The sequence below is a fragment of the Enterococcus gallinarum NBRC 100675 genome, assembly GCF_001544275.1.
GTDB classification, from domain to species: Bacteria; Bacillota; Bacilli; order Lactobacillales; family Enterococcaceae; genus Enterococcus_D; species Enterococcus_D gallinarum.
This window is the reverse complement of the sequence record NZ_BCQE01000018.1, coordinates 1-57,671: the sequence shown is the minus strand read 5'-3', so window position 1 is coordinate 57,671 and position 57,671 is coordinate 1. Positions and strand designations below refer to the sequence as shown.

53 protein-coding genes and 1 pseudogene are annotated in these 57,671 nt (G+C 37.5%); 53 read left to right on the top strand and 1 reads right to left on the bottom strand.

What is annotated here, in order from left to right; genetic code table 11:
- The first annotated feature begins 25 nt into the window (after window positions 1–25).
- From EG2_RS11605 to EG2_RS19685, 16 genes and pseudogenes are all read left to right on the top strand, one after another.
- Window positions 26–508, top strand: coding sequence for an MGMT family protein (locus EG2_RS11605; protein ID WP_060814866.1), 483 nt, complete (start codon window positions 26–28; stop codon window positions 506–508).
- Between the two features lie 240 nt (window positions 509–748).
- Window positions 749–1,021: a UPF0223 family protein gene (locus EG2_RS11600; RefSeq protein ID WP_060814865.1), complete on the top strand. Its 273-nt coding sequence runs from the start codon at window positions 749–751 to the stop codon at window positions 1,019–1,021.
- A gap of 9 nt (window positions 1,022–1,030) precedes the next feature.
- On the top strand, window positions 1,031–1,798 hold the full coding sequence (locus EG2_RS11595; RefSeq protein ID WP_060814864.1) for an inositol monophosphatase family protein: 768 nt from the start codon (window positions 1,031–1,033) through the stop codon (window positions 1,796–1,798).
- A gap of 128 nt (window positions 1,799–1,926) precedes the next feature.
- The gene (gene typA / locus EG2_RS11590; protein WP_003127228.1) at window positions 1,927–3,756 is read left to right on the top strand and encodes a translational GTPase TypA; all 1,830 of its coding nucleotides are present in this window, start codon (window positions 1,927–1,929) and stop codon (window positions 3,754–3,756) included.
- A gap of 243 nt (window positions 3,757–3,999) precedes the next feature.
- Window positions 4,000–5,376, top strand: coding sequence for a 23S rRNA (uracil(1939)-C(5))-methyltransferase RlmD (gene rlmD, locus EG2_RS11585; RefSeq protein ID WP_060814863.1), 1,377 nt, complete (start codon window positions 4,000–4,002; stop codon window positions 5,374–5,376).
- A gap of 236 nt (window positions 5,377–5,612) precedes the next feature.
- Window positions 5,613–7,718, top strand: a complete 2,106-nt coding sequence (locus EG2_RS19690; RefSeq protein WP_060814862.1) for an AAA family ATPase — start codon at window positions 5,613–5,615, stop codon at window positions 7,716–7,718.
- Complete coding sequence (locus EG2_RS11575; protein WP_060814861.1) at window positions 7,702–8,751, top strand: 5-methylcytosine restriction system specificity protein McrC; 1,050 nt, start codon at window positions 7,702–7,704, stop codon at window positions 8,749–8,751. The genes EG2_RS19690 and EG2_RS11575 overlap by 17 nt, the downstream gene beginning before the upstream one ends.
- A gap of 250 nt (window positions 8,752–9,001) precedes the next feature.
- Window positions 9,002–9,469, top strand: coding sequence for a MarR family winged helix-turn-helix transcriptional regulator (locus EG2_RS11570; protein ID WP_060814860.1), 468 nt, complete (start codon window positions 9,002–9,004; stop codon window positions 9,467–9,469).
- Window positions 9,456–9,995 carry a flavodoxin domain-containing protein gene (locus EG2_RS11565; RefSeq protein ID WP_003127237.1) on the top strand — a complete coding sequence of 180 codons (540 nt, stop codon included), beginning with the start codon at window positions 9,456–9,458 and terminating at the stop codon, window positions 9,993–9,995. The genes EG2_RS11570 and EG2_RS11565 overlap by 14 nt, the downstream gene beginning before the upstream one ends.
- 408 nt (window positions 9,996–10,403) lie before the next feature.
- Window positions 10,404–11,228, top strand: coding sequence for a prenyltransferase/squalene oxidase repeat-containing protein (locus tag EG2_RS11560; protein WP_060814859.1), 825 nt, complete (start codon window positions 10,404–10,406; stop codon window positions 11,226–11,228).
- Between the two features lie 36 nt (window positions 11,229–11,264).
- Complete coding sequence (locus EG2_RS11555; RefSeq protein ID WP_113849782.1) at window positions 11,265–11,747, top strand: GNAT family N-acetyltransferase; 483 nt, start codon at window positions 11,265–11,267, stop codon at window positions 11,745–11,747.
- A gap of 148 nt (window positions 11,748–11,895) precedes the next feature.
- On the top strand, window positions 11,896–12,435 hold the full coding sequence (locus tag EG2_RS11550; RefSeq protein ID WP_060814858.1) for a DUF1697 domain-containing protein: 540 nt from the start codon (window positions 11,896–11,898) through the stop codon (window positions 12,433–12,435).
- A gap of 242 nt (window positions 12,436–12,677) precedes the next feature.
- Window positions 12,678–13,670, top strand: a pseudogene (locus EG2_RS11545) (serine hydrolase domain-containing protein).
- Window positions 13,671–13,805: 135 nt separating this feature from the next.
- Window positions 13,806–14,228 carry an SRPBCC family protein gene (locus EG2_RS11540; RefSeq protein ID WP_060814857.1) on the top strand — a complete coding sequence of 141 codons (423 nt, stop codon included), beginning with the start codon at window positions 13,806–13,808 and terminating at the stop codon, window positions 14,226–14,228.
- A 115-nt stretch (window positions 14,229–14,343) separates the two neighbouring features.
- Complete coding sequence (locus tag EG2_RS11535; protein ID WP_003127245.1) at window positions 14,344–14,844, top strand: GNAT family N-acetyltransferase; 501 nt, start codon at window positions 14,344–14,346, stop codon at window positions 14,842–14,844.
- Between the two features lie 79 nt (window positions 14,845–14,923).
- The gene (locus tag EG2_RS19685; RefSeq protein WP_228073945.1) at window positions 14,924–15,427 is read left to right on the top strand and encodes a GNAT family N-acetyltransferase; all 504 of its coding nucleotides are present in this window, start codon (window positions 14,924–14,926) and stop codon (window positions 15,425–15,427) included.
- A 165-nt stretch (window positions 15,428–15,592) separates the two neighbouring features.
- Here EG2_RS19685 and EG2_RS11525 read toward each other — a convergent pair whose 3' ends face one another.
- Window positions 15,593–16,123, bottom strand: a complete 531-nt coding sequence (locus EG2_RS11525) for a hypothetical protein (RefSeq protein ID WP_060814856.1) — start codon at window positions 16,121–16,123, stop codon at window positions 15,593–15,595.
- Between the two features lie 139 nt (window positions 16,124–16,262).
- Here EG2_RS11525 and EG2_RS11520 point away from each other — a divergent pair, with 139 nt between their 5' ends.
- The 37 genes from EG2_RS11520 (at window position 16,263) to EG2_RS11345 (ending at window position 57,220) form a co-directional block, all read left to right on the top strand.
- Window positions 16,263–18,746, top strand: coding sequence for a vitamin B12-dependent ribonucleotide reductase (locus EG2_RS11520; protein WP_060814855.1), 2,484 nt, complete (start codon window positions 16,263–16,265; stop codon window positions 18,744–18,746).
- Between the two features lie 121 nt (window positions 18,747–18,867).
- The gene (locus EG2_RS11515) at window positions 18,868–19,287 is read left to right on the top strand and encodes a DUF4430 domain-containing protein (RefSeq protein ID WP_060814854.1); all 420 of its coding nucleotides are present in this window, start codon (window positions 18,868–18,870) and stop codon (window positions 19,285–19,287) included.
- A 226-nt stretch (window positions 19,288–19,513) separates the two neighbouring features.
- On the top strand, window positions 19,514–21,439 hold the full coding sequence (locus tag EG2_RS11510; RefSeq protein ID WP_060814853.1) for a heavy metal translocating P-type ATPase: 1,926 nt from the start codon (window positions 19,514–19,516) through the stop codon (window positions 21,437–21,439).
- A 25-nt stretch (window positions 21,440–21,464) separates the two neighbouring features.
- Window positions 21,465–21,692, top strand: a complete 228-nt coding sequence (locus EG2_RS11505) for a heavy-metal-associated domain-containing protein (RefSeq protein WP_060814852.1) — start codon at window positions 21,465–21,467, stop codon at window positions 21,690–21,692.
- A 497-nt stretch (window positions 21,693–22,189) separates the two neighbouring features.
- The gene (locus EG2_RS11500) at window positions 22,190–22,849 is read left to right on the top strand and encodes a Crp/Fnr family transcriptional regulator (protein ID WP_060814851.1); all 660 of its coding nucleotides are present in this window, start codon (window positions 22,190–22,192) and stop codon (window positions 22,847–22,849) included.
- A 329-nt stretch (window positions 22,850–23,178) separates the two neighbouring features.
- Window positions 23,179–24,603: a primase C-terminal domain-containing protein gene (locus EG2_RS11495; RefSeq protein WP_025191765.1), complete on the top strand. Its 1,425-nt coding sequence runs from the start codon at window positions 23,179–23,181 to the stop codon at window positions 24,601–24,603.
- Window positions 24,604–24,658: 55 nt separating this feature from the next.
- Complete coding sequence (locus EG2_RS11490) at window positions 24,659–24,952, top strand: hypothetical protein (RefSeq protein WP_025191764.1); 294 nt, start codon at window positions 24,659–24,661, stop codon at window positions 24,950–24,952.
- Window positions 24,953–25,523: 571 nt separating this feature from the next.
- Window positions 25,524–25,820, top strand: coding sequence for an LSm family protein (locus tag EG2_RS11485; protein WP_060814850.1), 297 nt, complete (start codon window positions 25,524–25,526; stop codon window positions 25,818–25,820).
- Window positions 25,821–26,110: 290 nt separating this feature from the next.
- On the top strand, window positions 26,111–26,302 hold the full coding sequence (locus EG2_RS11480) for a hypothetical protein (RefSeq protein ID WP_010709820.1): 192 nt from the start codon (window positions 26,111–26,113) through the stop codon (window positions 26,300–26,302).
- 51 nt (window positions 26,303–26,353) lie between these two features.
- A complete protein-coding gene (locus tag EG2_RS11475; protein ID WP_010709819.1) occupies window positions 26,354–27,277 on the top strand; it encodes a LysM peptidoglycan-binding domain-containing protein in 924 nt (307 codons plus the stop codon).
- A 183-nt stretch (window positions 27,278–27,460) separates the two neighbouring features.
- Window positions 27,461–31,726, top strand: coding sequence for a VaFE repeat-containing surface-anchored protein (locus tag EG2_RS11470; RefSeq protein WP_169793135.1), 4,266 nt, complete (start codon window positions 27,461–27,463; stop codon window positions 31,724–31,726).
- A 432-nt stretch (window positions 31,727–32,158) separates the two neighbouring features.
- Window positions 32,159–32,770, top strand: a complete 612-nt coding sequence (locus EG2_RS11465) for a hypothetical protein (protein WP_010709817.1) — start codon at window positions 32,159–32,161, stop codon at window positions 32,768–32,770.
- 15 nt (window positions 32,771–32,785) lie between these two features.
- Window positions 32,786–33,658 carry an LPXTG cell wall anchor domain-containing protein gene (locus EG2_RS11460; protein ID WP_010709816.1) on the top strand — a complete coding sequence of 291 codons (873 nt, stop codon included), beginning with the start codon at window positions 32,786–32,788 and terminating at the stop codon, window positions 33,656–33,658.
- 383 nt (window positions 33,659–34,041) lie between these two features.
- Window positions 34,042–36,237 carry a DNA topoisomerase 3 gene (locus tag EG2_RS11455; RefSeq protein WP_060814849.1) on the top strand — a complete coding sequence of 732 codons (2,196 nt, stop codon included), beginning with the start codon at window positions 34,042–34,044 and terminating at the stop codon, window positions 36,235–36,237.
- A gap of 3 nt (window positions 36,238–36,240) precedes the next feature.
- Window positions 36,241–36,609, top strand: a complete 369-nt coding sequence (locus EG2_RS11450; protein WP_010709814.1) for a hypothetical protein — start codon at window positions 36,241–36,243, stop codon at window positions 36,607–36,609.
- Window positions 36,610–36,900, top strand: a complete 291-nt coding sequence (locus tag EG2_RS11445; protein WP_010709813.1) for a hypothetical protein — start codon at window positions 36,610–36,612, stop codon at window positions 36,898–36,900. It abuts the gene before it with no gap.
- Between the two features lie 257 nt (window positions 36,901–37,157).
- Window positions 37,158–39,182 carry a MobQ family relaxase gene (mobQ, locus tag EG2_RS11440; protein ID WP_071870198.1) on the top strand — a complete coding sequence of 675 codons (2,025 nt, stop codon included), beginning with the start codon at window positions 37,158–37,160 and terminating at the stop codon, window positions 39,180–39,182.
- Window positions 39,183–39,207: 25 nt separating this feature from the next.
- The gene (locus EG2_RS11435) at window positions 39,208–39,558 is read left to right on the top strand and encodes a CagC family type IV secretion system protein (protein WP_010709811.1); all 351 of its coding nucleotides are present in this window, start codon (window positions 39,208–39,210) and stop codon (window positions 39,556–39,558) included.
- A 15-nt stretch (window positions 39,559–39,573) separates the two neighbouring features.
- On the top strand, window positions 39,574–39,969 hold the full coding sequence (locus EG2_RS11430) for a hypothetical protein (RefSeq protein WP_010709810.1): 396 nt from the start codon (window positions 39,574–39,576) through the stop codon (window positions 39,967–39,969).
- Window positions 39,970–39,972: 3 nt separating this feature from the next.
- Window positions 39,973–40,353 (top strand): hypothetical protein, encoded by a 381-nt coding sequence (locus EG2_RS18875; protein ID WP_115241618.1) that lies wholly within the window; start codon window positions 39,973–39,975, stop codon window positions 40,351–40,353.
- Between the two features lie 11 nt (window positions 40,354–40,364).
- Complete coding sequence (locus EG2_RS18870) at window positions 40,365–40,604, top strand: hypothetical protein (RefSeq protein ID WP_115241617.1); 240 nt, start codon at window positions 40,365–40,367, stop codon at window positions 40,602–40,604.
- A gap of 23 nt (window positions 40,605–40,627) precedes the next feature.
- Window positions 40,628–42,595, top strand: a complete 1,968-nt coding sequence (locus EG2_RS11420; protein ID WP_060814848.1) for a VirB4 family type IV secretion system protein — start codon at window positions 40,628–40,630, stop codon at window positions 42,593–42,595.
- A 12-nt stretch (window positions 42,596–42,607) separates the two neighbouring features.
- Window positions 42,608–43,936, top strand: a complete 1,329-nt coding sequence (locus EG2_RS11415) for a hypothetical protein (RefSeq protein WP_060814847.1) — start codon at window positions 42,608–42,610, stop codon at window positions 43,934–43,936.
- A gap of 115 nt (window positions 43,937–44,051) precedes the next feature.
- The gene (locus EG2_RS18865; protein ID WP_156424238.1) at window positions 44,052–44,195 is read left to right on the top strand and encodes a hypothetical protein; all 144 of its coding nucleotides are present in this window, start codon (window positions 44,052–44,054) and stop codon (window positions 44,193–44,195) included.
- A gap of 122 nt (window positions 44,196–44,317) precedes the next feature.
- Window positions 44,318–45,427 (top strand): lysozyme family protein, encoded by a 1,110-nt coding sequence (locus tag EG2_RS11410; protein ID WP_060814846.1) that lies wholly within the window; start codon window positions 44,318–44,320, stop codon window positions 45,425–45,427.
- 5 nt (window positions 45,428–45,432) lie between these two features.
- Window positions 45,433–45,981 carry a hypothetical protein gene (locus EG2_RS11405; RefSeq protein ID WP_060814845.1) on the top strand — a complete coding sequence of 183 codons (549 nt, stop codon included), beginning with the start codon at window positions 45,433–45,435 and terminating at the stop codon, window positions 45,979–45,981.
- On the top strand, window positions 45,974–46,423 hold the full coding sequence (locus EG2_RS11400) for a hypothetical protein (RefSeq protein ID WP_010709801.1): 450 nt from the start codon (window positions 45,974–45,976) through the stop codon (window positions 46,421–46,423). Before EG2_RS11405 ends, EG2_RS11400 begins: the two co-directional genes overlap by 8 nt.
- Window positions 46,407–47,951 carry a VirD4-like conjugal transfer protein, CD1115 family gene (locus EG2_RS11395; RefSeq protein ID WP_060814844.1) on the top strand — a complete coding sequence of 515 codons (1,545 nt, stop codon included), beginning with the start codon at window positions 46,407–46,409 and terminating at the stop codon, window positions 47,949–47,951. Before EG2_RS11400 ends, EG2_RS11395 begins: the two co-directional genes overlap by 17 nt.
- Before the next feature lie 3 nt (window positions 47,952–47,954).
- Window positions 47,955–48,827: a hypothetical protein gene (locus EG2_RS11390; RefSeq protein WP_060814843.1), complete on the top strand. Its 873-nt coding sequence runs from the start codon at window positions 47,955–47,957 to the stop codon at window positions 48,825–48,827.
- The gene (locus tag EG2_RS11385) at window positions 48,827–49,753 is read left to right on the top strand and encodes a conjugal transfer protein TrbL family protein (RefSeq protein ID WP_060814842.1); all 927 of its coding nucleotides are present in this window, start codon (window positions 48,827–48,829) and stop codon (window positions 49,751–49,753) included. The genes EG2_RS11390 and EG2_RS11385 overlap by 1 nt, the downstream gene beginning before the upstream one ends.
- 14 nt (window positions 49,754–49,767) lie before the next feature.
- Complete coding sequence (locus EG2_RS11380; protein ID WP_060814841.1) at window positions 49,768–50,730, top strand: hypothetical protein; 963 nt, start codon at window positions 49,768–49,770, stop codon at window positions 50,728–50,730.
- 214 nt (window positions 50,731–50,944) lie between these two features.
- A complete protein-coding gene (locus tag EG2_RS11375; protein WP_060814840.1) occupies window positions 50,945–51,409 on the top strand; it encodes a hypothetical protein in 465 nt (154 codons plus the stop codon).
- A 245-nt stretch (window positions 51,410–51,654) separates the two neighbouring features.
- Window positions 51,655–54,702 (top strand): LysM peptidoglycan-binding domain-containing protein, encoded by a 3,048-nt coding sequence (locus EG2_RS11370; protein WP_060814839.1) that lies wholly within the window; start codon window positions 51,655–51,657, stop codon window positions 54,700–54,702.
- Window positions 54,703–54,705: 3 nt separating this feature from the next.
- Window positions 54,706–55,038 (top strand): hypothetical protein, encoded by a 333-nt coding sequence (locus tag EG2_RS11365; protein ID WP_060814838.1) that lies wholly within the window; start codon window positions 54,706–54,708, stop codon window positions 55,036–55,038.
- Window positions 55,039–55,669: 631 nt separating this feature from the next.
- Entirely contained in the window at window positions 55,670–55,882 is a 213-nt protein-coding gene (locus EG2_RS11360) for a hypothetical protein (RefSeq protein WP_060814837.1), read from the top strand.
- Between the two features lie 18 nt (window positions 55,883–55,900).
- Window positions 55,901–56,413 (top strand): hypothetical protein, encoded by a 513-nt coding sequence (locus EG2_RS11355; protein ID WP_060814836.1) that lies wholly within the window; start codon window positions 55,901–55,903, stop codon window positions 56,411–56,413.
- Between the two features lie 561 nt (window positions 56,414–56,974).
- Complete coding sequence (locus tag EG2_RS11345) at window positions 56,975–57,220, top strand: DUF1871 family protein (protein WP_060814834.1); 246 nt, start codon at window positions 56,975–56,977, stop codon at window positions 57,218–57,220.
- Window positions 57,221–57,671: the final 451 nt, after the last annotated feature.

The following is a 57,671-nucleotide window of genomic DNA, read 5'->3' as shown; positions in this document are numbered from 1 at the left end:
CTTTGAAAGTAAAGGAGGGACTAGTATGGTCGATGAAAAAAAGAAAGATTTCAATAAGATGCTCCATGAGACGAAAGGAATGCCGAAAATCAAGCAAATCACAGATGAAAAGAGTATTGAGAAATATGGGGGAAAGAGAATGCTTTTGGCTCCTCCAGTGGATTACAATCAAATCATGGGGCGTATCCCATTAGGCCAAGTGATGACGATTAGTAAGATTCGCGAGTATCTGGCAGAAAGGTATGGCGCCGATTTCACAGATCCGATCACCGCGGGTATTTTTGTCTCCATCGCAGCATGGGCTAGTGAACAAAGAAAAACAGATAAAATTCCTTTCTGGCGGACATTAAAAGCGAATGGGGAGTTAAACCCTAAGTATCCAGGCGGAATCGAGAAACAAAAAAGCGCTTTGGAAAACGAGGGACATACGATCCTTATTAAGGGAAGAAAAAACCTACGCTATTATGTTAAAGACTTTACTGAAGTTCTAGCACAACTATCTAAATGAACCAACGTGGAATGAGTTAAGGTATCTCGTATTTTAGTTAGAGCTAGGACTAAGCTCGATTAAGTCTGTAAAAGGCGATATAGCCTAGGCATCATGGGGTCTTCTTCAAAACATTCGTTCATTTTTTTAAATAGGGGGTGCATCTCTCATTGAGAGGTGTCCTCTTTTATTTTGCGACAGAGTCTCTGACCAATTTGTATTTTTATGGTACACTGAATAGGACGAATAGGGGTGATTAAAATGCGTGATTATCAATATCCTCTAGATCTGGACTGGTCAACAGATGAAATGGTTATTGTAATGAATCTATGGGATCGCTTAGAACAAGCCTACGAGAAAGGGATCCCGGCAGCGGAGTTTTTAGAAGCTTATCAGCAGTTTAAGAAAGTTGTGCCAGGTATTGGGGAAGAGCGCCGTTTAGGCAGAGATTTCGAAGACTTGAGCGGATACTCATTGTATCGAACGGTTCAAGCGGCCAAGACGACAAGCGGTAAACTGAAAATGAAGGAGTAGAAATCAACCATGCAAGAAATCGTAAGTGAAATCCATAGCTGGATGATTGCAGCAGGGGAAAAAATCAAAGAAAACCTAAATAAAGAGTCTCTGATCGTTGAAACAAAATCAGGTCGGAAAGATTTGGTGACTGAACTGGATAAGGCGACGCAGGATTTTCTAATTGAGAAGATTCAAGCCTTTGACCCAGAAGCAAACATTCTAGGGGAAGAAAATGGTTTAGATCGACTTTCAGATTTTAGTGGACGAGTATTTATCATTGATCCTATTGACGGAACCATGAATTTCGTGTTGGAAAAAGAGAATTTCTGTATCATGATTGCTGTATATGAAGAAGGCCAAGGACGTTTTGGCTTTGTTTATAATGTCATGAAAAATGAATTTCTTTGGGGTGGTCCGGAAATTGGGGTCTTTTGCAACGGAAAAAAAATCGATCCGCCGAAAGATATCGCTTTAGAGGAAGGATTGATCGGATTAAATGCGCCCATGTTGATGCATAATCGTCATCATGAAGTCGAAATGAGTGAACGGGCACTAGGTGTACGGATGACCGGTTGTGCGGGCATCGAATTGATTGCGCTGGTCTTAGGTCAGCGCGCAGGCTATATTTCCAACCTAGCGCCATGGGACTATGCCCCTGGCGGTATCTTAATGGAAACATTAGGTTTGAAGATGGCGAATATCACCGGAGAGGAACTTGCTCTAGATGGTCGGGAATTGTTTATTGGTGGCACACCAACAGCATTTCAAGAATTATTGACGATCGCAAATCAATAAATGACGAGCAGATATCTACGGGTATCTGTTTTTTTCTGTAAAAATGAAAACTTTGCACTATATTTCAGAAAGAAATTCTGGTATAATGGCTTGTCGAGTGCAATGTCACCAAAAAAGGAGTTTATAAATTGAATATTAGAAATGATATCCGCAACGTCGCTATTATTGCCCACGTTGACCACGGAAAAACTACATTAGTTGATGAATTATTGAAACAATCCCAAACGTTAGATAGCCATACCCAATTACAAGAACGGGCGATGGATTCAAATGCGATCGAGAAAGAACGTGGTATCACGATCTTAGCAAAAAATACGGCCGTTGAATACAATGGCACAAAAATCAACATCATGGATACCCCAGGACACGCGGACTTCGGTGGAGAAGTGGAACGAATCATGAAAATGGTCGACGGTGTTGTCTTAGTTGTTGATGCGTATGAAGGAACGATGCCGCAAACACGTTTTGTATTGAAAAAAGCGTTGGAACAACATTTAGTGCCGATCGTTGTTGTAAACAAAATTGATAAACCATCTGCTCGTCCAGAACACGTTGTCGATGAAGTGTTGGAATTATTTATTGAATTAGGGGCAGATGACGACCAATTAGATTTCCCAGTCATTTACGCTTCTGCAATCAACGGTACATCTAGTGCATCAGACGATCCAGCTGATCAGCAAAAAACGATGGCGCCATTGTTCGATACGATCATTGAACACATTCCAGCACCAATCGATAACAGTGACGAACCTTTGCAATTCCAAGTATCATTGCTTGATTATAATGATTATGTTGGACGTATCGGAATTGGCCGTGTCTTCCGCGGATCAATCAAAGTCGGCGACCAAGTTGCATTGATGAAATTAAATGGAGAAGTCAAAAAATTTCGTGTAACGAAACTTTTCGGGTTCTTTGGTTTGAAACGTCTAGAGATCCAAGAAGCCAAAGCCGGTGATTTGATCGCGGTTTCCGGAATGGAAGATATCTTCGTTGGTGAAACAGTGACACCAATTGATCACCAAGATTCATTACCTGTGCTGCATATTGATGAACCAACATTGCAAATGACATTCATCGTGAACAATTCTCCTTTTGCTGGTCGTGAAGGAAAATTCGTTACAGCACGTAAAATCGAAGAGCGCTTGATGGCTCAATTGCAAACAGACGTGTCATTGCGTGTTGATCCAATTGGACCTGACTCATGGATCGTTTCTGGCCGTGGAGAACTTCATTTGTCGATCTTGATCGAAAATATGCGTCGTGAAGGTTTTGAATTGCAAGTTTCTCGTCCAGAAGTCATTGAACGTGAAATTGATGGTGTGAAATGTGAACCATTTGAACGTGTTCAAATCGATACACCGGAAGAATACATGGGATCAGTCATCGAATCATTGGGCATGCGTAAAGCAGAAATGCAAGACATGATCAATACAGGAAATGGACAAGTGCGGATCATTTTCTTGGCACCTGCTCGAGGATTGATCGGTTATACGACAGAATTCTTATCTATGACTCGCGGTTACGGCATCATGCACCACACCTTCGATCAATATTTGCCAATGATCCAAGGTCAAATCGGTGGTCGTCATCAAGGGGCACTGGTTTCTATCGATACAGGTAAAGCAACGACTTACTCAATCATGAGTATTGAAGAACGGGGAACTGTTTTTGTTGAACCAGGTACCGAAGTATACGAAGGAATGATCATTGGTGAAAACTCTCGTGACAAAGACTTAACCGTTAATATCACGAAAGCAAAACAAATGACTAACGTTCGTTCAGCAAACAAAGACCAAACATCTGTGATCAAGAAACCTCGCATTCTTTCTTTGGAAGAATCATTGGAATTCTTGAACGATGATGAATACTGTGAAGTAACCCCAGAAAGCATTCGTTTGAGAAAACAAATCTTGAACAAGAGCGAACGGGAAAAATCACAGAAAAAGAAAAACAGCTGATAAATAAAACACCTAAGGAAGTTTAAGACTTCTCGTGTAGATGATTTTCCGAAGGATGGAAAAGGAATTGCTCTTGTGGTGCAGCGGCTCTTCGCCGCAGAGCCTAAAAGCAATCAGCCGATTCTGTCCTTCGGATGTTTTTTGTTCAAAATGTTGGCGAAGAGCCATCATCGAAATAAACAGCGCTTGCAATTTCAGCGATTCCTTTTTAAAATGAGAAAAGCAAGCACAAAGGAGAAACCTATGAAAAATTATCCTGTTAAGAAGAACCAGGAACTTGAGGTCGATATTTTAGACCTTTCCCATGAAGGAAACGGCATCGCCAAAGTCGATGGCTATTTACTTTTTATTGAAAACACATTACCCGGCGAACGTGCGCTAGTCAAAGTGTTGAAAGTTGGCAACAAATTTGGTTTTGCCAAAGTGATGAAACTGTTACAAACGAGTCCAGATCGTCAAGAACTGCCTAATGAAGATTTATTGCGAACCGGTATCGCACCTTTGAGTCATCTGAAGTACGAAAAACAATTGGCATTCAAACAACAACAAGTAGAGAATGTTTTAGCAAAAGTCGCGAAAATGCCGCAAGTTGAGGTATTGCCTACGATCGGCATGGAACAACCTTTTGGCTACCGTAACAAAGCGCAGATTCCCGTTCAAAAAATCAAAGGGCAGTTGACTACTGGTTTTTACCGCAAAAATAGTCATACCCTGGTACCAATCGAAGATTTCTATATCCAAGATCCGGCGATCGATCAAGCGATCGTAACCGTGCGGAACATTTTGCAGCGTTTTAACGTCAAAGCCTACAACGAAGAAGCTCACGAAGGCTTTTTACGGCACGTTGTGATCCGTCGCGGACACCACTCAGGTGAAATGATGGTCGTTTTAGTCACACGAAAAGCGAAGTTTTTCAAAGGAGAAGAGATTGCTGAAGTCATTCATGAAGAGCTTCCTGAAGTAGTATCGGTGATCCAAAATATCAATGAAGAAAAAACCAATGTCATCATGGGTGATGCAGAGAAAGTCCTTTATGGAAAAGCTTCGATTGATGACCAATTGTTCGATAAGACGTTCCAAATCTCTGCCAAATCTTTCTACCAAGTCAATACGGCCCAAACAGAAGTGCTGTATCAAAAAGCGTTTGAATTAGCAGATCTACAGCCGGATGACATTGTCGTGGATGCATATGCCGGCATTGGAACCATCGGAATCAGTTTAGCTGATCGTGTCCAAGAAGTTCTCGGAATGGAAGTTGTTGCTGAAGCGGTCGAAGATGCCAAAGCAAATGCTGCGAGAAATGGCTTAGAAAATGTTCATTACTTTGTAGGCAAAGCGGAGAAGATTATGCCTCAATGGTTACGTGAAGGCATTCAGCCAACTGTTGTCTTTGTCGATCCGCCAAGAAAAGGTCTAGAAGCTAGCTTTATCGAGACAACGGCTGCGGTTAAGCCAGAGCGCATTGTTTATATTTCCTGCAACCCAGCCACACTGGCACGTGACCTAGCGCTATTCGCAGAAGAAGGCTATGTGACAAAACAAATCCAGCCAGTTGATCTATTCCCACAAACCACTCATGTGGAATGTGTGGTCTTGTTGATACGTCTTGAAAATAGATAGAGTGAGATATGATATACTGAGAGTTGGGACATTTTGGTTCTGGCTCTTTGTTTTAGTTTGGAGAAACAGATTGATAAGGTGAAAAGATATAGATTAGGAAATAAGTTGGAGAATGGTATAGCTGGGTGCGTGAACAAAATTTTTAGTATTCATAACAGTTTTGGATGATATACAACAAAAAAATTTTCCGTGATATAATTGAAGATACTTTTATTTGTTCTGGTGAGGTGGATTAGATGGGCAATTCAATGGAAATACGTAAACAACTTTTTAGGGACTGGGCAAAAGATAACCTAGGTGAGAAAACTGGGATCTGGTACACACCGTATCTTGAAAAACTTGGGTTATTGTTGAGCAAATTTGAATTAAGTAACAGCTATTTTGAAAATTTTTTTTACTACGAGACATATGATGAGTTTAAAGAAGTATATCAGAAGATTACTGGAGATAAGGACAGTTCATTATTAGAACTGATGAAAGGGAAAAGGAAAAAATACACTAAGGAATTTGTAAAGATCAACGAATCCTTTAAACGTCATTATGCACAAATGGATTATGACAATGGGAATCGAAGCCAACCGACTAATTATGGTGGTATAGCGCAGTTAGGAACAATCTTGAGATCATATCTAAAGTTTTTGTACTATACTGAAAATCCAGAAAAGATTTACCCGAAGAGAGAACAAAAGTCTTCGAGCTTAGATGGTCAAGTTGATGACAGTGTGAATTACTGGCTCTATGTTCCAGGCGATGACGCTAATCTTTGGCAAGAACTTTTTCAATCGGAAATCATAGGGTTTGATTGGGACTTTCTTGAAGATTTAAATCAATATGAGAATAGACTTGACATCCAGAAGGCTATCTCAGAACATCGGAAAGATAAAAAAAATTCATTAAATGAAGCAAAAGAGATTTGGGACTTCTACAGAGAAATTAAGCCTGGTGACATTGTTTATGCAAAAACAAATGGTAACCATATTGTTGGAAAAGGTGTTGTTAATGGAGATTACTACTTTGATAGCAATGTTTCAAAATATAAGCATCGTCACAATATAGACTGGACGAATAAGGGGTCATGGAACTTAAGCGACCAAGTTTCACAAAAAATGCTGACTAACCTCAATAATTATCCTGATTTTATTGTTTACTTGGATCAGCACATCAATGGAGAGCCAATTGATGAAAAGTTACATTTAATTAATGAATTCAAAGTTTGGCTTTCGCAACAGGTACAGCAAAATGGAGAATTATTAAATGATAAAACTATCAGTCAAAAGATTTCTTCTCTCAAAAGTATTGAAGTTACGTTTACAGTGATTATTTTCGGTGAAACTGATACCGAAGCGTTAAAGAATATCAAGGAAACGGTTCTTAATGATGAAACCTACGACAGATACAAGGGTGTATCAGGAAGTTCTATTGACTATTATATTCGATATGTGGAATCAAGACCATCAGCTAGAGAGAATGAATCATATTCCAGAGAAGATTTTCTTTCAGAAGTATACATTGATGAACATGCTCTTGGAAAGCTTCAATCAGTTTTACAAAATAAGAAAAATTTGATTTTGAAAGGTGCTCCCGGAGTAGGAAAAACTTTTATCGCTGACAGATTGGCATATCTAATGATGGAAGAGAAAGATGATTCGCGGATTCAAATGATTCAATTCCATCAGAGCTATAGTTACGAAGATTTTATTGAAGGATATCGCCCCAAAGTGGATAGTGATGGTTTTGAATTGAAACAAGGACCATTTGTTAAATTTGCACGTAAAGCTTCTCGTGATCCTGAAAGAGACTACTTTTTCATCATTGATGAAATAAACCGTGGGAACATGAGTAAGATTCTAGGAGAACTCATGATGTTAATTGAGACTGACAAACGCGGCAAATCAGTCAATCTGCTCTATTCAAATGAAAAATTTTCAGTACCGGCCAATCTTTATATTATTGGTATGATGAATACAGCCGACAGAAGTCTAGCATTGCTGGATTATGCATTGAGACGTAGATTTTCTTTTTACGATATAGCACCAGCTTTTGAAAATTCAACGTTCACTGAATATATCAATAATATTGGTTCACCGATTAAGATGATCAAAGTAATAGAAATAATCATATCTCTAAATAAAACCATTATAGCTGAGCTTGGTAAAGGTTTCCAAATCGGTCATAGCTATTTTGTTGGTGATGCATTTTCCATAGACGCAGAATCAAGACTTATTGAAGTAGTAGAATATGAAATTATTCCTCAACTCTATGAGTATTGGTTTGATGATGAAGATAAAGCTGAGAGCTGGGCGAATAAGTTAAGGAATGCTTATGATGGAAAAAAACTCTAAGATACCGATTCGAAATATCTATTACATGCTGTCTTATGCTTACCAAACAATTGGACTATCAGAATATCAACGAATGAATGTTGAGCAGTTTGATAACGTGAAAGGTTTATACATTGAGATTTTGAAAATCGGTCTTCCTGTTTTAATTCGAGGTGGTCTAATTAAAGATTACGTTCAAGAAACTGATAGGACAACAGTCATCAAGGGGAAAATTGATATTGGTTCTTCCATCAAGCAAAATGCCCTGGTGGATAAAAAATTAGTAGTTCTATACGATGTGTTCTCTGAGGATGTGCTTCTAAATCAGATTTTAAAGGCAACAATTCAATATCTCTATAAATTACCAGATATTTCAAAGCCAGATAAGAGATTTTTCTTTGGGTTATTACCATATTTTTCCGATGTAACAGACATTGAGCTATCACTTAGACTTTGGAAGAAAGTTGAATATAATCGACAAAATATACGTTATCAGTTTCTTATTGATGTCTGTAGATATTTGTATGAAGAGTTACTCTTGGATGAGTCGAATGAAGAGCAATGGATAAGAGAAATGAAAGATGAACAGCGATTATCGTCACTCTACGAAAAATTTGTATTTGCTTTCTATAAACGTGATACCTGCTACAAAGTGACACACCCACAAATTCCATGGATAGTAGGGGATGGTTTCATTGAAGCTTTGCCGAATATGCAAACTGACATTGTTTTGAGTGATGGTGCTAAGACCTTAATTGTGGATACAAAGTTTTATTCTGAGAATATGGCGACCAGATTTATTGGGAGCGATGCAAAGCAAAAGACTGCTAATCTTTATCAAATTTTCACTTACGTTAATAACTGGATTTCAAAAGATGGTGAAGTAGTAGGAGGCATGCTCCTCTATGCTAAAACGATAGAGGAACATCAGCCAAACCATCACTATGAATTAAATGGCTATCCGATTAGTGTAGTGACACTGGACTTGAATCAAACTTTTGAAGATATAAAAAATGAATTGTTGAAACATGCCTCCCAATTTTTCCAACCTTGACCTATTTTCTAGGCAAGGTTTTTTTTTGAAAAACTAGATCAATAAAATTATCAAATAACTGTATCGATTACAGTAATTACCGCTTTTTTTGAACACTCAGTTCTTTCAAATAATAGGTGAAATCATTGCTGATTATTTCATTCTTTCCTTGTACCGAAATGTCCTAAAAGCAACAACTTAATCTTGATAATAAGCAATAGGTTGCATATAATATAGGTAACCTATTACCTATTATGAAAGGGAAATGCTGATGAAGGCCCCAGAAAATCCTAGACATCTATTATTTGGTGGAACATTTATCCTAGCGAACAAGCTCCAATTTGCAGGAGACAAATCTGTCACTGGATTAACCACGAAACAATGGTTTTTACTAATGAATCTTAGAGAACTTTCTAAAGTGAGTGTACCTAGCGTCAATGATTTAGCGAGTACGATGAATACAACAAGACAAAATATTGCCAAGATGCTCGACACAATGGAAAAAGAAGGACTTGTATCAGTTAATCAGAGTGCCCAAGATAAGCGGGTCAAAGAAGTTTTCGTGACAAAAAAAGGACAACAGTTGGCAAAACAAAGTGAAAAAGAAAGTCAAGATTTTCGAGATAAAGTTTTTACAGGAATGACAGACAATGAATTGGCAATTGCTTCTCAAGTCACACTAAAGATGATAGAGAATCTGGAACGCATAATCAAGGAGATGGATCATGATGAAGGATAACCTAGCGGTTGTATACTTTTCTAAACATGGGATGACAGAAAAATATGCCAGATGGATTGCAGAAGAGTTGAACGCAGCACTTATCGACGGGAAAAAAGTCAAAGACGTAGAATTGCGTAAATATTCATTTGTCATTTTTGGGGGTCCTATTTATGCTGGGAAAATCACTGGTGTTGATTTACTGAAACGAAACCTTTTCGATCATCTGGTTGTATTTACAGTTGGTCTGAGCGATCCCGTCGGTACGGATTATGCTGATTTAGATAAGAGTCTTCAAAAATTAAAAAGCATTCCCGAAGGTATTTTTCATTTTCGAGGCGGAATCGATTATACACAATTAAGCATGGCAAATAAACTGCTGTTAAAAGTGATAATAAACTCGTTAAAAAAAGTACCTGATGCTGAACTTACTTCGGAAAACAAAGCATTGATCGAAACATATGGACAGACGGTCGATTTTAGTGATAGAACCGCTATTGAACCGTTGGTAGCTTATGTAAGAAAGTTAGTTGAGAAGGAAAGTTAAACTGATAAAGTCATACACTTAATGAGGTGGATGATTCATCTTACATGTGGATTGAATGGATTGTTAAAGACGTCTCTGCAAAAGAGTCGTCTTTTTGTTTTCAAAGGCAAACCAATTTAATCAAAATTGGTAACTTCTGAAGTAGATGATTGATTCATTCTCCATTTTACTTTCAAACAGGGAAATAGTAAACTTGAGGAAAATCAATGCGATAGTTTTTCACTCACCGTTCAAGACATTCGGTTGAAAAAATGACAAAAATCCTGCAAAACGAATGCTTATCGGGTTTTCTTCGAACAGGATTGACCAGAGAAACAAGGAGAGTTGCTAGAGACGTGCTACTAAGTTTTTTTACAGGAAATCCAGTTTATATTTGCTTGCAGTCTAATTTAGGCAGAGGAGAAGGCTATGGATAAACTTTATTTGGAAGACATAGAAGAGATTATCGCACATCGATACGACAATGGCGCCGATTACTGGACGACTGAGGACCGAAAATTATTGAAAGGGGCTCCGTTTACCACGTTGGAAAGTCCGATGTACTTACTTGAACTGGGAGTGTCTCCCCAGGATGCGATCCTAACAGAAACAGCGGAGCTGATTTTCAGCACTTGGAAAGAAGATGGTCGTTTCAAAACTTCCCCATCTGGTGGGCTGTATCCTTGCCATACGGCGTTAGCCCTAAGGAACCTTTGTGTTCTCGGTTATGCGGAAGATCAACGGCTTCTTAAGACCTTCGACTATTTTATTTCCACACAGCAAGAAGATGGGGGTTGGAAATGCAACAAGTATAGCTTTGGTCGAGGACCTGAAACGGAGTATTCTACACCGATGACGACATTAACGGTATTAGATGCCTTTCGCTATAGTCCATTCGCAAAGAATCAAGCGGTTATCCATCCTGCGATCGAGTTTCTGTTGACGCATTGGAGACTGAAAAAGCCAATCAGTCCTTGTCATTATGGCATTGGCACGCTGTTTATGCAGACGGAATACCCTTTCAGGGGATATAATCTCTTTTATTATCTGTATGTTTTGTCCTTTTACCCTTATGCGAAACGAGATGAGCGCTTTTTGGAAGCGTTACACCAATTTGAAACAAAATTAGTAGAGGGCAAAGTCATTGTAGAACGTGTTGTGCCGAAGTTAGGAAAGATGAATTTTTGTAAAAAGGGACAGGCCAGTCAATTAGCAACGAAACGTTATCAAGAAATATTAACCAACTTAGCATAGCATTTTTGGCAATTCAGCAGAACAGGAGGCAAGAAAATGACAGAAACTTGTTTGACACTTCGTCCATTGACCAATGAGATCGAACTAGTCGATCGCTGGTTAAGAAAAGAGTATATCAAGAAATGGCTTGGTTCGGCAGAAGATTGGTTGACGGAAATCAGAAATGAAACAGGAGAATTTGATTATATCCATCATTTTATCGTCCTTCTTGATGATAAGCCCATCGGATTCTGCCAATATTACGTGTGTGAAAAGACCGTTAAAGGGTATCCATGGGAACATGAGCCGGCTGGAACATTTGGCATTGATTATTTCATTGGGGAAGAGACGTATCTCAAAAAAGGATTTGGAAATATGCTGATCAAAGCACTCGTCATCCATATCATGAGCCATGAACAGGCTCGTCGAATCATTGCAGATCCAGTGCCAGAAAATCAAGTTTCAATCGCTGTGTTGGAAAAAAACGGCTTTGAATTGGATGAAGGAACTGGGCTTTATTTCAAAGATCTTTCAGAATGAATGTTGAAAAGCAAGGCAGTTACGAAAACTATGCTTTTTATCTAGAAGTAAATAGGTGTGTTGAAGTGGACTAGAGACGAAAAGAACTTTTCTTTAAAAGTGTTCTTGGTGCAGAAACGAAAGTGAACCTGGTAAAGGAGTCAGAAGAATGGATCGATATGTTGCTTTATTAAGGGGAATCAATGTCGGCGGGAAAAATAAGTTGAGTATGTCTGAATTAAAAGAAGAATTAAAGAAAGACGAATTTACAGATGTTGTCACTTATCTAAACAGTGGCAATGTTATCTTTTCCAGTAACAGAGAGGACCCACAGATTTTAGCCAATAAAATGAGAACAAGGATCAAGCTCGGCTTTGAGTTAGACATTCCCATTCATGTGGTTTTACAAGCCAAACTAAAAGAATTATTAGCAAATGCTCCTGAATGGTGGGGAGATGAGAACAAAGAAATTTATGACAACGTCATATTTATGATGAAGCCATTGTCTTTTGAAGTTTTACTGACTGAGATTGGTGAACCAAAAGCGGATTTTGAAAGAGTGTATCCTTATAAAGACATTGTCTTTTGGTCCTTTATTCGCAAAGAACATCAAAAAACAAATTGGTGGGCAAAGACCGCAAAGCCAAAGGTAAAGGATCAACTGACCATCCGAACAGCCAATACTGTAAGAAAAATTGTTGACATGTGATCAAAGAAAGTCCTGTCGATTATTGGCTGATTCCGCTCTTAAACTCATTGTGAAAGGTTTAGGTAGTGTTCTCTAATTACTGGGTTCTGTTGGTCATAAACTGACTTTGAGTGTCGCTTTTTTCAAAGCATGGAAGAAATCAATTGAATGCAAAACTGTTCTGAAAATTTTAATTCTCCGAAGAAGGAACCTTGTAATCTATTTTTAATGGATTTATGCTTATTCTTGAAAGGAGAATGATGATGAAAAAAGCAGAATTGCATGAGTTGATTACGAGTACCCAGCCAAATATTTGTCAAATTGTTGCATACAAGAACCACGAAGAAGTCTATTCAGATGAATGGAATCATTATCAGAGAAATGATGCTTGCCATGTGATGTCGGCGACAAAAAGCGTAGTATCGTTGTTGATCGGAATCGCCATCGATCAGGGAAAAATTCATAGTATTGAAGATAAAGTCCTTGATTATTTTCCTGATTATAGCGTGAAACGAGGAGAAAAAACGATCTATGACGTGACCATCAAACACTTACTCACCATGCAGGCACCTTATAAAGGAAAAGGAGATCCTTGGACAAAAGTCTGTACTAGCCAAGATTGGACGAAAGCTTCTTTAGACTTTTTGGGTGGAAGAAAAGGGTTGACGAATCAATTTGATTATCGAACAGTTTGTCTGCATATTTTGACTGGTTTATTATGCCAAGCAACAAAAATGACCACGGTTGATTTTGCAAACAGCTATTGATTTGAACCCATCGGCGTTAGTCGACATCACAATTACCATGCCGAAACAGCAGCAGAACACAAGCAGTTCACCATCGGAAAAGAGCCAAAGGAGCCGGGTTGGTTTTGTGATCCATTGGGTGTTGGTACAGCTGGTTATGGTTTGTGCTTGTCAGCCAGCGATATGGCGAAAATTGGCGAACTCTGCTTGAACCAAGGCCGACACAAAGGAAAACAAATTGTCTCTGCTGAATGGATCGCAGAAATGAGTACACCAACGCAGCCAGCTCTAATCCAATTTCAGCAGATGCACTATGGGTATTTATGGTGGATACTAGACCCAAAGCAGAATGTCTATTCAGCAATTGGCAATAGCGGCAATGTCATTTACGTTGATTCGAAAAACAAACTGGTTATTGCTGTAACCGCGTATTTCAAACCTACGGTCCTTGATCGGGTCGACTTTGTAGAAACGTATGTGAAGCCATTTGTCCTGACAGAAATAGTCTGAGCCCTTCACTTATTGAAGGGACGAATGGAAAGGAGCGGCGACTGCGTTCCATGAGAATCTTCTTAAAAGAACGTTGAACGAATGAGCATTTCTTGGACAGATACCAACACAAATTAACGATAACGGAGGAACTCTATGGTCAAGGCAACGATTCGTGCCAGTATTGATCAGGATATCCAAAAGATCTGGCAAATTGTCACCAATCTTCAGGACTATTCCTGGCGAAGTGATTTAAGTAAAATTGAGGTGATCAATGAAAGGCAGTTTATCGAATACACAAAAAGCGGGTATCCCACAACATTTACGATTATCGACAAAGAGCCTTTCACGTTGTATTCATTTACGATGGAAAACACAAATATGCGAGGGCGTTGGCAAGGAAAATTCACCAAATCAGGTGCTCAGACAGATATGATCTTTACGGAAGAGATAACGCTGAAGAAGTTTTATTTGAAACCATTTGCTAAAAGATATTTGAAGAAGCAACAGGAGAAATATCTCGCAGATTTGACAGCAATCCTAAAAAGAGAGAAAGAAGTTACGGAAAAATCCCATTGAAATGTATTTCGTTGCTGGCTGCTAACCGCAGCAGACTGCAGCACATCAAGCATAGAACAGACAAGAAAATGACTTGAGACAATCACAAAAGAAAAAGTTTTAAAGGAGTTGACCAATGTTTACTTTCGAGAGAGTGACTGACGCAAATGAACAGGAAGCTGTTTCCATCTATTTAAATAATCAGCCGTATTTTTCTTTAACGGATGATGTGGCTTCCTTGCAGTTATTAAAACAAGATATGGTAGATAAGCCTGAATCAGTAAAGAAAGAAAATAAACGCTTTTTTTTAGTTAGAAAGGATACAAAGCCGGTGGCGATCCTTGACTACTTAGTTGACTATCCAGAAGAGCAAACCGCTTATATTGGATTATTGTTGATCAATGAAAAGAGGCAAGGACACGGGAAAGCAATCGTTCATAAATTAGAAGAAATTCTTCTTTCTGAAGGGATGACGAAACTAGCCTTGGCCGTTTTATTGAATAATCAACCAGCGGGTAAATTTTGGCGATCGTTAGGTTTTCGGCCCACTAAAGAAACCATTGCTCAAATGAATCAAAAGAAAGTCAAGGTTCTTTCTTACGAAAAAATTTTTGTTCACCCAAGATCAAGGAACTAGCGAGTCTATTTTCAATAAGCAAAACGTCAGTTGACTCTCTACTTGAGATAAGGGTCAAGATGCAATGAGGAGGGGTATCATGTATTTTTGCACACCACGTTGTTTTATCCGTGATTTTAGGATCGAAGATATCCCAACAGTTATGACCTATAGAAATGATTTAGAGTGGATGAAGTACCAAGGTTTCAAAAACATGGAAAAAGCTGCGTATATCAAAGAACTGCTGCATACAAAAAGTTTTTCTGAAGGCAAAAATTTAGCAGTTGTGCACACTTTAGATGAACGGCTGATCGGTGATATCTATTTAAAAAATGAAGCAGATTTTTTCTGGATCGGTTACACGATCCATCCTCATGAGTCTCAAAAAGGATACGGCTCAGAAGTGATTCAAGCGACGATACAGTGGCTGTTTGATCAAGGTGTTCAATCAGTAAAAGCAGAGGTAGCGCCTGGAAATCTAGCTTCGATAAAACTTTTAGAAAAACTGAATTTTTCGTTAGTCAAAACGGAAGAAGACGCACTCTATCAGTTGCATCGCCTTGACTACCCACAACAGAAAAATAGGATAAAACAGGAACAGTGAATCAGAAAGTTCTCTTCAAACAATAAAAATCTTTTTACCTTGTTAAGAAGCCTAGGCTAACTTGGTAAAAAGATTTTTTTTGACGAATCCGCTTCACGTTTCTTTGACAAAAGAGTTGGTAAGTGCTCCTAATTTGGTGATGGTTCGAGCAAAGATTACGCTTTTCTATTTTCTCCATTTATTTAATGCGGGCATCATTCGCTCAAATACGGGGAATAAGATCAAATAAAACAGGAAGTTTCCGCTAGCATGAAACAAATCAAATACGAAGCCTTGAAGATAATAGGCTGTAAAAGAAGGAAACTGATAAAGCCAAACTTCCATCATAGAAACGATCAAACCGTATAGAATACCACAAATGAACGCTAGAAGTGCTTGGATTAAGCGGCTTTGCTTTATGAGAGATATTTTTCCTCCCAGATGAAAAAAAGTAATCATAGCAGCCAGTGCTACAAATTGGCTGATCGTCCAAGGCCCCATCCCTAAATAGATATTTGTACCAAGCAAACTCAATAAAGCAACGATCAAAGCATCAGACAAACTGCCTGCCAGGGCTAATAAAAATAAAACAGCACTCATGGGCTGAACGTTGGGGATCCAGACAAAAAATAAGCGTCCAACGATACAAGACGCAGTAAGGAGTGCTAATAGAGAAATTTTTTGAACGGAAAATATATGGCTATGAGGCTGGAACATCGAAATCGCCGTCTTTCTAATTGATAATTGTTCTCATTATACATGAAAAAAAATAAATTTCAAGATTGAAAAACACATTATGTAGTGTGATAATGAATTCCAGACACAATATGTTGAGTATGGGAAGGTGGCACAAAAAATGATTTACAGTAAACAAACGATAAGCAAGCTAAACGAGGACATTCATATGTTCCCAGAAGTCTCAGCAATCACTACTGAGATGACGAACACATTTGAAGGAATTTCTCGCTTGATCATGCTCGATCGCTATTCTTTCAAGGATCAAAACCACCAAACATTAGATAAGGGTGATTTGGTTATTTTAACCACAAAAGAAGATCCTCAATATCCTGCTCGAGGCATCGGATGGGTAAAGTCTATTGATGACGACATGGTCTCCATAGAGGTTGAAGAAGAGTATCGCTCAGCTATAGAAAATACTGCTGAACAAGTTAGTGGTCTTGTCAAACGACGGAAAAATGAGATCGAAAAACCACTGGAACTTTATTTCGAACAAATCGCTCGCCGAGTCGCTAGAGGGATTTCCGATAAAGAGTTAGAGCAGGAGTTGTTTCTTGAGCAGTTTTATCAGCAGATTGCCGAACAAAATCTGATTCCAGCAGGTCGAGTCCTTTATGGCGCTGGTACTAAGTCTCAAGTTACCTATTTCAATTGCTTTGTGATGCCTTTCATTCACGACTCTCGTAAAGGAATCGCTGTACACAGACAAGAAGTGATGGAGATTATGAGTCGGGGCGGAGGAGTTGGTACTAATGGTTCAACTTTACGGCCAAAAGCTTGTGTGGTCCATGGTGTCAGCGGGCGATCCTCTGGTGCCGTCTCTTGGTTGAATGACTTAGCCAATTTGACGAATCTGGTCGAGCAAGGGGGAAGTCGTCGCGGCGCACAGATGATCATGATGGCTGACTGGCATCCAGACATTTTGGCGTTCATTATTTCTAAAATCCAGAATCCTGCAGTATTGCTGCAGTTAAACAAAACATTGAAAAATGACACCATCAAACAGTTAATCAATGAAAAACTTCATTTTGATCCTTTGTCAAAAATGGAAGAAAAAATGTATACTCATATTGCTCAGCTTCCAGAATCATCAGATACCGAGCAAAATGAAATGATCAAGACAGCAAAAGAAAAGCTACGGCATGGAGGAAGTTATACGGTTAAAAACAGCGACTTCTTGACTGGAGCGAATATTTCTGTTTGTTTGACAGAAGAATTCATGGATGCAGTAAAGAAAGACGATTGGTATGCACTGCGTTTCCCAGATATCGATAATTATTCCGAAGAAGAAATGGCGGAATACGATGCAAAGTGGGCAGAAGTCGGAGATGTACGAGAATGGGAAGCCGCCGGTCATAAAGTAAAAACCTATCAAAGGATCAGGGCTCGTGAATTGTGGAATTTGATCACTTTTTGTGCCACGTACTCAGCTGAACCCGGTATCTTCTTTATCGATAATGCCAATAAAATGACCAATGCTACAGCCTATGGGCAAAAAGTGGTTGCGACGAATCCTTGTGGTGAACAGCCGTTAACACCTTATGCTGTATGTAATCTAGCAGCAGTCAATTTGGCAAACATGGCCGATCATCAAACGGGGACAGTTGATTTTGCTAAATTAAGAGAAACGGTTAAAACCGCAGTTCGTTTTCAAGACAATGTCATTGATGCGACCCCTTACTTCTTTGATAAAAATGAGCGCCAAGCGAAAGGTGAAAGACGTGTTGGACTTGGCATCATGGGCTTAGCCTATCTACTGATCTATTGTGAGAAAACTTATGGTTCAGCAGAAGGCAATCAATTAGTCGATCAGATTTTTGAGACGATTGCTATCACCGCCTATGAAGCCTCCATTAATTTAGCAAAAGAAAAGGGCAGTTTTCCATTTTTGATTGGGAAAGACGATCAAGAGACACAAGCATTACGAGAGAAGTTTATTGACACAGGGTATATGAAAAAAATGCCAGCCTATATTCGTGAAGGGGTGATGCAATTTGGGATTCGCAACTCACATCTTTTGACTGTCGCACCAACAGGATCGACGGGAACGATGACCGGTGTGTCAACAGGATTAGAGCCTTACTACTCCTTCTCCTATTTTAGAAGTGGCAGATTAGGCAAATTTATTGAGATCAATGCAGCAATTGTTGAAGAATATCTTGCGAATCATCCGGAACAAGACAAAGATCAGCTGCCAGACTTCTTCATTTCAGCAATGGAACTGACCCCAGAAGAACATGTTGGTGTTCAATGTGCGATTCAACGCTGGGTGGATAGTTCGATTTCAAAAACTGTCAATGCACCGAAAGGGTATTCTGTAAGTCAGGTGGCGAAAGTCTATATGGATCTCTACGATGGTGGTGCCAAAGGCGGTACTGTATACGTGGATGGCAGCCGTGATTCACAAGTATTGACTTTGGAAGCAATCGACAATGAAATGAACACTCAAGTAGAACCAGCAGAAGATCAATTTACCACCCAAACGAATGAACCAGTGTTTTCTGGTGACATTTGTCCCATCTGTCATGAAGGAACAATAGAAGAAATTGGCGGTTGTAGTACATGTACCAATTGTAAAATTCAATTGAAATGTGGTTTGTAAAAATAGATCATTAGTGATTGAAGAGATAAGGGATATACCTGTGTTTCAGTAAATATTTAGTATGTTTTTCGATGGATAAAAGAGTAGATTTTAATGACGTATGTCGGGAAGGAATAAATAAATGAAAAAATTGTTAGTCGTAATCGTGTTGTTAGGGGGATTATTTGTCACTAGTGGCTGTCAAGGAAACACGCGTACATCTTCAGAAAATACCCAAAATGCACAAAGTGTAGAAAGCACAGAACGTTCTGTTGATCAGAAACAATTAACAGCTACGATTGTTATCACGAATAAAGGTGAGGAAGTCACCTCAAAAGAAGTTGCTTTTCAAGAAAATGAATCACTACTGAAAGTAATGAAAGAAAACTTTACGATTGAAGAAAAAGATGGCTTTATCACTTCGATCGATGGAATGAGTCAAGATCAAAAGAACAATGTATTTTGGGTCTATACAGTCAATAATGAAATGAGTGATAAAGGTGCCCAAGAGCTGTTTTTGAAAAAAGCTGATACGATCACTTTTAATTTACAAGCATTCTAACTCACCCTTTAAGAGGTGTAACATATGTTTTCAACCGAGACCCCCCAATAAGGACTAGGATCCAGCAGGTCTCTTTGGCTTGCACGATGTATTGTGCCATTCAGTATCCTCGAGTTGCTACTTATGTTGCAGCTCTTTTTTTCTTGATACAAATCAATTTGTTTTTCGCTCCTTTTCGTTAAACTAGCGCTGAATCATCCCTACAAACAAAAAAGGAGTGGAGACATTGAAGATCCAAAAAAAGATACAAGCAAACCAAGTGTTGCTGACAATAATCAGCGGTTGTCTGATCGTCACTGCATTTGGTGGGAAATATTTATTGCAGCAGCAGGTACTCTATGAGAGTTGCTTGTTTATTGCTTCTGTTATTGGTGGTCTTCCCATTGCTATCCAAGCTTATCAAGCGGCAAAAGTGAAAGTCCTTAGTATTGACTTATTAGTGACTGTGGCAGTGCTGGGCGCCCTTTTTATTGGGGAATACAATGAATCAGCTATTGTGACCTTTCTTTTTTTGTTTGGTCATGTTCTTGAACAAAAAACGTTAGCCCATACGCGATCAGCAATTCAATCTCTCATCAATATGTCGCCGGCAAAAGCCTGGAAATATATCCCCTCAGCGAATGAAGACGCCGTTGAAAAGACGGCAGAAGTAGCAATTGAAGAAGTCAAAGTGGGGGATCGCTTGCTGGTGAAAGCAGGTGCTCAAGTGCCAGTGGATGGCATGATTGTTGAAGGATCGGGCTACTTAAAAGAAGCAGCAGTGACGGGAGAAGCTGAACTTGTTAGAAAAGCAGTAGGCGCAATGGTTTTTGCAGGAACGATTCTCGAAAACGGTACATTAAAAATCCGAGCTCAAAAAGTTGGAGAAGAGACGACATTTGGTAAAATCATTGAACTCGTTGAAGAGGCACAAGATAGCAAATCAGCTGCCGAACGTTTGATTGACCGTTTTGCCACCTATTATACACCTCTGATTTTGGTGCTGGCTGTTCTCATAGGCTTGATTACTAAAGAGATTCGTCTAGCGATCACGCTACTGGTGCTAGGATGCCCCGGAGCGCTTATTATCGGTGTTCCGGTAGCCAATGTTGCGGGGATCGGGAATGGTGCCAAGAATGGAGTACTGATTAAAGGCAGCGAAGTCATGGCTACTTTCAGCCGTGTCGATACGATTGTTTTTGATAAAACAGGGACATTGACTGAAGGCAAGCCAAGTGTGACTGCCGCAAAGATTTTTACCGATAAAGACGATTTAGCCTTAACGGCAGCCGTAGAAGCAGAATCCGATCATCCATTAGGTCAAGCGATTCTTCAGTATGCAAGAACTGTCGGGGAAAGTTGGGAAGCAGTCCATGTGGAGCAGACGAAGATCCATAAGGGACGCGGTGTACAGGCGGTTGCAAATGGCCATGATGTGTTGATCGGTAACAGACAATTTATGATTGAACAAGGGATCGAGCTATCGATGGAGGTACAACGGCAGGAAGATGAATTACGAGGACAGGGTCATTCAATCGTTTTAGTAGCGTGTGATCAGCAATTGACTCAATTATTTGGTATCAAAGATGCGATTCGTTCAGGGGCATCAGAAACGATTCATGCACTGAGAAAAAGCGGCATAAAACGGCTGATCATGCTGACGGGAGACCATCAACACACCGCAAATTTGATTGGCCACACGTTAGGGTTAACAGAGATTCATGGTGAGCTTTTACCTGAAGAAAAAGCGGACTTTATTCGACATTTACAGAAAAAAGGGGAGATAGTTGCTTTTGTGGGAGATGGCATCAATGATAGTCCTTCAATTGCACTTGCTGATATTGGGATTGCGATGGGCAATGGGACAGATGTGGCAGTCGAAACCTCTGATATTGTATTGATTCAATCACGGATCGAGCAACTAAATTATGCCTATCAACTAACGAAAAGAACCGTCAGAAAGATGAAAGAAAACATTCTGATTGCGTTAGGAACTGTTTTATTCTTGTTAGTAGGTTTGGTCTTTGGCTTCATCTATATGGCCAGCGGGATGTTTTTCCATGAGTTAAGTATTTTGCTTGTTGTCTTGAACGCGATGCGCTTGCTGGCGAAACCAAATAAGTCAAAACTTGATACAAATCAATTATTAGTGACACAAGAAGAATTAAAATAAGACTATCAATAAAGGAGGAATAGTCATGAAATCAATTATTCAATTACAAACCTTAACTTGTCCATCTTGTATGCAAAAAATCGAACAAGGGTTGAGTCGCCAGTCTGGTGTAACAAAAGTGAATGTTCTGTTCAATGCCAGTAAAGTAAAAGTAGAATTTCAACCAGAAATCATCACTCCGCAAGAAATCCAACAAGTGATCGAAACGCTAGGTTATGTCGTTGAAGGGATTCAACTAAAAGAGTTGGCTTGATATTACTTGAAACAAAGGAATGAAGCCGAAGGAAGTTAATAGGAAAGGGATAATGGATCTTTTCTATTACTATCGTTAATTATTTTTTCGTGTATAGATTTAGCCGTTAGACGATCACGGGATTAATGGCTTATTTCAAAGCAGTCGGGTAGGCTTCAACAAGGAGATTTAGTCTCAACAGTATTGATGAAGAAGGAATCCTTGAATGGGTGCATCAAGTAGTAAACTTCCAGAAATTTATGTCAACACTAGTGCTAATTGGTGGGTGTACGATGCTCAAAAAAAGTGGTACATTAAAAAAGAAACGTCGCGTGTTAACATGCATGGCTGTTGAGCAATCGCAGCTGTTGTTGCTGTTTGAGACATTCCATAAAAGAAGTTCGGCAGGACTGAGTTTTTGAGTTTTCTAAAGAAGTTTCTGCGTGATTGCAAGGCCATTGATTCCTTGGATAGGACAATTTTGCGGGGAAACTGGTAACGAATAGGAGAGGATTTCCATGGCAAAGGATCATATGTGTGTTTCATTAGTGCCATTGTTCAATCATTTAGATGAAACGGATCAACGAGTGATTCACATGCTGGTTACACATCACATTAAGGAAAAAGGGGAACTGATATTTACCCCAACCAGTGCTGATCAGTTAGTGATCGTTGCTCGTGGAAGCTTGAAGGTCTATCAGCTTTCCGCTAATGGCAAAGAGCAAGTCCTGCGTGTCATTGAACCCGGTGGCTATGAGGGAGAGAAACAACTATTTGGTGTTCGAAACGAACTATTGTTTGGAGAAGCGTTGGAGAAAACAGAAGTTTGTGTTCTCAAACAGCGAGATTTTACGCAGCTGTTGCTGGATTACCCCCAGCTAAGTTTGAAATTATTAGAAATAAATGCGCAAAAAATGCTAAAAGTCGAACAGCAAGCACGCTTTCTGATGATGGAAAAAGTTGATGAACGATTAGCAACTTATCTACTAGATCTAGCAAAAGTTGCCGAATCAGATCAAGTTGTGCTGCCTATGAAAATGAAGGAGCTGGCGTTGTTTTTAGGAACCACACCCGAAACTCTTTCAAGAAAATTAAAACGCTTTGAAGAGAAACTATGGATCCGCCGCAATAAGCGAACGGTGTGGCTGCTTGACCAAGATCAGTTAGCAGATCTTTAAAGAAAGAGACTTTTATTCAAAAGCACCTTTACCATCCGTTTCCCGCGAAGGGGACCTCACATCTGCCAATAAATCAGTGCAAACCTTCTGAATTTCAGTAGATTGTGCAAGTAAGTGTCTAATTTTTACCTGAATGCCAACTGTTAAATTAGAAATTTCTAATAATTGGAATTCTCTCAAAAAATTAAATAACAATGATTAAAAACTCTGTGTAAGCAACCTTATACAGAGTTTTTTGTTTGCTCAATTTTAAAACAGAAAGGAGAAAAAAAGTGCTTAAAATTTTTTTGAAAAATGGATTACGTACTTACAAGTTTAGGAATAGTCAGCTGAAGCCGATAGGCTTTGTTGAAGAAGAAAAGAAAGGCTCGATTTTTATTTACTATTCAAAAGAAGCCTTATCTGTTTCCAGAGGAATCGTCATTACTTCTTTAGAAGCGATTGAAGAACAAGCTGATACGATTACACACTGGACGCCAAATGTTTATCGATATGGAGAATATACTGACACAAGACGATTAGTTGTTAAAGGACATTTTGAAAAAAATCTGCGTCAAATCAATACGTTTGTTGTTGATATCGATTCAAAAGAAAATCATGAAGGAGAAATTATCCTGGCATGTATCGATCAGCTAGGTTTTATGCCAACGTTGATTCTAGAATCCGATTTTGGTTATCAAGTCTATTTTTTATTAAGTTCACCGGCTTATGTTACAAGTAAAAGCAATTTCAAAGTAATCGAAGTAGCAAAGCGAATTTCAATGACTATCCGATCACAGCTGGCAAAACAGTTAGTCGGTGTAGATAGTGGCTGTAATCATTTTGGTATTGCTCGATTTCCGAATAAAAGAAATATTGTGTTTTACGAATCAGAGAATCAGTATTCATTTTCAGAGTGGATCAATTGGTCGATGAAAACAGCCTCTAACCAGAGAGGTGAAGCAGAAAGAAACGCGAAATTAATTGTGTTTCCTGAGAAAAAAGTATATCGCCAAGTGGACGAACCTTGGTTTGATTTGTTACTACGAAAAGCTAACATTATCGGAGGAGAGGGACGTTTAGGAAGAAATAATGTGATTTTCACTCTTTCTCTCGCCTATTTTTCTTCTGGTTATGGGCAAGAAACTTGTGAGTACAACATGTTTGAATTCAACGAACGCTTGAGAGAACCATTAGCTGAAAAAGAAGTAGAAACGATTGTAAAGAGTGCCTACTCTAGCAATTATCGAGCAGCTCGACGAGATTTTATCCTAGAATTGTGTCAAGAATGGATTGCTGCAGATATCCAGGAAAAAGAGTTGTTTATCCAGCGACGAGGATGGTGGAAGTTCAAAAAGCCACGAGAACAACGAGAATATAGTCACAAACATGAATGGCGAGTAGATCTTTTAGATTATCTAAAACGAGTAGAAGCCGAAGGATTAGCGTACATAGAAAGTACCAAAAAAGAGCTACAAGAGAAGATAGGCATTCCTGCACGTAGTCTTGATCGACTTTTAAAAGAATTAAAAGAAGAAAGAAAAATTTTTTATCGTAGTAAGCGTGGAAAAGGAGGAGGAATTATTTTGATGTCGATACGAACATTTTTAAAGCAGTGTTTAAAACGCACGCGAGATAAGCAACAAGTGTATTTGTTTCGGCTAAAGCAGTTATTCTTGCTAACAAATGAAGAATTAGAAACAACAATCGCTCCTTTTTTTAAAGCGTATCGTAGAAGTGATCAGCTAGACTTATTTGAAGCCGATACAGGCTGAAAGTAAAATACGCCAATTGCCTTTTACAATATATCTATGATAAGGAGGTGGTATTTTGTTGGAATTAACGCCTTTACATTTAGAAAGAATTTGTTGTGAAGTAACGCTATTCAATCGGCAGCGATGGAAAATCTCTCAACGGAAGCTTAGTCGGATTATTGTGGATGATTCAGGAAAGAAGCAAGTAATTGTTACAAGAGAACTAGGGATTGATGAAGAAGCGGAACTGTTTTTTTCGCAAATCAAGTCGATTTTCTTAGATGGAAAGATTGTGGCTTGTCGTGGTTGTCCGCAACAACCGTTAACCACTTTGCGAGAGCACTATGCAAAATTAAAAGAAATATACTGAACCAACAAACTAGCCTTTTTTCGTTTGTTAGTTTATTTAAAACTAGCGTGAAAAGCTATTAAAAAGCAGCGCACGGACACGAAACGTACTTGCTTTTCAGAAACATTTGATGATAAAAAGCAAAGCTACCTGGTGGAAGGAATCCCTTGAACTAGGGTTGAACTGAAGCGACACACGTAAACTGTTTTTTGATATGTTTTTCCAGATCCTTGACAACTGAATATCAACAGAACTTTCTAAGCTGATCAGCGTGCCTATTCGGAGCTTAGGAAGGATAAAACGCCTAAAATAGTACGGCTAGAAGAAGCGGTGCGTTTGGATGGGTGAGGCACATACTAGGGAGGAGAGTTGCGAAGACTCAGCTAGCACGAAAACAAAAAATGACGAGTAATCGTTCATTTGTTTTCAAGGGAGCGATTCTTTCTTTCTACGAGTTTGAGGTTGCGAACGCTAGAAACCTTGCGAGGTCAGACATTTCTTTGTTTTTTCTGTCAAAATAAGTAAAAAAGACAAACTAGCAAACGAAAAAAGGCTAGTCTACAAAAGAAAACGATTGGAAGGGAATGGAAATATGTCAATAAAAAAAACGAATAAGAATAAAGAGCCTAGGGTGGCAGTCAGAGGACCAAAGCACACAAGAACGGATGAACGACGACAGCAACGAACACCTACAGGGTTAAACTTTTTCTTGAATAAAAGAGTAACGATTGTGACTATGGACAGTAAGCGAATTGAGGGGATTCTATACTTTATCTCAACGTACGATTTTATGATCGCGTTACTAGACAAAGAAGGAACACGAACAGGAACATATATGACAATTTTTAAACACGCCGTAAAGCACGTGCGCTGTGAAGATCCTAATTGATCAATGTAATGAAAAAGAATGAGGATATGATTGAGAAACAAAGTCGGGCAATTGTTGACAGTAGTATTGTAGCAAGTCATTCGTTACTTTTCTTTCATAACCAATTCAATACGAAAGAAGTTTTGAGCGTTTTAGAATCCAATCGAAGACGTGCTCGTCATGGCTGAGGGGATTTGAAGATAGAAAAATAAATAAAATGTATTCGGTACTAAAAAAAGTAAAACCTATTGAAACCCTTTTCTTATGTAGATCTAATGAATATAGAAATTGAGTAAGGAGGAGTTCAAAAGATGGCTGAAACAAGTGCTGCAATTAGCCCTGAGACACATGAAAAGCCAAATGCAATCAAGCGTGTATGGAATGCACGACCCAAAGACTTTGAGGTGCGTATTTCTAATCGAATTGTGATTGATACGTTGGTAGATCGTGAGTATCAAGCAATTCAAGAAGAACTAAATGCTTTAGATGAAAAAGAGAAATAAGCAATAATAATTGCTTAAAATAAAAAATAACAATGAAAAGAGGAATGTGTAATGAAGATTTTACGAGTATTGGCTATTGGAGTGACTGTGGGAGGACTTGCGTTAGCAATGAATACTGAAAAAGCAGAAGCAGCTGAATGGACACCTCGTACAGTCGATCAAATTAAAGCAGACATTGCAAAAACACAAGGAAACAAATATACGATTGTCTGGGGAGATACCATGTGGGGAATCAGTCAAGCGACGAATTTGACGGTACAAAAACTCGCAGATTTGAACAAGATTGCGAATGTTGATTTGATTTACGCAGGCAATACGTTAGTCTTTGATGGGAATGTTGTAACTGCTAAGAATAAAAAAGGAGAAACGGTTGCGCAATCAGTGGTAACCCCGCAAGATAAGAATGATGCGAATAAACCTGTAGGCAAACAAGAGCCCGCCAAACAAGCAGAAGAAAAAGCACAAGGAACAACTGCAAGTAGCGGTAAAACAGCTATAAGCAGTCAAGAAATGAGTGGTGCTGTTAGTGATACAAACAGCAGTCAAACCGTGACAAGCGGTTCTGTTGAGGGGGCAACTAGCTCTACTGCTGGGACAACAGTTTCTCCAGGAATAGTAGAAACACCAGCTCAACCAAGTAAGCCAGCAGATAATCAACCAACGCAATCAGATCAATCAGTAGAAAAACCAACGACGCCGACACAACCAAGTACAAGTGGTGAACAAGGTGGATCGACCACGACTCAAGCAATTGATCCTTCTGCAGTAGTTGATCAGGAGCCTATTCCAGCAATGATTGGAAATAGTGGGAAAGTTTTTAATTCTGAAGAAGAGGCTATGGCATATGGTTGGAAAGAAATCAAAGATGAAAATAGTAAATGGTTTGGTTATGGTTTCGGAGTTCCTAGTTTATTAAATAAAGACCATGATCCGATTAATAAATGGTCAGTCGATTTTTATGAAACAGATCAATAAAATAGTGATGTGAAAAAAGCGAGAATTTTTCTCGCTTTTTTTGTTTGGAGGAATCAGTATGAATGAACTACCACGAGTGAGATCTCCGGATTGAATGGAATAGAATCTTATTTACGTCGTTATTATTTGAAATAGCGACGTTTTTATATAAACAAAAAATAAAGCAAAGGAGAAGTTTTTGTCATGACGAGAAACAAAACAAGTTGGTTGAAGTTTGCTTTACTAGCGGTGGTTTGTCAAGTGGCTTTTCTTACAGGAACTATGACAACACATGCAGAAGAAACAGAACCTTCTGTTACAGCTTCTCAAGTGTTTTCAACTTCTGAAGAAGCGAAAGTAACGGCGCCTGAAGAAGTAACGAGCCCAGAAGTATCTGCAGATGTGACACCCGCTACAGAAGCACCTGCACCAACAGAAAAAGCAGTCCTTGATGAAACTATTGGGGAAAGTCAACGACCCGGGGATAGTCCAGTTGAAACACCAATGTCAGCTGTAACAACGCCAGAAACAACACCTCGAGCACCTTCTGAACCAGCAGAAGTACCAACTGCTCTTGAGAAATCTGTAGAGAAAGCTGTGTCTAATTCTGATATAGATACAGAAGAAACGAAGAAAGAAACAGATGAAGCAACGATTGGCGTAGCACCTTCTAATGCGTCAATTCTAGAAGAACCTACACAACCAGTAGTAGAAGAAAACAAGGCCGCTGTTTCTGAAGAAACAAAAACTGAGGCCGACAAAGTAGTGAATGAATCAAAAGAAAGTGAAAAGAAAACAGAAGAACAGCTTACTTTATTTGTGGCAGAGTCCACAACGCGTTCTGTACGTATGAAACGTGCTGTAAATACTGGACAAGTTCATTCACAATTAGTTACGCCAAGTAATGGGTTAAATTGGGGGAGTACAATTTTACCGAATGGACGATCTTTTACTTATGACCGTATTGAAATTTTTGATGTAGATGGTCATGTGGCATTTTGTGTGGAACCAGGGGTTCCGGGTGGATCAGGTACGTTTAACAAATCTGCATTAGAAACATATATCAAAGATGCGGCTATTAGAAAGAAAATTGCCTTGATTTCTTATTTTGGTTATGTTGGAAGTAAAGATAAATCGTTAGAACGTCGGATTGCGACACAGTTTTATATTCACGAAGTTTTGAACTCTAATTTTTACGGAACCAATCCAGTTTTAAATTTTGAAGCATTTAAACAAGAAATTGATCAAAAAATCAATAACGCAACAAAAAAAGCTTCTTTTAATAATCAAACAAAAACTGTAAAAGTTGGGCAAACAATTGAAGTTCCAGATACCAATAATGTGTTAAAAGATGTTGTGAGAATCAACACACCAAGAGGAATTACTGCCAAAATTCAAGGGAATCAACTAGTGATTACTGCAACAAAAGAAGCACCAGAAAAAGCGACAATAAGTTTAGATCGTTTAACAGTTTATGGTGTTCCAATGGTTTATAAAAAAGCAGGAGTTCAAACTATTGGGATATTAAACTATCCAGATCCTCTTTCTTCAATTTTAAAACTAAACGTGTTAAAAGAAGGAAATATTCGTGTCTTTAAAGAAGATGCAGAAACCGGTGTGAAAGCACAAGGCGCAGCTTCTTTAGAAAATGCGGTGTATGGCTTGTATCAAGCCGATGGGAAGAAAATCAAAGAAATCACGTTGAAAAATGTCAATGGCAAAGTACAGGCAGAAATCAAAGATCTTGATCCTGGTAAATATGTTTTAAAAGAAATCAAAGCGCCGAAAGGCTATGTACTTTCTGATGAAACAATTGAAATTGTCGTTGAACCTGGAAAAACTGTCAATGCGACCGTAAAAGATCAAGTGATCAAAGGAACCATTGATTTAGTGAAAGTTGCGAATAAAGCCTTAGTCGATTCAACGAATCCAGACAACAAACCAAAATTAGCTGGTATTGAAACCTCTTTGACATCAAAAACAACTGGTCAAGTGGTGAAAACAGTTGTCACAGACAAAGATGGTTACGCTAGCTTTGGTAAAAATACTGTTGTCTTTGATACGTACATTCTTTCTGAAACCAAAGGAAAAGAAGGGTATAAACTATTTGAACCATTCGAAGTCACAATTTCTGAACAAGGGCAAACCTTCCATTATGTTTTAGAAGACAAAGTAATCGAACAACGTCTTAAAGTGGTGAAAGTGGATCAAGAAACAGGAAAAGTGATTCCACTTACTAATACAGAATTCAAGATTTTTGATACCTTAGCCAATCGTTATGTCACAATGGAGATTCCAAATGATACAGAAACAACGGATATCTTTAAAACCAATGAAAAAGGCTTTTTCTTAACTAACGGTACACTTACTTATGGAAAAGATCGTTACCGTTTGGAAGAAATCAAAGCGCCCGTAAATTACGTTTTGAATCAAAAACCATTGGTGTTCTCGATTACCAATGATACAGAACCAATCAAAGTGATCCATTTTGCGAACCGTCAAGCACGGAAAAACGTAAAATTGTTCAAGTATGAAGAATGGAACAAGCAAAAAACACCGCTTGCAGGGGTCAGCTTTACTCTGTATAACCAAGCAGGAAAAGCTCTTGATGAATACACCACTGATAAGAACGGTGAAATTCTAGTTAAAGACTTAGTATTCGGGGATTATTATTTCTTGGAAAATGCCCCATTAGAAAGCTTCCAACCAAATACAGACAAACAAGCATTCACTGTTGTATTCAAACAAAATGCGCCAGATGATGGCGAAACGTTAGTGGTTTCTGTACGTAATTACTTGATTCCACCAAAACTAGAAACACAAGCGTCAAATAAAGCCGATGGTGAAAAAGTGATTGATCCAATAGAAACGATCGTCATTAAAGACAGTGTTTCGTATACAAACTTGTTTGTCGGAAAAGAATACACTATTTCAGGAGTATTGATGAATAAGGCAACGAATGCGCCAATCTTACAAGATGGCAAAGAAATCACAAGTACCTTGACCTTTATTGCAGACAAAGCCAATGGCACAAAAGATCTTGAATTTGTGGTTAATGCTAGTGTTCTGAAAGGTCAAACAATCGTTGTCTTTGAAAAACTTTTCCGTGATGGCATTGAAGTTGCGGCACATGCGGATATCAATGATGACAATCAAAGTGTTCGGGTAAACAATCCAACGGTTCATACCACAGCTGTATTCGAAGACGGGTTGACGATCGCAGACCCAACGGGGCTGTTCACCTTAAATGATACCGTTGAAATTAATGAGATTCTTCCAGGAAAAGCTTACTTGGTCAAAGGAATCTTAATGGATAAAGCAACCGGTGAAGCCTTACTTGTTCATGGTCAACCGGTAGAAAGTGCTGTTGGCTTTATTGCCAAAGCAGAAAATGAAAAGGTAATCGTACCATTTACTTTTGATCTAACCGGCTTAAATGGTCGTGAAATTGTCGTGTTTGAAAGTCTTTTTAGAAACGACGAAGAACTAGCAAACCACAGAGACATCAATGATCAAGGCCAGACTGTACGTGTGACGAACCCAAGTGTACGTACAACGGCTACGCATAAACCAACTGGCTTAAAAGTGGTTAATCCATTAACGAAAGTCACCATTACAGACGCTGTGAAATACCACGATTTGATCGTTGGAAAAACATACACAGTCAACGGTGTTCTAATGGATAAAGTAACGGAAAAACCAGTACTAGTAGATGGAAAAGAAGTCACAAGTACCTTAACGTTTGTGGCAGAAAGTACCGACGGTACAGTCAACTTAGACTTTATCCTAGACGCACGTGCGTTACGTGGAAAAGAAGTGGTTGTCTTTGAAAATCTCTTCAGAGAAGGCGTATTATTAGCCTCTCATGCAGATATTACCGATAAAGACCAAACCATCAAAATCGTCAATCCAACCATTACGACCAAGGCCACCAATAAAAATGGTGGAAAAGAGATCTTAGCCTTGCCAAATCAAACTGTGTTGGAATGGGTCAAAGTAGACGGTTTAGCAATCGGTCAAATCTATCAATTGATTGTCCAAGGCTATTTAACACCAGACGGCACGCCATTTGAAGGCACACATGCAGAAAAAATCTTTACGGCAGACAAAGAAACCATGGAATTCTTATTTGAATTCTTAGTGGACGGACGTAATCTTGTAGGAAAAGGCTTGAGTTTTGCGGAATGGCTGCAAGCGAAAACGGAAGATGAGAAAGAAACGTTTGAAGAAGTGGCGAAACACAATGTCGATCTAACGAATAAAGATCAAACGGTTCAAATTGTGGAAGCGCCAAAACCACCACAACCAATGAAACCAGAACAACCACAACCAGAAGTCAAAGAAGCAGTTATGGTTCCGATGTTGCCAAAAACAGGCTCTGAAGACAATGGGTTATGGATCATGATTGGCATGATCTTTGTCCTTGCGGCAGGCTTGATTGGTTATGAATTATACAAGGGCAAAAACTAAAATGAACGAACAAGCGGTTAGACAACTAGCCGCTTGTTTTTGGTTAAATTTTTTCAGACGATTTGGATAATCAAGTAAGAGTATGAGAGTTGGTTATTGGATTACTTATAATAATCCAAATATTAAAAGGGGGAAAGCTCCTTACTGCTTATTCTTCTGTAAAAGACAGCACAACTCATGTATGGGTGTACTGTCTTTTATTTATAAATGGAAGTGAATCGGGATGTTTTCTTGTTGTGCTTGTTATACGGCAGAGGAATTAGTTGTTAGTTCTGTTCATTGATTTATGGAAATAAGCTGTATTTTGCGATTTCAGGCGTTTTAAGTGATCGATGAAGAATCAGTCAAAAATGTTTTTAAAGTCTCGGATAACGCGATTTCGAGGTTATTTTTTGATAAAACGCAATTTTTAGAAAGAGAGGAGGACGTGTATTGACCTACTATGATTTTATCATGAATTCTTTGAAATCAAAGATCAATATATTGTCTGTCAGTATCAATCGACGTCAAGAACAGCTGAAAAAGGTGAAACGATTTAGTCGTTTGGGGCTACAAGAAAGACGTACGTTGCGTCAAGATAAAAAAGAATTTTCCAAATCACTAGCTCGGTATAAAGAATTAAGAATTGGAAATCCCAAAGTAACCGATAGATATTTTGATAACCAGACAGAACAAAGACGAGCTATTCAAGAAACATATAAAGGGCTAAGTGAACGAGAAGCAGAGTTGTTTCAAAAAATTAATCAATATCAACCGTTTCTTCCCGATCTCAATCGAAGTGACGAAGCAGTTGTCTTTGCTAGAGAGCTTGATTATCAAATCGGAAAATCAATAATTGGCTCAGAAGAAAACAAGCAGTTAAAATCGTTATTCACAAAAATTGAGCTTTCCTTTGGAAAAGAGATAATGAATGATCCGAATAATGCACATTTGAAGAAGTTATCGCTATCACTCAACGAACCAAATAGGCAACCTACTCAATCACAAGAAACACCTAAAATACAATCAGCACCACAACGTTCAATAAAAATGCCATCAATGTAAAGGAGAAGAGAAATAATGAAGAAATTTATATTAAGTAGTTTGTTTAGTGCAACTTTATTAGTAGGAGGTGTGTCTCACACTGCTTTTGCGGAGGAAAATTTACCTAGTAATCCTACGACCCCACCAAGTGAAGAAGTGATTCTACCGTTTACTGAAGACAGTACAACCCCAAGTGATCCAGTTCTTCCACCAGAACCAGGAGATAGTGGAACTGAAGGTGGTGATACAGGTATAACAACGCTACCGGAACCAGGAGATAGTGGAATTGAAGGAGGCAATACAGATACAACAATGTCACCAGAACCAGGAGATAGTGGAACTGGAAGCAGTGATACAGGTACAACCCCACCGCTAGAAACAGGTGGTAGTGGTAACACTGGCGATAGTGAGCCAAGCCAAGCAACGCCACCAAATACAGAGAATAGTAATGCAGGTAGTAGTGATACCAATAAACCAACTCCACCAAGTTCAGAAAATACCGACACTGGACATACAGGAACGACTCCACCTACAACTCATGTGGGAGTAAATTCAGACGGGACGATCAATTCATCGGGAAATGGAGCACAAATGACTCCTATTCAAACGAATGATGTGAATGAATTGACACACATTCCAACAGCTTCTACGCCAGTTGAAACCGATACGGGAGAAAAAATCGTTTCCGTTGTAGACGGTGTGGCATACAAACAAGCAAATGATGGGACGTTGACGCCTATAACGGCAGAAGTGAAGCAATTACCTAGTGGAAATATTACAGTCAAAGGATCAGATGGCCAATTAAAAGTTCTACCAAAAACAGGAACAAAACAAACAGTTATGATGACGGTATTAGGTAGTCTTCTCACGTTAGGTTCAGCTTTTGTTTGGTGGAAAAAACGAGTATAAGAAAACGATGAGGAGCTTTCTTGATGAAGGAAAGCTCCTATTTTTTTGAATCAAAAATAAAGCCTATTGACTAGCATGACATTATACAGAAAGGAAAAAAATGTATTTAGAAGTAATATTACTGTTATGTAAAGTTTCCAGCGGTGAAAATATAAAGTAGCATGTTGATCGTTTAAATATATCTGAAAAAGAGAATTTGAACAGTTTTTCATTTACACGTATTGGTATTTTGATTAACACTACGCACAATCATTGCATAATTTTGGGGGACAGGGAAAAAGAAACCACTGAACACTCTGATGCGAACGAAGTTTTAATGACTCATTTATGGAAAAAAACAATTAAACATATTGATTTTTATTATGAATAAGGGGGAGATTGTTATGATTACTGTGATTCTGGCAGAGAAGCCAAGTCAAGCCCTTGCATATGCGAGAGCATTTTCTTCGTATACAAAAGAAGACGGCTATTTTCGCGTAAAAGATTCTATCTTCCACGACGAAACTTTTATCACATTTGGTTTTGGACATTTAGTCGAATTAGATTCGCCAGATAAGTACAAGGAAGAATGGAAAAAATGGGCGCTAGAAACGTTGCCAATTTTTCCAGAACGGTATCAATTTAGTGTGCCTGAAGACAAACAAAAACAATTTACCATTGTAGCGGGATTATTACAAAAAGCAAGCACAATCATTATCGCAACAGACAGCGACCGAGAAGGAGAAAATATTGCATGGAGTATCATTCATCATGCGAAAGCTTATACGCCAGATAAAGTTTACAAACGTTTGTGGATCAATAGCTTAGAAAAAGAAGCGATTCGAGACGGCTTTACACATTTAAGAGAAGGAAAAGATTATCTGCCCTATTATGAAGAAGCACAAACACGACAAATCAGTGACTGGTTAGTTGGAATGAACGCAAGTCCTTTGTATAGTTTGTTGCTACAAGAAAAAGGCGTAAGTGGAACATTTTCCTTGGGGAGAGTTCAAACACCCACTCTCTATATGATCTATCAACGTCAATTACAAATCGATCAATTTAAAAAAGAACCATTCTTTGAATTGGAAGGAACTGTGTTACACCCAGAACAATCCTTTAAAGTCACGTTAGAACCTTCTCAGCGCTTTAAAGCGAAAGAGGAGGTTTTTTCTTTTACAAAAGAAAAAAACGTTGTAATTGGCGAACAAGAGGCGACCGTTCAATCTGTCGAAAAAGAAAAAAAGCGTTCTACAAGTCCGGCATTGTTTTCATTAAGTAGTTTACAGTCAAAAGCAAATCAACAGTTTAAAGCCAGTGCCAATGACACGTTAAAAGCAGTTCAGAAATTATATGAAGCGCAGCTATTAACGTATCCAAGAACAGATACTCCTTATATTACAGAAAATGAATTTGATTATTTAAAGAATCATGTGGAGAAGTATTGTTCTTTCTTATCCGTCGACTTGCCATTGACGCAACTCGAACCAAGAAAACGATATGTGAACAATAAAAAAGTACAAGAACACCATGCAATCATTCTAACGAAACAAGTGCCAACGAATGAACAGTTTCAAAATCTATCTTCTTTGGAACAAAATATTTATCTCTTAGTCGCACGAACAACGGTTGCGATGTTTCTTTCGGATTATGAGTATGAAGAAACCATTGTGAAAGTGTCTGTTGGAGAGTTACTGTTTCAAGCAAAAGGTCAAGAGCCAACCGTTCAAGGGTGGAAAGGCATTTTTCAACATAAAAAAGAAGACACAAAGACAGACACGAAAGAAGAAATTGTCATTCAGACCAAACTCCCAAAGATAGTCTCTAATGAAACAGTCACGCTTTCTATTAGCGTAGTAGAAAAGGAAACAATCCCACCTAAACCATATACCGAAGGTACATTGATTACGGCTATGAAGACTGCGGGGAAGACTGTTGCCGATGAGAACGAACAAGAAATTTTAAAAGAAGTGGAAGGAATCGGAACAGAAGCCACACGAGCGTCAATTATCGAGGCACTAAAGAGCAAAAGGTATATCGAATTACGGAAGAATAAACTTTTTATGACGACTAAAGGAAAGGTTCTTTGTCAGGCGGTGTCTGGTGAGAAGCTGTTTACGAGTGCGGAAATGACAGCAAAATGGGAAGAGCAGCTGAAACGAATTGGCCAAAGAGAAGTAACGCAAGAACACTTTTTAACGAACATTAAAAAGTTTCTCGTTCACTTGATCGAAGAAGTTCCTTCTTTTGTTTCTGAATTGGATCTAACGACCTATCAAGAAGAACATTCAGAAGAACAAAAAGCAGTGAACGTTGGTTCTTGTCCGAAGTGCGAAGGTGTTTTGATTGAACGAAAAGATTTTTATGGGTGTTCCAATTATCCAACCTGTCGTTATACTTTAACAAATAATTTCCGACATAAGAAGTTAACGAAGAAAAATATTCAAGAGTTAATCGCAGGAAAAGAAACTATTGTCACAGGAATTAAAACAAAAGAAAAGAAAACGTATGACGCGATCGTTTGTCAGAACGGAAACGGCTATCTTGAGTTTGTTTCATTTGCACAAACAAAAAAGAAATCAACAAAGAAAGGAAAGTAACAAATGAATCAAAAAGAAACGAATCATGAGAATATCTATCGAAACAATCAAACAATTGATCATGAAAAACATCAGGCACAAGTTCAAAATATAACAGAAGAACCAGTTAACGTGAAGGAGTCAGAAAAGAAAAAGAAAACACCGCGCAAAAAAACTGTCCATGACTTAGACGCAGAGATTGAAGCATTAAAACGACGTCGAGAAAATCTGTACAAGAAACAAATTATGGATTTAGGGAAACAGGTGTTAGCGATTTTGGAACGAAACGATATTTCATTTTTGGAAATCAGTGAAGAATCAGAATTGTTTTTCTCAGAATTAGAAGAATTAATTGAGCAAAACAAAGAAAATCTAAAAGCGATTGTTAGTTAAATGAAAAAACGTTATGAAAATATTTTGCTTTTAGAAGAACAGATTCAAAAGCTAAAGATCCAGCAACAATTACTCAAAAATCAGTCGATTGAATCCATGGAACGTAAGAAACGAACGCATCGTTTGATTCAAAAAGGCGCTTTGTTAGAAAAATATTTTGACCTTTCCCATTTGAGTGTAGAAGAAACAGAAAAAGTGTTAAAGATTTTTTCTTCTTATGTGCGAGGGAATCTTCCTCAACGCTTTCAGAAAGAAAAAGGGGGAGAAAAAATACGAAATGAGGGGAAATGAAATAAACAATGAACGGTTTTTATCAAAATTTTTCCCCTATTTCAAACAAAAACGAAAATCGAGGTCCCCTTGGAAATCACTAGTGCGCACTTATACGCACCAAACAGAGTTTTGGTTCGTCGTGCTACGCCGATGAAGTTCATCGGTGTCGTCAGGCGTGTGGAAAAATTCGCTACGCTCATGTTTAATTCAAATAAAAAATGAGTGTTTCTGTACTAAATAGAAAATTCAAAAATGAAAAAAGAAGGAGGGAGAAAGTGGCAATCTATCACTTTTCAATGCAAGTCGCTAAAAGAGAAAATGGAAAACGAAGTTTGATTGCGATGGCAGCTTACCGAAGTGGTGAACGATTGTATAGTGAGTTGTACCAAAAAGAAAACTATTACGGTCATCGTTTGGTAAAACCAGACGCATTCATTTTAAAACCAGATTACGTCCCCTCAGAATTTAGCAATCGAGAATATTTGTGGAATAAAATGGAGTTGGCTGAAACTTCTTCTAATGCGCAACTATGTCGAGAAGTGAATATTGCATTGCCTGTTGAACTTTCCAATGAGGATCAAAAAGAATTAGTGACGAAATATGTTCAAAAGATGTTTGTGTCGAAAGGAATGATCGCAGACGTTGCGATTCATCGTGACGATTCTAATAATCCACATGCCCATATCATGTTAACGATGCGTAAAGTAGACGAAAAAGGACAAATCTCAAATAAACAAAAACGGATTCCTGTTTTAGACGAACATGGCAAACAAGTTTACAACGAAAAAGGTCACCGAAAAACCGTATCAATCAAAACGACAGATTGGGACAAGAAAGAATTATTATTAGAAGCAAGAAAAGAATGGGCAAACATGACAAACAAATTGTTGCGTGAACGTGGAATTGATGAACAAATCACAGAGAAGTCGCATAAAGAACTTGGCAAAAAAGAATTGCCGACGGTTCATGAAGGCGTTCGTTCTCGACAATTAGAAGAACGAGGAATTATCACGAATCAAGTTCAACATAATCAAATGGTTCGGGAACACAATCAATCTGTTCAAAAGTTGAACGACTTGGAAGAGAAGAAAGAACTTCTAATTGAACAGGAACAACAACCAACCAAACAATTTTATAACCAAACTTTTTCACCAATGGAGAAAAAGGAACTCAGAGCGTTAGCCAAAGAGCTACGCTTTTTTGTTTCCAGTGAAAACCTAGAGAAACGTTTGGATGAATTGAAACGTTGGGAGAACTCACTTCTATTTGGAAATAAAAAAGATATTCAAACACAACGTCTCCAACTTTCGAGAATCTCAGATGAACGAGAAAAGATCCAACAAGCGGAATCAATTTTAACGAAACAAGCAGTGCGGTTTTGTCAAAAGCATTATCCAGAAATTCAGACGGAGGACTATTCGTCGAAAGCATTACAAGCAATTGTGACTGAGACGATCGATCAAAAAGAATTATTAAGCAAAGAAGATATTAAACAACTTACTGAAACAGAGTCGTTGGTCGAACAAGTAAAAGATTATCAGATTTTTAAAGACCAACCGTTTCAAACGACACGTTTCTTAGAAGAGAAGATTCAAACTCTCATGGATCAGATGAACGAGCTAACAACTTCTGTTGAAGAAAAAGAAACGCTTCAGATAAAAATCGAGCAGTTAGAAGCAATGAAAGCCAATTTAAACCAATACGTGAACGATGAGTTGAAGGAGTTAGGAATCAACTTAGATTCAACCACCATGCAAGGTGAAATGATTCTTGCGTATCTCAAGTATTACCAAGTAGAAGATCGTTCGATTGAGGTTGTTGATGGACTACCGTTGTCTCCTTACTCAATTGAAGAGAGAAATCAACTATTAGAAGTGTCGAGAGGAAACTTTTCAAACATTCCAGCATGTAAACAACTGAATGACTGTCACGGTGTGTACTTTATTCAAGACTGTATGCAAGATCTTGATTCATTATCGCCATTGGCTCTAGCAAACTTAAAAAGAATGATCGAAACGAATCGCTACCTTGCACCAAAAGACAAGGAATGTTTCATTCAAGATATTGAAGAATTGCGAACGGAACGTATTAATCGTTACCAAGGACAACGAGAAGATCGTCTCAATCATTACCGAGATCAAACGATCCTTTACCGTTTGACGGCTCAGATTCAATCACTTCTTGGCCGACGTGTACCACAAAAGAAACGAAACATGGATCGATGGATTCGAGAAACAAAAAGTAAAGATAAACAACAACGAGAATTACAGGAACGTTATCAAAAACGACCAAAAAGATAAAAGCAGAAATGGAGTGAAACATTCGATGAAGAAATTACAAAGAGGAATCAAAATCATCAAAGAAGGAAAATGGAAATTAGAAGTAGTTGTTTTTAGTTTAGGATGTACGTTTGGCATTCCAGAATTTGTTTATGCGGTTGATCCTCTAGCAAAACTTGTAGAAGCAGGGAATACAATCAAAGCGATTTTAACGGCATTAGTTATGGTCGTTGGGGCAATCGCTGCAACGAAAATCGTGGTGAAGTATTTACCTTACTTAGATGATCCGATGGAAAAGAATAATATGTCCAAAAGTTTAACAACGGTTCTTCTTGTAACAGCAATTGGTGGCGCATTGGTATGGATTGTTCCATGGGCATACGGCTTATTCAAATAAGAAAGGGATGGAATTGTGAATACAGAAGATGTAAGAAATGCTTTGCTCGAACTTCTTCATGAAGATACAGAGAAGGGGAAAACTTGGTTTTTCCCTTCGAATGTAAATGAACATTATCTTTTGCTACTTGGTCTTACCGTCAAAGAAAGTATTCAAGCGATTAGTACAGGTATTGGTAGTTTACTTCTGATGGTATTCCTTTTTAGAAGTGCGAATATTTGGGCATTGTTGCTTTATATTTTTGCGGGAGGAATTGGTTTTTTTAGTGTGTGGGGCTATAAAGTATTTAAACCGATTTCGGATCGCCCAAACATATCTATTTCAGACTATCGAAAAGAACAAAAAGTCTTCCAACAAAAACAAAAAGTTTATTATTGTCGCCCGAATGAACAAGTAAAAGAGAAGGTGTAATGAATGGTATTTGATTTTCTAAAAGGACCAACTGGTGAAAAGACACTACGAACAACGAAAAATCAGCAGCGGTATTTTGAGGATGATTCAAGGATACAAGGTGTATACAAAGATGCATTAGTAGTTTATCAAGTAGAAAAGAAACAATTTTGTTTGATCCAATTACTAAGAGTCGATGGGGTGAATATGGATAGTTTGAGTGTCCATGAACAAGCAGGATTGAATGAAGATTTTGGGACATTTTTATCTCAAAATATTTTGTATGAACCACAAATCACGTCATTAAACAGTCCAATTACGATTCAACCATTTTTGGATCAATGGGAAAAATCAGTTGAAAATTATCGGAAGGCAAGCAATCTAATGAAGCGTTATTACAATTAAAGGCCTCCTACTTGGTAGAGTATCAAAAATTACAGAAAACAATGGAAACCTCTAAAAAGCAACATTATGTGACGTTAAGTGAAAAAATAGTACAACTTTCGCTAGAAGGAATTGAAATCGCTTATGAAAGTTTAAGAGATAAGGTACGAGGTGTACGTTCAGGGCTACAAGGATTTATGGGGAAATTTGATTGCCAGGTAACGATTTGTACGATCCAAGAAACGCGTAATATTTTTCATAAGTATTTTTAGACTATGCGATAGGAAGGGAAAACATGAAAGAACAAAACTTATACATTCCAAGAGAACAATTACAAGATATTTTAGAAATTGATACAGAGATAGTCTCAGATTTTGCGCCATTTATTTTTGAGTTTAATCGAGAGAAAGTGATTTGTGACAATCAGCACAGTAGACCGTATGTAATCACTAAATACAATAACAAACCCAAAGGAAATTGGTTTAGTCGTTTACGGAAATTAAGCGGAGATATTACGCTTTCACATTATTACACGAAAGCAAACGGAAATTCTTTAAATGACTTCTACAATCAAACGATCAAGAATAAACAAGCACAAATTGAACGGACGTATGATCCTGCGACACTTTTAAGATTAAAAAATGAATTACGAATCGCCACAACGCAATTAGAACAAGCGTTAGAAGAAAACACGACGTATTTGTATCTCTACACGTATGCCTTGATTCAAGGGAAAACCGAAGAACGACTCAATGCTTTGTGTGATAAGTTTGAAACCTGTTGTTCGGCAATTGGAATTAAAGCAATCACACCTTATACACGTATTGATGAGGCCTTTTGGAGTTGTTTGCCATTACAAACAAACGAAGTTCCTGAATATACGTATACGATTGCAAATTCAATCAGTGCAAGTAGTATTTTTCCATTCGATGACAATGAATTAAGTGTGTTTACGGAGAATATGATGATTGAAGGTGTTAACAAAGACACAGAAAATATTATTTCCATTGATTACACGAACAAACGAGTTGTCGTTAATCGAAACAAATTTATCTTTGGTTCTTCTGGTGGAGGGAAAACAACCTACATCAATAGTGACTGGATGAAAAAACTCGCGTTTGCGGACAATTCCAAGAAGTTACAACAACGAATGATTCTTTTTGATCCAGAAGACGAACAAGTCGAACGTGTAAAGTTATTTGGTGGCGAAGTGATTCCATTATCCTCAATGAGTGATATAAGAATCAATCCATTTCAGATTTTCTCAAACCAACTGCCAGACAAAGAACGGAGTGCCTTTTCAACGGATGAAGCGTACGATAACTATATAGAGAATTACGAAGGATATGCTTTTGGTCAATCCTTGTCTTTGGAACAAGTGGATCGATTGGTCAATAAAAAATTAAACAGCCTAGTTCCTTATTTGACGTTGATCGATTCGAGATTAACCGATAGTCAACTAAGTATTGTCAAAACAGAAGCCAAAAAGCTATATCAAAAAGTCTATGACATACGTAATTTAGAAAAATTAACGAATGAAGACTTTCCTATTTTTTCTGATCTATACAAGCATTTACATGCATTAAAACAAGAAGATCGTCGTCGATTTGAAAAAATTGAGACATTTGTGGACGCATTGGAAGATTTTGCGATCGGTACACGAACGATTTTTAATGGATATACCAACATTGATTTAAGAAATCCATTGATTTGTTTTTCATTGAGAGATTTACAAACAGAGATAGGTATACGAGACCTTGCGTATCTAAACGCCTTTCAGTATCTATTCGAAGATATCACAAACCATCCAGAAATCAGCACGTGGGTTTATGCAGACGAGTTTCACTTTCTACTGAAAAACGAAGTGAGTGCCGACTTCTTTTTTCAAGCGTACAAACGATTCCGGAAATACAACGCAGCTTGTACTGCTTCGTCGCAACAAATTGCGGATATCTTCCAAGCAGCTAACAATGTCGGAAAAGCGATTATTGGAAATAGTTTTACCAAAATCTTCTTTGGGTTGGAAGAGTCGGAAGCAGAGGAAATTATTCGTGAGTTGCGCTTGCCTCTCACAAGAAAAGAAGTTGCCCATTTGACTGCCAGACGACAAGGAGAAGGCTTGATTTTCCATGGAACCAAGCGAGCCAAGCTTACGGTGAAATTAACACCAGAGGAATTGCGGTTATTGAATCCGGTGCGTTATACCGAGGAATACGAACAACCAGCTACGCAATCTATCAATTGGTTGGCAAGAATTCAATAAGGAGGAATCCGCATGCGTTATCGATTAATCGATCAACTACAAGTTTATTATCAGAAAGAAACGGTCTTGATTCAAATCAATGAAAAAGTATTACCGAAACAAGAGCATATCTTTGATATTGAAGAATCCGTAGACGGCTTTTTAGAAATCGAAGAAATGACCTTTAAAGACAAGAAATTAGAGATACTCTACGCGTGTCCTAACGATTATAGCCCTTTATATCAATACAGGCAGTTTGCGGATTTTTACAAGCTAGAAATCGTTCAAACGATTTTGAACCAACGTCCGACAGAACCAACCTTTTATCACATGGCAAATATTCTAGTAAAAAATACGAAAGATATTTTGTTTATTTACAAAGCAGATCATTACGGCGAATTGCCTTATTCTCGATTGGGAGAGATCGACCAAATCAAAGTGTTTATTTGTAGTTTATTTGGTCAATACTCTTTAGAAAAATATCAGAAGGATATCGAACGAACGGTGAAGAAAGAAAATCATCCATTATTATTACAGGTGATTGAGTGCCATTCAGTTGAAGAAATTGAACAATTGATTCGGGATTCTTTGACGACGGAACAGCGTGTTTACTTTGAAGAGATTCAACGACAAGAATCAAGAGATAAGTTGATGAAACGAACCAATCGTTTGTTCAAATCCTCATTGATCGTTGCAGGAATTTTACTCTATTCTTGTACCACCTTGTTCCTGATCCAAAGCAAAGAAAAAGCTATTAAACAAGTCAAAGAGGAAAATAAGGTTGAAGTTCAATTTTTGAATAAAATCATTGAAGGCGACAGTGAAAATATTGAATCGGATATGAAAAAAATGAATCTATCCAAAGAGAAACAAGTTGGTATTTATATTCAGCTTGGAGAATATGAAAAAGCTTATGAAATCGATAAAAAATCGGATAAGGAAATTACTCAAATGTTATATAAGCAAGGAAAAATCGATCAAATCAACGAACTTTCTCTTGCAGGAAGTGCCTATTTAGAAGACGTTCAAACGATTCTAAATACCAAGGACTTATCTGATTTATTGCCATTGTTGCAAGTAGATACAGATTCGTTCTTGATTGAATTAATTGCGAAAAAAGCCATTGAGCAAGAAGATGCTAGTATCTTAACTACGATACGTACACAATTTCTTGACAATTCTTCTATTACATTGCCTCAAAAATTGGTTTCAACGATCTATGATACGTTGATCCAACTGAATACAGACGAACTTGAAAAAATTTACAGTGATTCTAGTTTGTCTGAAGAACAGAAGAAAACCAAAACAAACGAGTTGTTAAAAGAGAATAATGAATTATTGACAGAAAAAGCAAAGGAATAACAAAAGGAGAAAATCAAACAATGAACAATTTTTTATTGTTATTGCTACTACCGATAGCAACGGTAGTAGTATTTGCAGTAAGTTTCATAACGTAAAAAAAAGAGAACTCCAACTATTGGAAGAATCTAAAAATCATTTAAAAGAAAAACAGAAGCATTCAGAAAAGTTAGAAAAACAACTATCAAATGGATTTTCGCATGTAGAAGACCATCAACTCGATTCATTGACTGACAAACAAAAAGCGATCAAGAGTCGTTAGGCTTTTTAAATCGGCTCAACGATGAAATACAAGAAGAAATCAATCAGTTAACAAAGCAATTGACTCAGAAGCACCAATATTTTCGTGATTAAAAACAGATCATTTCTATAAGGAGGAATCGAATGAATCCTTACGTCGTTAAATTACTCATACAGTATCGAAAACCAATCATACAAGTTGTGATTGGTTTTTTTGTATTCATTATTGTGTCTTTTCTACTGATTTTCAATCGAGAGTCGATTGAAGATGGAGGAATAGCCACAGACACACAAAATTTGAGTGCCGAAGTTTTGAAATATAAACCGTTGGTAGAAAAATACGCCAAACAATATGGTGGGTCAGAATACGTTCCGTATATCTTGGCACTTATGCAAGTTGAATCTGGAGGTCGTGGAGGTGATCCGATGCAGTCCAGTGAAAGTTTAGGCTTACCACCAAACACGATTCAAGACCCTGTTCGCTCAATTGAACAAGGTGTCAAATTTTTTATTCAAAATGTGAAAGGAGCATTAGCTCAAGGAGTTGATTTGCATACAGCACTCCAAGCTTATAATTACGGCGGAGGATTTATTCATTTCGTCAAGGAACGAGGGGGGAAATACACTTTTGAATTGGCAAAGGAATTTTCAAAGAAAATGGCTTCTGGAGTTACTGTGACATATATTAATGCTATTTCAACTTCAATGGGTTATAACTATCGGTATAACTACGGAAATATGTTTTATGTGCCAAATTTATTGCAATATCTCGTCGAGGATAGCGGAGGATCAAGTGTACAAAACAACGGAAACAATACAGGTTCTGTTGTGTTAGAAGTTCCTAGTGAGTACAAGAGCAAGTTGCGTTATCCTAAATACGACGGACACAACTACAATACAAGTGGCAGTTATCCATTTGGACAATGTACTTGGTACGTTTACAATCGCATGGCGCAAATTGGTAAACGTGTCGATGACTTCATGGGAAACGGTGGTGAATGGGGAACAAAAGGGCGTGCATTAGGCTATAAAGTGACCAACACCCCAAAAGTAGGAACGGCAATTTCTTTTCCTCCAGGCTCATTTGGTTCTAGTCCAGTTTATGGTCACGTGGCATTTGTGGAAGTGGTCAATTCGGACGGTACATTATTAATTTCAGAATGTAATGTTGTCAATCCAGGAAGTGGTACGGTTTCCTATCGTGTCGTACCAAAAGGGATCGCGGCTATTGCAAGTTATGTAGAAGGGAAATAAACAAGATGTATGATAAAACTAAAGTATTTTTATTTGTTCTCACACTAATTTTTAGTGTGGGATTTTTTTGTTCGACAGCTTACTTTGTGTACGAAAATAACCAATTAAAAAATAAATTAGCCATTCAAGAAAAGAAAGCAACAACTGCTATGACACAAAAAGGACAATTTGAATCAACGATTGTTTCTTTCTATCGAACCCTCTACACGTATCAAGACAATGCAAAAACAGTTGATTTGGAGAAATTAAATCAATGGACTGATTCAGCTGTATACGCAGAAATAAAAAAAGAAATTGATGTAGCGCAACAAGGAACACCGCAACAAAATATTATTCGCTCGTCGATGATTCAATCCAAAGAGATTGAAATTGTCCCATTTTTAAAATCAGCAGAAAATCGACTGAGCTATCTTGTTTCTGTTCCTGTTCTTCAAAAAATTAATGGAGAAGAAACAAGGTTTACACAAACAGACATTCTTTCATTCGATGTTTACACGAAAAAAATTGTTCAAAGACAAATAATTTCAAGAGAAGGAAGTGAAGCAAATGGATGAGAAAAAAGGACGTTCAAAAATTAAAGGGATTCTTTTTTTCGTATTGTATTTTTTCTTTTTTACCCCACTTGCATTGGTCGGCTATCAATTAACACCTTATATTATTGAGAATAAGTCAATAGATCTATTGGTGCATATTCAACAAACCTTTCAGCAGCCACTCCAGAAAATCAAAGAAATTCCGAACAACAAATATTGGTATGTCTTTGTCATTATGGAGGTCATTGGTTTGTTCATTCTCATTCTTTATTTGAATCCTAAAAGAGAATCAGGATATCAAGTTGTTGGGCGAACAATGCCTATTCATGGAAGTGCTTGTTGGGGAATTGATAAAGAATTAAGATCTCCAAAAAATGTTCATTTTCGAAAGAGTAGCAAGCGTCTCAAAAGAGATTTAGAAAAATCAATGGAATTAGGTGAAAAAAATGCTAAACCTCGCTGAAAAAATTCCCTTTTTTACAAACTATTCTGATGGATTGTTATTGGGGAAAATGCCTAGTGGAAAATATGTCATTCAGCACGAGAAAAGCAAAATTAGTAACCGAAATGTATTCGTGGTTGGTGGTCCAGGTAGTTTTAAAACACAAAGTTACATTTTAACAAATGTCGTAAATAACCGAAAAAGTTCGATTGTAACGACTGATCCCAAAGGGGAAGTTTATGAATTAACGAGTGAGATCAAACGAAAACAAGGCTACAAAGTAATTATGATGAATTTCAAAGATTTAGCCATCAGTTCTTGTTATAATCCATTGGCGTATATTCGTAAGCCAACCGATACCAATATGATTGCGAATGTCATTGTTTCTGCAAAAAATGATCCAAAGAAGAAAGATTTTTGGTTCAATGTCCAACAAAGTCTATTAAATTCGTTGATTCAGTATGTCTATTATGAATTTGAACCTTCCGCCCGCACGATAGAAAGTATTTTGGACTTCTTAGAAGCCTATGATCCACGACATAATGAAGAAGGCGTTTCTGAATTGGATCAGCAGTTTGAACAGCTTCCAGAAGGACACCCAGCCAAGCGGAGCTATCGACTTGGCTTTCAAAAGGCAGAAAGCGAAGTTCGTTCGAATATTCTGATTAGTTTGTTGACAACGTTGACGGATTACTTAGACGCAGATGTAGCAAGAATGACAAGCAGAAATGACTTCTTGTTTGAGGAACTAGGAAAAGAAAAAATCGCGTTATATGTTTTGATTTCGCCATTAGATCGTACTTGGGACGGTTTGGTCAATCTATTCTTTCAACAAATGTTCAATGAACTTTTCCGATTCGGAGATCTACACCATGCAAAGCTACCGAATCCGTTGGTTCTATTGTTAGATGAGCTTGTTAATTTAGGTTATTTTCCAACATATGAAAACTTTTTGGCGACTTGTCGAGGGTATGGGATTTCTGTTAGTACTATTTTACAATCGATTCCGCAGTTGGTAAAATTATATGGCAAGGAAACTGCCGAAGCGATTATCGGTAATCATGCGATACGGATATGTTTAGGAGGGGTTGAAAAGGAAACTGCACGTTATTTTTCAGAACTATTAGGAAAAACGACCGTGAAAATCCATACCCAAGGAACCAGCCGGAATCTTCCTACTGCTTCTGCCCAACACCGAAGCAGTACACGGTCAGACAATTTTAATTTTGCAGGAAGAGATCTAATGACAGAAGGCGAAATTATCAATCTGCAAAATTTAGACGGTGGGCGTCGTAGTATTGTTGTGATTCAAGGAAAACCATTTTTGATGTTTAAAGTTCCTCAATTCGAAGTATATGGGGATCTATTGTCTGCTTATCGTGTGTCACAACAAGATTATCGGCCGATTCAAACACCAGGAGCGAAAGCGTATCAGAAATACTTGGATCGACAATACATGCAAGCGCGAGAAGTGCTAATTCAACATAGTCAACAAATCAAAACAATGACTGACGAATTAGAAAAAGAATTAAGGAAAGAAGGCGAGTAAGCGGTGAAAATTTTTGATCGTCGTGTAGAGAAAGAATTAGAAGAGAAGGGAATCCAACCAACAGAAGCGGTGAAGAAATTGGAACATAGCCGACAAGTCTTACATGTCGTGATTGGTGTTCTAGCAACATTCGTTTTGGCTCTGGGAGCAGGATTGCTTTATTTTCACAATAAAAATCAACCACAAGCTTCCTCTACCGTGGTTTCTTCTACGAAAGAAGAAACCAATCAACAAGAAAAAACAACTGAAACTACTGTTGATATGGGAGCAGATCATTTATTAAAGTTAAGTGCCAAAGAACGAGCAGATGAAGCTACAGCAGCATTTAAAAACTGGTACACTTCGTTTAAAAATGATACGCCAATTCTAGAAATCAATGAAGAATTGTTAGAAAATCCCAGTGGTACAAGTCCGTATGACTTACAAGAAAAATTAGTTACGAACATGAAAGACAAGTTTGGCACGTTATTATCAGATAGCTATTACAGTTCTTTAAGTCAGGCATTAAATGCGAATCCATTAACCATTGATCCAGAAAAAGGATTGACGTGGACGTATGAAGGTGATGATGAAAATTGGTTAATCACTTGGTTGTTTGATACAGAGAAAGAAAATAAGAATACTAAAATTGTATTGTGCAATGATTTTCCTTATGGATGGTCTGATTGGAGAGGTAAATGGCAACATGATGAAAAATTAGGTAGTCTATTAACATCAATTGATTGGGATAACGATATTTCTTATGAAGTGATTAGTGTTTTAACTTCAAACGATGAAAAACACATTGAAAATATAGGGGGAGTGTTCGTAGTAATGCAATATAACGAAAAACTTGGCTTCTGGCAAATGACTGGTACGATGGGAGGAACTAAGTAATGGATTTTGGACAAGCGATTAAAGATGCAGCAAATGCAACGGTTGATAAAATAGGTGATATCGTCAATGGGGTGAAGGAAAGCGTCGATGCGGCTCTTCACCCCATTGACACGTTATTAGGCAGTTGGGGAACAGATTTATTAGAAGGGGCATTGAATCTTGCCAATAAAGTAACGTTCGATATTCCAAATATTTCAGTAATTTCTACGATTACCAATGTATTTACCGTGACAACGACCACTTTTGCGATTTGCATTGTGTTATACAAAGTTATCGAGGCACAGATACAAGCCTCTAATGGAAGCGGAGAAGCCCTAGCCGCAAAAGTAGTAGAACGAATCATTTATTCTGCCATTGGATTAGCCATTCTTCCTTGGGTGTTGAAATTTTTTATTACTAAAATCGTCACGCCATTAGGAGAATACGTCATTCAAGATGTAATTAAAACAATCGATATCGATACACTAGGATCGAAGCTGACTAACACGATCATTTCAGGATTTTTTTCTGGAGGCCAGTTGCCAGCAGTGATCCTTTTTATTTTGTTTGTCTTTTTTGCGTATTCCATTGCGAAATACTTTGTTTCAATCTGCGTATTCTACGCAGATTTTTTAGTATTGACGATGTTAACGCCTTTTGTCGCATTGTCCTTACTGACTGACGAACAAAATTATTTTTCGATTTGGATCAAAGAATTGTTATCGCAAACGTTAACGATGTTGGTCAAACTGATTTTATATGGCGTGCTTTTGTATTTGTTATTGGGCGAAAAGATTTCGATAGGAAATTTCATGGTCATGATTGGTTGTGCATTGTTGTTAATAAAAACACCGAGTGCGTTACAAAATATGTGGTATTCAACAAGAGTTCGTCAAGGTGGCGGTATGGGTATGATGCACATGGCGATGAATTTATTTAGAAAATAAGAAAGGTGAAGGGCATGTTTTATTTTACGTTATTATTATTAGAACCAAAACAAGACCAGGAAAAAATCTCTCGTGAAAAGATATCCATCGATGAATTGAAACAGTTCTCTAAGTATTTAGAAGAACAAACAACAAAAGGAATACCGGTTAAAGCAAGGATTAGTATTTACGAGGAAGAAACAAAAAAAGGTTCAATTGCTTTGAGTACCAATCGAGATGGGACAGATGTTCTAGAGATTTTGTTAGCAAGGGTTTCTCAACCAGAAATTTTACGTTATTTGGCTGAAAATCGAGGAGAAAGAACGAAACAATCGATTTCTCAGCAAGAAGTCCAAGAATCAGAAGAGCCTCAATCAAGTGTGCAAGAAAGACAAGAAATATCTGAAACATCTACTTTGTTGGAACAAGAACCTGCGGTTCTGGAAGAAAAACTGCAACGAAGAATAAAAAAAGAACAATCCTTTGCCATATCGATGCCTTCTGAAATACAGATGGATGCAACACCTGTCAAAACAAAAAAGAAAAGCAATGTTATCTTATATGGCTTTTTGATTTTTTTATTTATGATGAATAGCTTTCTTTTTTGGAAACAGGGAACACTAACCAATCGTGTAGAAGTATCCTATAATTATGCGAAAAATCAACTGGCAATAATAGAAAAACAACCAACGATCGATACTACCAGTCGTTTTTTCCTTGCAAGCTATTTTAGTGAAGTAGGAGAAGTTCAATACAAAGAAGGATTGAAAAAATTTGTTGGAATATCGATGGAAAATTGGGATCGTCCATCAGGAAAGTTGAATAGTTTATTTTTGTACAAAATCAGACAAGAGAAAAAACAAACCAAGGTGAGTTATCTCTTGACGATACAAGAAGAACAAACCACTCAGTTGAAAAAAATTGCTTTTTCTGTGGAAATAAAGGAGGGCCAAGTTCTAGTCGTTTCTCAGCCTAAAATAGAAGAGTTTTCTTGGTAAGCGATTCGTTTCTTGAATCGCTTTTTTGTCAATGAAATAGTTTTAGTCTACTTTACTATTGGTCATTTGAAATATATAAAAAATATGCAGAGTATGAGTGTGTAATTACTTGCTATACTAATTTTTAGACTGTATCTAAGCCCGCTAAAGCGGGTTATTTTTGTTCTTAGATTACTATTTGTTTTTACTAACTAATTGGAGGGAGAATCATTTGATGAAAAAGTTTTTTAAGATAGCGCTGGTTTGTCTCATTGTTATAGGTAGCGGAATACTCATAAAAAATTCGTTTTCGGAAAAAGAAAATAGGTCTGAAACGGAGACAAGTGTTGAAGCTGTCGTTCATCCTGAATTATTTTTTGAGACGGAAGTTCTTGATACAAAGAAACCTGAGACAATTCCTTCGGAAAACGAGCTCTATCAAGGAGATCTTTCATTTGAATATGCGGATCCGGAAAAGCCGTATGTGCTAACGATTCGGTTTATAGATAAAGCGAATCATGAATATGTAGGGCCTGATAAAAAGCCATTGAAAAGAGAGAAAGAATTGATTCTAGGAAAAGCTAAAGGTGTCGTACACGTAGTTGTAAAAGCCAATAGATCGATGTTAACCCATATTCAGAAGTTAAAAAATATTCAAGTGTCCATGACATTAAATGAGAGAAATGAGAAAACGGAATGACGGAAATCAGACATGTCTTGGGAATATCTGTTCTACTTTTATCGGTTTATTTATTTTGTTCCATCTTTATAGTTGCTTGATCATATTACAAAAATGAAAGGTCATTTTTTTCTTCCCTGTTATTTATCATCATTAAAAATGATGATATTATTTCTTTAAACACCTATTTAAATTTGTTTCTACAATTTTCAGTATGATAATGATCGTTATTTTAATTAGGTGTAAATGAAGAAAGGAAGAAAAATATGTTGAAAAAAGTGTTACGATTTGGGGTATGTATAAGTATATGGTTGGTAACATCTTCCACTTTTGTGCCAAGTATGGTTGCAGTGGCCGATTCGGTGGCGATACAAGAAACGAGCGCATCTGATAGTGAGGGGGAAGAGAAGCTTACAGAACGCTCGGACGATGCATCGGATGGACAAACTGAAAAGGTTGAAGTACAGAAAACAGAAACTACTCAAACGACGGTATCGAGCAGTTCAGATGAATCAAGTGATCTTACCCAGTCTAGCGAAGAAACTGCGCCAGAAGAAGTCGATGAGTTTATCGAAGAGTCTTCGGATCCTCAGGAACAAACGATTTCTCATGAAGAAGAAACGAAGGAAGCAATTGATTCATCAACGATTGATTTTGGAGGAACACGATCTTCTGAATCATTCGGTGAACATACCTTTTCAAGTATTGAGGAACCTAGTGAAAAAATAGCTGAACCAGTCTCTTCAAATGAAGGAGCAGTTGTTTCACGGCGAAGCCGCCGAGATCTTTCTGCGGTTTCTTCAAATCAGCCAGAAGAGGAATCGGTGGTCGCGTTTGATGAAAAAGCCTTTGATGCTGCAATCGATCAATACATTGATCATGCGACAGAAGAGGAATTAGGTTTGGTCATAGAATCAAGCAATGAAAAAGAAATGACCGATGCTTTAGAATATCTTTTGTTAAATCAATTGGATGAGTCTTTTGGTGTGGAAGAACTTGATGAGCTGAAGAAGTTTCTCACTGCCGATGAGATTGAACGACTAGAAAATGAAACGTCGCTAGAGACATTTGAACAACTGCTTACGCAGTACTATAATGAACGAGAGAAAAAACTGGAAGAAGGAACGGCATTTAGTGCCTTCTTTCTGGCAAGTACCGATGAGGAAATCGATCGGATGTTAGAGGCAAAAGATGAACAAGCATTGGAACAAGTGATTTCTGAAATCAGTGCTTCTCGAAATCGTCAAGCAAGCGGATCACGAAAAAAACGTGCGTTACCTCTAGCCATTCCATTGCTTGTCAAAGGAGCGATGGCGGTGATCGGGGTAGGGTTAATTGGTTATTCAGGTTATCAGACATATACGATGATGGAAGCACGTCGTGCGGAAAAGAAACGAATGGTCGAACGTTGGCGTTATCATGAACAACAAGTACAAAAGCGACATCAAGCCGCACAACAAGCTCGCGCAAAAGCCGTTTCTCGTGCTAAACTACAAGCAGCAGCCCGCGCCAAAGCGCAAGCCACACAACGAGCTCGTGCCCAAGCCGCAGCAAAAGCGAGAAAACAAGCACAAAATTGGGCCAAACAACAAGCCGCCGCTCGAGCTCGCGCACAGGCGGCCGCAAGTGCACGAAGAAAGTCAAATGCGTCCTATGTTCCTCCGGTAACTCGTCCGAAACCAGTGATCAAAGCCCAACCCAAAGCACCTGCCAAACCTGTTGCCAAGCCAGTAACGAAACCAACTTCTCCAGCGAAACCGAAGCCAACGACGACCCCAAAAAATACGATGCATCAAGTACGTGCAGGAGAATCTGTTTGGTCTATTTCGCATAAGTATGGCATCAGTATGAATGACTTCATCAAATGGAACAAAATCAAAAATAATCTGATCCATCCTGGCCAGCAAGTCATCGTCAAACAACCAGCAAGTACATCAAAGCCAGTGTCCAAACCTGCGACAAAATCAAGTACGCCAGCCACTTACAAAGTAAAAGCAGGAGACTCAGTTTGGGGGATCTGTGAGAAGTATGGGTTATCCGTTTCAAAATTTGTCCAATGGAATAAGATCAAAAATAATACCATTCATCCAGGACAAGTGATGCATTTACAAGAACCGAAACCGGCATCAAAACCAGCACCAAAAACTTCTCCTACGACTAACACGACGTATACGGTAAAAGCAGGAGATTCGGTCTGGTTGATCGCTAATATGCATGGGATCAGTATGAATGATCTGGTGAAGTGGAATAAGATCAAGAATAATACGATCCATCCGGGCCAAAAGTTGACAGTCAAACAGCCTGTTTCATCAGGGAAACCAACGACAAAAGTACCCGCTTCTACAAATCCAGTCACCCACAAAGTCTCTTATGGTGAATCTTTATGGCTGATTAGTAGTAAATATGGTGTGACCGTCGATGAATTACGCAAACAGAATGGCATCAAAGGTGATTTGATTCACCCCGGCCAAGTATTAGTCGTCAAAAAAGGTGCGACCAAGAGTCATTCAACTCCTGCAGGAAAAAGCGGAACCAGCTATACCGTAAAAGCAGGGGATTCTGTTTGGTTGATCGCCAATCGATACGGCGTGAGCATGGATGATCTAGTGAAATGGAACAAGATCAAAAATTATACGATCCATCCGGGTCAAGTCTTAACGATTCAAACAATTGTTTCTACACCAGCCAAACCTGCGATCACGACAACACCAAAAGTAGAAGCAAAACCAGCGATTATCACGACACCAAAAGTGGAATCAAAACATGGAGTGACTACCACGCCAAAGGTGGACGAGAAATCAGCAATTACAACAACACCAAAAGTAGAAGAACAACCTGTTATCACAACGGTTCCTAAGACTGAATCAGAAGTATTGGTTGAGAAAGCTAGTGGGGCTGGGAAAACAAGTAAAGAAGTCGAAATAATTGACAAAAATGGTAGTCCTCTTGGCGAATTTGATGAAATTGACCTGAATAAAGGAATTTTCTACGAAGATAAGACTGCAAAAGGTTTAGATGTAGTAAATCCAAGAACTGGATTGCCAACTCAGACACCACAACAATTTGCAGATAAACAAATTTATCAAAAAACTGTAAATAGAATTAAAAATTTAGATATTGCGGAAGCTACCAGACCGACAGTGAATGGTAGTCAATCTATTCCTTCTTTGGAAGAAATAAAAGGTGTAAGAAAGTTTGTATTTAGACTAGATGGAAATAGTGCAGAGTTACAAAGTGCAGTAAATCAAAGTATTGCAAAATTGCAGTCTGAATTTCCAGACTATACATTTGAAGTTATATTTGGAGGGAAGTAAAGTATGTCAATCGGTATTATTATAGATGAACCAAAAAATGAGAAAGAACAACTATTTTTCATTCCGGTTGCAACTGAAGAAGTCTTTTCGAGTTATTGGCTAAAAGCTTCAAATGAATTGCAATTAAGTTGGATCCCTATTTTTGAAACAGGGATATTAATTGAGAAAGAGGATATTCCAGCAATTCTAAGAGAATTAGGACTTGTTAAAGAGTGGATAAAAAAAAATGTTATAGATATAGATACAAAAATCGATTTAGAAAAAAGAATAAACTATATTTTAGAAACATTGCCGAAAGCCTTTGAAAATAAAAACATAAAGCTTTATATAGGATAATAATAAAAAAAGGTACTCTATTACTCAATGGAAATCGATAAAGTAGAGCCTTGAATAGTAAGCGTGAACTCACTAATCAAGTATTAGAAGAGTAGATAATTATGGTAAGAAATATAATTTTGAAGTGATTTATGATAAGTCAACAAACATTATTTATCACTTTAAATATGACAGAAGACCATGGGGCCATTACCAGCAGTCCCCCAATAATAATATTGGAGGAAAACTATAATGACACAAAAAGAGTAACTATATTATTTATTAAATGGTCTAAACCAAGGGGAAATAGAAACTAATAATTTTACAAATCAGTTTATGAAAGTTTTTGATTTAGAAATAGATTATGATGAATTATCGAAAAAAGAATATATACTTTTAGGTAATATTTCTGATATGTCAGTTAGATTTTCTGATAATGTAGAAGATTTAAAATTACCTAATGTATAATATAATGAAAAGCAAATTAAAGATGAAGTATCTCGTGTTTTAAAAGAACTAACGTAAACCATATTAAAAAAGGCAATTTAATACTAGATTGATAATGATTATTAGTAAAATTCTTAAAATAGAAATTGTAAATGAGCATCCATTTTGATTTTTTTATCTTTATTTTATGTATGGAACCAAGCATATGGTAGAATACTCAATTCGAAATCTATCTCATGGTCAAAAATTTACCGAACAACAATTGTTAAGGAGTTTTCAAGGTGCTGTAGAACAAGCTACTTCTACAGGAATAAAATTTGATACTAAAAGAATAATAGGTAATTGGGAATTAATATTTAGCCCAGCTAGAGAACTAGGACAATTACCAGTTATTAAGCATGCTATGTATCTACCTTAATTATGAAAGGGGTAAATTATGAAAATTAAAAGTTATGAAGATAAACTAGTCAAAGATGATATAGAAATTGATTATTATGTACCGATCACAGTAACATTTTCAGAAAATGATGATAAGTATAGTTTGGGAGAATTTTATTATTATAGATTCGTCAATGAACATGAATCATTTATTGAAATTAAAATTAATTGTGTTACACAGAAAATTGTAGAAATAGTATTCACATCCATTAATGATATTGAAAAATCTAGTTGTTTTATTGGAGAGTATGTAAAAAAAAATCCAATAGTCGAAACAGATATTTTTGGTGAAAATTCAATTATAACTATAGAATCTGGTTTGAAAATAGTTAGAGAACAAAAAAAACTATATTTTAAATTGAATGAAGAAAAGATAGATTCTATCGTAAAGATGTCTAACCATGTATCTTTATTTCTAAATGAAAATAGTGAAATTATTGGTCTAGAGTTCTCTAACTTTTCAGATAATGAATGGGTAGAACTTAATAAAAGTATAAATTCTAACGCTTGAATTATTTTTAACTAAAAAAGGTAGGATTTTACCTGATATGAGGTTGATTATTATATTCCTGTATCTACTAAGTTTCCGAAAAATAATTTAATATGGGGGGAGATTTTGTATTATCAACTTCTCAATGATAAGAACTCTTTTATAAAAATATCTATTAACTCAAAGACTAAAAAATAGTAGATATTACATTAACTAGTATGAATGATATCGAAGATAAGGAAATTCACACTCCAATTATTGTTGAAGATGTCCCAGTTATAGATACAAATATAATTTCTGAGAAAAAGCTAATATGTAATAAACAAAATTTTCAAATCTTTAAGTCAGATAAGACATTGTATTTTGTGCTAGGTAAAGAGAATATCAAGACTGCAATAAAAATATGTGAATAGGCAATTTTTTTATAGACAATAATGATAAGATAGTAGGAGCACAGTTTTAGGATTTTCAACAACTGAGTGGAAAAAAATTGAAGCGAGTATACAACACGGGACAAACCCTATTTAAATAAAAAAGAAATAATTGATATAGCCGCAAAATTGTTTAGAAAGTAGAAAAAATATGTATGACAAAGTTGAGAAGATAATCAATGAGTGGGATCCAATTGAATTATTTCCTATGGCACCTAAAGATGAATATAGTCAAGAAATTAAAAAGATTGTTAATATTTTAAAAGATAAATCATCACTAGATAAAGAAAAATTAGCTAATTCATTAAAGATGATTTTTGTAGAATCATTTGGAAAAGATATGTTTTTTAGAGATAATGAGTCTAATATAGCTGAAAAACTATTAAATATAGAATAGATAAAATAAAAAAGGTACTTTATCACAAGATTGGTGATCAAGTAATAAAGTCTTGAATAGTAAGCTCGAACTCAATTATTAAGTGACTAGGAGATAACAAAAACTAGCTGTAGTTAGATTGAAGAAAAATTTAATAGAGTTTTCCAGTCTTTTCGAATATTTATTAGGACACAATAATATCGAATAGGAAATTTGAAATTGTCGAAACGATATTGGTGAGGAAACAATCACTGATATCGTTTTTTCGGGATCAAAAAAAGTAATTAGATATTTCTAAAAAAAGAACTAATCTTGGCTAAGCTAGTAACGAAACCAACTTCTCCAACTAAACCGAAGCCAACGACAACCCCTAAAGTAGAAGCCAAACCAGCGATCACGACGACACCAAAAGTGGAATCAAAACCTGAAGTGACTACCACGCCAAAAGTGGATGAAAAACCAGCGATTAAAA

Coding starts and splice junctions, on each gene's coding strand:
- EG2_RS11605 (WP_060814866.1), top strand. CDS start 26: ATGGTCGATGAAAAAAAGAAAGATTTCAATAAGATGCTCCATGAGACG.
- EG2_RS11600 (WP_060814865.1), top strand. CDS start 749: ATGCGTGATTATCAATATCCTCTAGATCTGGACTGGTCAACAGATGAA.
- EG2_RS11595 (WP_060814864.1), top strand. CDS start 1,031: ATGCAAGAAATCGTAAGTGAAATCCATAGCTGGATGATTGCAGCAGGG.
- rlmD (WP_060814863.1), top strand. CDS start 4,000: ATGAAAAATTATCCTGTTAAGAAGAACCAGGAACTTGAGGTCGATATT.
- EG2_RS19690 (WP_060814862.1), top strand. CDS start 5,613: ATGGGCAATTCAATGGAAATACGTAAACAACTTTTTAGGGACTGGGCA.
- EG2_RS11575 (WP_060814861.1), top strand. CDS start 7,702: ATGGAAAAAAACTCTAAGATACCGATTCGAAATATCTATTACATGCTG.
- EG2_RS11570 (WP_060814860.1), top strand. CDS start 9,002: ATGAAGGCCCCAGAAAATCCTAGACATCTATTATTTGGTGGAACATTT.
- EG2_RS11565 (WP_003127237.1), top strand. CDS start 9,456: ATGATGAAGGATAACCTAGCGGTTGTATACTTTTCTAAACATGGGATG.
- EG2_RS11560 (WP_060814859.1), top strand. CDS start 10,404: ATGGATAAACTTTATTTGGAAGACATAGAAGAGATTATCGCACATCGA.
- EG2_RS11555 (WP_113849782.1), top strand. CDS start 11,265: ATGACAGAAACTTGTTTGACACTTCGTCCATTGACCAATGAGATCGAA.
- EG2_RS11550 (WP_060814858.1), top strand. CDS start 11,896: ATGGATCGATATGTTGCTTTATTAAGGGGAATCAATGTCGGCGGGAAA.
- EG2_RS11540 (WP_060814857.1), top strand. CDS start 13,806: ATGGTCAAGGCAACGATTCGTGCCAGTATTGATCAGGATATCCAAAAG.
- EG2_RS11535 (WP_003127245.1), top strand. CDS start 14,344: ATGTTTACTTTCGAGAGAGTGACTGACGCAAATGAACAGGAAGCTGTT.
- EG2_RS19685 (WP_228073945.1), top strand. CDS start 14,924: ATGTATTTTTGCACACCACGTTGTTTTATCCGTGATTTTAGGATCGAA.
- EG2_RS11525 (WP_060814856.1), bottom strand. CDS start 16,123: ATGTTCCAGCCTCATAGCCATATATTTTCCGTTCAAAAAATTTCTCTA.
- EG2_RS11520 (WP_060814855.1), top strand. CDS start 16,263: ATGATTTACAGTAAACAAACGATAAGCAAGCTAAACGAGGACATTCAT.
- EG2_RS11515 (WP_060814854.1), top strand. CDS start 18,868: ATGAAAAAATTGTTAGTCGTAATCGTGTTGTTAGGGGGATTATTTGTC.
- EG2_RS11505 (WP_060814852.1), top strand. CDS start 21,465: ATGAAATCAATTATTCAATTACAAACCTTAACTTGTCCATCTTGTATG.
- EG2_RS11500 (WP_060814851.1), top strand. CDS start 22,190: ATGGCAAAGGATCATATGTGTGTTTCATTAGTGCCATTGTTCAATCAT.
- EG2_RS11485 (WP_060814850.1), top strand. CDS start 25,524: ATGTCAATAAAAAAAACGAATAAGAATAAAGAGCCTAGGGTGGCAGTC.
- EG2_RS11480 (WP_010709820.1), top strand. CDS start 26,111: ATGGCTGAAACAAGTGCTGCAATTAGCCCTGAGACACATGAAAAGCCA.
- EG2_RS11475 (WP_010709819.1), top strand. CDS start 26,354: ATGAAGATTTTACGAGTATTGGCTATTGGAGTGACTGTGGGAGGACTT.
- EG2_RS11470 (WP_169793135.1), top strand. CDS start 27,461: ATGACGAGAAACAAAACAAGTTGGTTGAAGTTTGCTTTACTAGCGGTG.
- EG2_RS11460 (WP_010709816.1), top strand. CDS start 32,786: ATGAAGAAATTTATATTAAGTAGTTTGTTTAGTGCAACTTTATTAGTA.
- EG2_RS11455 (WP_060814849.1), top strand. CDS start 34,042: ATGATTACTGTGATTCTGGCAGAGAAGCCAAGTCAAGCCCTTGCATAT.
- EG2_RS11450 (WP_010709814.1), top strand. CDS start 36,241: ATGAATCAAAAAGAAACGAATCATGAGAATATCTATCGAAACAATCAA.
- EG2_RS11445 (WP_010709813.1), top strand. CDS start 36,610: ATGAAAAAACGTTATGAAAATATTTTGCTTTTAGAAGAACAGATTCAA.
- EG2_RS11435 (WP_010709811.1), top strand. CDS start 39,208: ATGAAGAAATTACAAAGAGGAATCAAAATCATCAAAGAAGGAAAATGG.
- EG2_RS18875 (WP_115241618.1), top strand. CDS start 39,973: ATGGTATTTGATTTTCTAAAAGGACCAACTGGTGAAAAGACACTACGA.
- EG2_RS11420 (WP_060814848.1), top strand. CDS start 40,628: ATGAAAGAACAAAACTTATACATTCCAAGAGAACAATTACAAGATATT.
- EG2_RS11415 (WP_060814847.1), top strand. CDS start 42,608: ATGCGTTATCGATTAATCGATCAACTACAAGTTTATTATCAGAAAGAA.
- EG2_RS11410 (WP_060814846.1), top strand. CDS start 44,318: ATGAATCCTTACGTCGTTAAATTACTCATACAGTATCGAAAACCAATC.
- EG2_RS11405 (WP_060814845.1), top strand. CDS start 45,433: ATGTATGATAAAACTAAAGTATTTTTATTTGTTCTCACACTAATTTTT.
- EG2_RS11400 (WP_010709801.1), top strand. CDS start 45,974: ATGGATGAGAAAAAAGGACGTTCAAAAATTAAAGGGATTCTTTTTTTC.
- EG2_RS11395 (WP_060814844.1), top strand. CDS start 46,407: ATGCTAAACCTCGCTGAAAAAATTCCCTTTTTTACAAACTATTCTGAT.
- EG2_RS11385 (WP_060814842.1), top strand. CDS start 48,827: ATGGATTTTGGACAAGCGATTAAAGATGCAGCAAATGCAACGGTTGAT.
- EG2_RS11380 (WP_060814841.1), top strand. CDS start 49,768: ATGTTTTATTTTACGTTATTATTATTAGAACCAAAACAAGACCAGGAA.
- EG2_RS11375 (WP_060814840.1), top strand. CDS start 50,945: ATGAAAAAGTTTTTTAAGATAGCGCTGGTTTGTCTCATTGTTATAGGT.
- EG2_RS11370 (WP_060814839.1), top strand. CDS start 51,655: ATGTTGAAAAAAGTGTTACGATTTGGGGTATGTATAAGTATATGGTTG.
- EG2_RS11365 (WP_060814838.1), top strand. CDS start 54,706: ATGTCAATCGGTATTATTATAGATGAACCAAAAAATGAGAAAGAACAA.
- EG2_RS11360 (WP_060814837.1), top strand. CDS start 55,670: ATGGTAGAATACTCAATTCGAAATCTATCTCATGGTCAAAAATTTACC.
- EG2_RS11355 (WP_060814836.1), top strand. CDS start 55,901: ATGAAAATTAAAAGTTATGAAGATAAACTAGTCAAAGATGATATAGAA.
- EG2_RS11345 (WP_060814834.1), top strand. CDS start 56,975: ATGTATGACAAAGTTGAGAAGATAATCAATGAGTGGGATCCAATTGAA.